Here is a 55,151-nt window from a genome sequence, read left to right on the forward strand (position 1 = left end):
GCCGATCGGCCTCTTCGAGGAGGCTCCCGAGGAGGAGCCCGCCGAGGTGGACCTCAGCGGCGTCGACCTCTCCGACCCCGAGCTGGCCGCGGCCGCTCCGATCGAGGAGGAGGACGATGCCGATGCCGACTCCGCGGAAGCGACCGCCGACTCCGCTCCGGCCGACTCCGCCAGTGTCGACTCGGCCGACGCCGCGACCTCGGACTCCCAGGAGGAGCCGCGGTCGTGAGGATCGACATCGTCACGATCTTCCCGGAGTTCTTCGGCGTCCTCGACATCAGCCTGCTCGGGCGCGCGCGCCAGAGCGGGCTGATCGAGCTCGGCGTGCACGATCTCCGCTCCTTCACCCACGACCGGCATCGCACCGTCGACGACACGCCCTACGGCGGCGGCGCCGGCATGGTGATGCGGCCCGAGCCGTGGGGCGAGGCGTTCGACACGATCCTCGACCCCGCCGCGGACCCGATGGTGATCTTCCCCTCGCCCGCCGGCGAGGTCTTCACCCAGGCGACCGCGCGCGAGCTCGCGCAGGAGTCGTCCCTCGTCTTCGGCTGCGGCCGCTACGAGGGCATCGACCAGCGGGTCGTCGACCACACCGCCGAGCGCGCCCGCGTGCGGATGATCAGCCTCGGCGACTACGTCCTCAACGGGGGAGAGGTCGCCGTGATGGCGATGATCGAGGCCGTCGGCCGCCTCGTCCCCGGCGTCGTCGGCAACCCGGCGAGCCTGGTCGAGGAGAGCCACTCCGACGGCCTGCTCGAGTACCCGAGCTACACCAAGCCCGCCTCCTGGCGCGGCCTCGACGTCCCCCCGGTGCTCCTCAGCGGCAACCACGGAGCGATCGCCGCCTGGCGTCACGAGCAGAGCGTCGAGCGCACCCGCCGCGTCCGCCCGGAGCTCCTGCCCTGACTACCCCTCGCGAGATGCCACTTGTGCACACCTTCGTCGGCGTGTCGCGTACCGAAGTGGCATCTCGCCACTCCGTGCCACGGCCCGTTCCCGCGAGATGCCACTTGTGATTGCCTTTTGCGGCGTGTCGCGCTCATAAGTGGCATCTCGCGGCGGGAGTCAGCGCGCGCGCTCCAGGGTGAGGTGGCGTTCGCGGAGGGCGAGGAAGAGGGGGAAGGCGAAGGCCAGGGCGACCAGGGGCGCGAGCAGGACGAGGATCCAGACCCGCTTCATGCCGACGCGTCGCCCCTCCGCCAGCATGAAGGCGACGGCGGCGATCGCCACCACCAGCAGGTCCGTCGTGATCGACGAGACCGCCGGTCCACCGCCCGCGAGGTCACCGAGGAAGTCGACGCTCTCCAGCACGGCGCGGACGTTGTACGTCCAGGTGCCGACGAGGCCGGCGACGGCGAGCAGAAGGTAGATCACGGCGGGCGGCGTCCAGCCGCGGCGGAGCCGGCTCATCGGGCGACCTCGACGGAGGAGCGGCGGACCGCCACGACTCCCGCGATCACGAGGGCGAGCACGACCGCGCCGCCGACAGCGAGGGTGAGCGCATCCGGAGCCACGATCGACTGCCCGCGCAGCGCCTGCCAGCAGGTCAGCGCGACGAGGGCGGACCAGGCGAGCGCCGCGAGCGCGACCAGACGGAGGCGGAGGGTCGCGTCGCCGAGCATCCGCACCCGCGTCGCCAGCCGTGCGAGCGCGAAGGCCAGCAGCGGCAGCCCCTGCAGCGCGTGCATCCCGACGAAGTGCGGGATCCGCAGATCGCCGCCCGTGGTGCTCCAGCCGAGCAGCGGCAGCCCCGCGCCGCCGTCGTCCACGCCGACCGCGTGCGCACCGACGACGCCCTGGTAGTCCGAGAGCTGCGACGCGGTCGGCCCGGTCATCAGGAAGGCGAGTGCCATCCCGACGAGTCCGATCACGAGGCCGGCCCGGACCGCGAGGGTGAGCGAGGGGTCGCCGAGCGGCACCCGCGCCAGGAGCGCCGTGAGCACCAGCGTGACCAGCCAGACGACGACGATCGACACCGCCATCGCCGCCCAGAGCGCCGAGTGCAGCGGGGTGGTGACGTTGAAGTGGCTCGTGACGCCCACCGCGGCGGCGCCGCCGATGACGACCATCTCGATCGCGAGTCCGGCGACCGCGACGCTGCCGAGGATCCGCGCGAGTCGCCGGCGGCGCTCGGGGACGAGGCCGATCAGCCAGGCGAGCGTCAGTGCGTAGACGGCGATGGAGAGGCAGAACTTCAGCGGCTTGGCCCAGAGCGGCTGCCCGCCGAGCTCGCGCGGGTCGGCGAGCAGCAGGACGAGGCAGGCCAGGACGCCGACGGCCATCGCCGCGGCGAGGACGAGGAGCGGGCGGTGCGGGCGGGCGGGGGCAGCTGCGGCACGCTCCGGATGCTGGATCGTGACGGTCATCGCGCCACCTCGGCGTTCTCTCGCGCCGCGACGTGCTCGGAGGCGGACGCCGAGTCCTGCCGCTCCCCGAACCTCCGCTGCGTCTCGCGGGCCTGGGCGACCCGGCGCATCGACTGCAGCACGACGTCGCCGAGGGCCGTGCCCACCGCCGCGATCGACGTCTGCTCGCTCACGCTGCTGCGCGCCTCGAGCTCGTCCAGGTCGGCACTCGCGACGATCGCCGCCGCCCGGGCGTAGGCGTCGAGCCAGGACGGCGTCATCCCGCCCCCGGAGAGCTCCAGGGCGTCGAGAGCCCGGGCCGCCGTCCGCACGGCCGGGTGCTCGCAGTAGTCGTCGCCGACGATCGCCCGCACCCGCTCGAGTGCGTCGTCCGAGGCGACGGCCTCGGAGTCGACGTTCGCGGAGACGACGTCCTGCGCCACCTCGAACGCGACCGCCGGGGGAGCGCCCTCGTCCAGCACGGCCGTGATCCGCTTCGCGCCGGCGATGCCGACCCCGCCGCTCTCGATCAGCGCGCGGAGCAGGCGGAGGCGGGCGAGGTGCTCGTCGCCGTAGTCGGACCGCTGCGGCCCCGAGGCCGTGCCCGGCGGCAGCAGCCCCTCCCGGATGTAGTACTTGATCGTGGGCAGGCTGACGCCGCTGAGGCGGCTGAGCTCCGAGACTCGCATGCGGATAGTATTGCTATCGGATATTGCTGCTGTCCAGTACTCGACGGGAGAACTTTTCGGGACTGGGCTCAGTCGCGCGCGGAGAGGACGATGTTGCCGGTCTCCGTGATCGCGATCGTGTGCTCCATGTGCGCGCCGCGCGAGCCGTCGCGGCTGCGGAGGGTCCAGCCGTCCTTGTCGGTGTAGATCTCGTCGGTGCTCTGCAGGAACCACGGCTCGATCGCGACGACCAGGCCCGGGCGCAGCGGATAGCCGCGGCCGGCGCGGCCGTCGTTGGCGATGTGCGGGTCGCCGTGCATGGTGCGGCCGACGCCGTGGCCGCCGAAGTCGGTGTTGATGCTGAGCCCCTCGGCGCGGGCGACCGCGGCGATGGCGGCGGAGATGTCGCCGATCTTCTTGCCCGGCTGCGCGGCGGCGATGCCGGCCTCGAGCGCGCGGGTCGTGGTGTCGACCAGCTTCAGGTCCTCCGGGCGGGGCGTGCCGACGGCGACGGTGATCGCGGAGTCGGCGACCCAGCCGTCGACGGAGGCGGCGAAGTCGAGGGTCAGCAGGTCGCCGTCGCGCAGGCGGTAGTCGAAGGGGAGGCCGTGCAGCACGGCGTCGTTGACCGACGTGCAGATCACCTTCCCGAAGGGGCTGGCGCCGAACGACGGGTGGTAGTCGATGTAGCAGGACTCCGCGCCGGCCGAGCGGATCATGTCGTGGGCGAGGCGGTCGAGCTCGAGCAGGTTGACGCCCACGGCGGCCGCGGCGGACGTCGCCTTCAGCACCTCGGCGACGAAGCGGCCGGCCGGGCGCATCTCCTCGATCTCGGCGGGTGTGCGCAGCTCGATCATGCTGATCCTCTCGGGGGTCGCTGAGGCGTTCTTCAGCGGTCGTGGGTACCGTCGGTGCATGCGCACGAGACGGGCTTTCGGTTCCTGGCTGTACCCTGCGGCGGTCGTCCTGCCGCTCTGGATCCTCCTGGGGTACGGACTCTTCGGAGGATCGAGCGGCTGGACCGTGCTCGGCCTGGTCATCGCCCTCCCCATTCTGGCGGTCGGTCTGGCCGTCGTCGCGAGCGTCGTGGCGTTTCGGGTGACCGTGCGGCCCTCCCGGACCCCCGCCTGGGGCGACGTGGCCGCGCTCGGCGCCTGGCACGTGTCGCTGATCGCCTTCGGCTTCTTCCCTCCTGGAGCGTGGGCGCTCGGCCTGCTCTCGATCCTCCTGGGCGTCGTCGCGTTCACGCACTCCGTCTGGCGCTTCTTCACGGATGCACGGGCGACGCTCCTCGCCTTCGCCGCGGCCGCCGAGGTGCAGGCCCAGGGCGGCCCGCAGCCCCAGCCGGTGACGGACGACCGCTTCGACCCGGACCGCCCCCAGGACGGCCAGACGATCGTCCTCTGAGGCTGCGCGCCGGGCCCGCCGCGCCTCCGACTCCGCCGTCGAGTCCTCGAAAGTTGCGGTAGTCGCGCTCGACTACCGCAACTTCTGCGTAGCGGCGAGATCCCACCGGGCCCGCCGCTTTGACGCCGGCTCCGGCGCCATGGCAGAATGAGCGCTTGTGCCTCGCGCAGGCTCTGCCACAGGGGAGCCGCGACGACGTGGGCACGACCGACTTCCATCAACGAAACGGTGTTCGACCTGTGGCGGGCACGGAGAGCGATACAGCATGCACATCCTCGACTCACTCGATGCGGCGTCACTCCGCACCGACATCCCCGAGTTCCGCGCCGGCGACACCGTCAAGGTGCACGTCAACATCGTCGAGGGCACCCGCTCGCGCATCCAGATCTTCCAGGGCGTCGTCATCGGCCGCTCGAACGAGGGCGTCCGCGAGACCTTCACGGTCCGCAAGGTCAGCTTCCAGGTCGGCGTCGAGCGCACCTTCCCGGTCCACTCCCCGGTGATCGACCACATCGAGGTCGTCACCCGCGGTGACGTGCGTCGCGCGAAGCTCTACTACCTCCGCAACCTCCGCGGCAAGAAGGCGAAGATCAAGGAGAAGCGCGACTCCTGAGCGGCGTCCGCACAGCGATTCCCGGACCCCGGCCCATCTATGATGGACCGGGGTCCGACCCTTTTCCGGGGCGGTACGACCCGGTGATCCACAGACCGGCGCGGCACCGCGCGGGTCGACCACAGTAGGGGCCACGGCACGCGATGACAGACAGCACGGCCCCCGTGACCCTCCCGCACGACGGCGGCCGCCACTCCGCCGATCCGGACGGCGAGCACCGCCCGCGCCGTCGCCGACGGGGTGTGCTCCTCTTCCTCCGCGACGTGCTGATCATCGTCGTCGTAGCAGTCCTGGTCTCGTTCCTCGTCAAGACGTTCCTGATCCGCTCGTTCTACATCCCGTCCTCCTCGATGGAGCAGACGCTGGTCGAGAACGACCGCATCCTCGTGAACGAGCTGGTCCCCGGCGTCGTCCCGATCTCGCGCGGCGACGTCGTCGTCTTCCGCGATCCGGGCGGCTGGCTCTCGCCGACCACGGAGCCCGAGGTCCCCGCGTTCCAGGCCGCGATCGACTCCGCTCTCGCGCTCGTCGGCCTCACCGCGCCCGACAGCAACGACCACCTGATCAAGCGGGTCATCGGCCTGCCCGGCGATCACGTCACCTGCTGCACGCCGCTCGGCCAGGTCGAGATCAACGGCAACCCCATCTCGGAGCCGTACGTGAAGCTCCCCGACGGCGTCCAGGCGGTCTCGGCGACCCCGTTCGACGTGGTCGTGCCCGAGGGCTCGCTCTGGGTGATGGGCGACAACCGCTACAACTCCGCCGACTCCCGCTACAACACCGACAAGCCCGGCAACGGCTTCGTGCCGATCGACAACGTCGTCGGCCGCGCGATCCTGGTCACCTGGCCGGTGCAGCAGTGGGCCTGGCTCGACGACTACCCGTCGGTCTTCCGCGGGGTCGACACCGAGGCGTCCGACGAGCAGGCGGAGGACGACCGGACCGCCGCGGGCGGGCGCTAGGTGGTCGTCGCCGACCCGGACCTCCGCGAGGAGCGCCGGCTCTTCCGCCAGGGCTACGAGAGCGTCATCGGCTGCGACGAGGTCGGCCGCGGTGCGATCGCCGGCCCCGTGTCCGTCGGCGTCGTCTCGATCGGCTCGCGCTGCGGCCGCTTCCCGGAGGGCCTGCGCGACTCGAAGATGCTCGCGCCCGCGCGTCGCGAGGCGCTGCTGCCCGGCGTGGTGAAGTGGGTGTCCGGCTGGGCGATCGGCGAGTCCTCCGCCGACGAGATCGACGACACCGGGATCATCGCGGGACTAGGCCGTGCCGCCTCGCGCGGCATCGAGCGCCTCGTCGACCAGGGCGTGGAGCTGTCGCGCGCCGTCGTCCTGCTCGACGGCAAGCACGACTGGCTGACGCCCGCGCTCGGCCCGTGGGCGGCGGAGCTGACGATCGTCACCCGGATCAAGGCCGACCGCGACTGCGCCTCCGTCTCGGCCGCGTCCGTGCTGGCGAAGGTCGGCCGCGACGGCCAGATGGTGCGCCACCACGACGACTTCGCCGACTACGCCTGGGACAGCAACAAGGGCTACGGCAGCGCCGCGCACTGGGCCGGCCTGGATCGGGTCGGGCCGTCGCCGCTGCACCGGGTGACGTGGCTGTCGCGCTCGCGCGAGGCCGGAGCGGATGCCGTCTCCGCCTAGGGCGGTCCCGGTGCCGGGCGGTGTCGCGTAGAATCGACGGACGATGGATGAGGACGAGTTCGAGGACTACGACCGCGAGGTCGAGCTGGCACTGTACCGGGAGTACCGCGACGTCGTCTCGCAGTTCTCGTACGTCGTCGAGACCGAGCGGCGCTTCTACCTCGCCAACGAGGTCGAGCTGGTCCGCCGCGACACCGAGCACGACTTCTACTTCGAGCTGACCATGCGCGACGTGTGGGTCTGGGACGTCTACCGCTCCGACCGCTTCGTGAAGTCGGTCCGAGTCCTCACCTTCAAGGACGTCAACGTCGAGGAGCTCTCCCGCAAGGAGTTCGAGCTCCCGAAGGAGCTCGCCCTCGACGAGTAGGGCCTCCGGCCCGCGCTCGGTCCCCTGAAGTGCGACTGCAACGCGCGCTTTGCTGCTGAGGAGCGCATTTAGCACGCGTTTCCGTCTGCTGATCGTGGAGCTTCCAGGCGCATCGAGACACCGCTGTCGGCACCGCTCGTGCTGGTTGAGTAGCCGCCGCAGGCGGCGTCTCAAGACCCACCGCCGAGCGGACCTCCGGTCATGAAGCCCTCGTCCTCAAGAGCTAATCCTGGGCTCGGGCCTCTTCATGATGGCGCAGGCCGTCCTCGTTGGTGCGCGTCCGTCCAGTGAGGACGATCGAGCCGCAGAGGAACGGGCTGGTGCTCACGTTCGTCAAGTGGGCTCCGAGCCGCCACATCGCGTGCTGGTTGAGCGCCTGTTGTTGAGCGCGGCTTCGTCGTTGATCCAGAGCGTCGCTTCGGGTTCGATGAGGTGGAGGATCTCGAACCAGATGTCGACGAGTGAGTGGAGTTGCTCTGCGCTGGTGAGGTCGCAGAAATACGGGTCTTCGGTTGCGGGTAGTACGAGCGCGGTCGTCATGGCGCGTCCCTGATCGTGGGTGTTCAGCGCGACCGGTCGGTCACACAGTCGCACCAGCGATCCGACGGTCTTCGACTATCTCAGTTGATCCGTCTCCTCGATGTGATGAGTCCGACACAGGTAACGGAGGTTGCTCGCCACGAACTTCAGCTCAGGATGGAAGCCGCGCTTCTGAATGTCGTCGACGTCGAGGTTCGTCGTGACGCTGCATCCTTCGCGGCTGCACACGTACCCGAAGTTCTTGCCGAGGAACGCGCGCGCCACCTCGTCCCGGAACGTCGTCCAGAGTCGAGCCTGCTTACCCTGCTGAGGTATCTGCATCGCTCGTGCGATCTTGGAGCTTCGACAGCGGCTCCGGATCGAGTTGTAAACGGTGATCGCTGTACCGCAGCCCTTGCACTTCCGCACTACAGGTCCAGCTGACTCAAGCATGGAGCGCTTCGTCACCCTGCCTACGACTGCGCAGAACCAGTGTTCGCTCTGTCAGACCAGCGAGGGCGAGCTGAATCAGCGCAGCGTATGCCAAAAATCCGAGCGACCGCACCATCTCGTCGAGCGCTTGATCGGTCGTATCTCCGTTCTACTCGGCCCAGGCCCAGAACTTTGGACTGGCCTCGGCTTCGTCTAAACCGATGCTCCGGTCCTCACGCAGGAGGTTCACCCAGCCCGCGCGCTCGCCCAGCTCGAAGTGAGGCTCCTGGACGCGGGCAACGTGCTGACTGCGCCGCTAGCCGTAACCCCGGTTCCAAGGTGGAGTGCAAGAACAAGCCAAGGCAGCAAGAGCGAGCACCCTCAGGTGTAGTGTGCCGCGACTGACCATTGATTCACTTCTCTTACAGAGTGCTCGAACTACCAAGAAGTCACTGTTGTATCAGAACCCCAACTGTCAGGCCGAGGGAAGCCTCGTGAGCATCGGCCGTGACGTACGAGTAGGTTGTGAGCGGCTAAGCGGCTGCTCTCCTCAGTAGTAGGGGAGAAGGGGTCATTGGAGGTGCTCAGGTACCTCGTAATCATCAGGTTGGCGTGGCATCGCCATCATCAATATTTCAATTTCTTCTAAAGTTTGAAACACGCCGATGTCTTTGAATCGACAACGCTTGAAGCGCACGTTTTCGATGCCGATAGCACCAACTATTGGGCGATCAGGTATTCGGGGAACGAAGGTAAACTCGTCGTTGAATGTCATGTCCTCTAGCGTCACGCGGTCGTGAAGGTAAAGAATAGCTGGCCCTTGAATGACGCAATCGTGGAAACTTACATTTGTAATCGTGAGAGTCTCGCTCATTGGCACGTCGAGGATGCTGAGGGTCTGATTGCGGTAAATGAGGCGCTGCCCGGCCTTTTCGACTCCCTTGCCCTTGATCTTTCGGGCGAGGACTCCAGCTACTGCAGTCACGTCCTGCGTCGTGACTGCTTTGATGTCGCTAGAGAGTGCGTCATAGGCTTTCACCTCGTCGATGGTGATCTCATAGAGGACGGGTAGAAGGCGTCCCTCTTCAAGAAGGATATCGAGCGAAGCGAGCTCCTTCTTCGGCCACTTCTTCTTAAAGAAGTTGTGGGAGAACACAACAACGCCGTAGTCGCTCTGGGTGAGGCCTTCGTTTATCTTTGTGCGGATGCTGTCGCCTACGTCGATCTCGTAGTCGTCGTACCAGACCTTGATCTGATACCGCAGCAGCGTGTCAACGAGGTTCTTCACGTACTTCTTGTCTTCCGACGCATGTGACACGAACGTTGTGTTCGCGTTCATCTGGCCAGCGTCAGCGGCCGTCTCAGTGTTCTGCACTTCCTCAGTCATGTTGCGACCATATTGGAGCCGGCACCTGGCGAGGGAGCGTGATGTCTGGCGTGTCCTTCGAACATACGTTCTACTTTGACGCCATGGGCAGTAACCGACGCTACGTGGACCACTACGACCGCCTGACGCAGCAGCGCGTGGCGGATGCAGCCGTACGGCCGGTACCGGTGACGCTTGCACCTGAGGAGCTCGACGAGGCGCATCACCCGATTCGCCGGGGGCCGGCGGTGCCCGTGCGTGCCTGGGTGCGCTTCCAGGAGTAGCCCGTCATCACGGAGGCCTTCGCTGTCGAGTGGAACGATCGAGCTGTGCACGTGGAGTGGAGCATGTCGCACGGCACGAAGCTCGACGCGTGGGTGTGGGCGAACGCAGTGCGGCGGGTATGAGCGGTAGATTCAAGCCGTGAAGCTCAAGGCGCGCGCATGCAAGGTGTTGATCTTGTCTCTCGTCGGCGCAGCGTTGACCGGGTGCGCCGCGGACGATCAGGGACCCACCGAGACCACCTACACAGGGCCGAGTCAGTTGGACGAGCCATACACGCCGCCAACAGCGTCATCGAAGCTAAGTGTGGATCCCTATGCATTTCAGCCATCACAGTCGACCCCGGAGTGTGATCTTGCCTTCTCCAACGTGACCAACGAGGTCTACGGGTCGGCTTCGGCGGACACGGCCTTGGTCGGAACGGCCTTCTCGTGCGAGTCTCTCGACGACTGGGCTACGTCGGCCCGGTCCCGCCCTGAGGCCTACGGAGTGAACAGAGAGGCGATGGATGACGAGTTCCTTACCTGGGCACTCATTTCTCTATGTGAGCCCTCTGAAGATTCACCAGCAGTCCGAACTTTGAAGGTCTGTGTTGAAGCCCTGGATAAAGGAATTATTCGTGCGTAGCCACCATCTGCTCGCCGTCTTCACGATGGTGATCGCTCTGGCGGGGTGTTCGACGAGCAACCCCGAAACAACGTCTTCCCGGAGTACCGCGCCAGTCGAGGATGACTCTGCAATCACCTTTGGCGAGGCCCCTGTCGACAATCTGTGCGGTGACACTATGCGAGCCGCCGCCGTCACCGGGAGGGCAGGTGGAAATACGGACCAGCTAGTTACTGCGACGGCTGCGTGTGCTGCGCCGATCTATTGGGTGAATGCCGCTCGCGAGTATCCCGAGGCCCTCGATCTGACCGACCCGACCGATGAGGCAATCGCGCGGTCCTACTATGCGATCTGTGTTGCAGCAAAGAAATCAAATGTGATTGGAAGTTGCGACTCGGATGAGGCCGAAAAGCTGTTCACTGCTTTAGGCGAGCGTCTCTAGTAAAGAATAGTATTGACTATTCATGACGTTCATGCTTATCTAAAGGCAGTCAAATAAACAGGAACATAAGGATGACTGACCTAATAGCAATAACAGACTACCAGACGCCGACCAAGATCACGTTCGTCACAGTCAAGTAAGCGCAACTAAACAGGAATCACCCATATGAGCAACACACAACACGAAGACAAGTTCATCCCATCAAAGCAACCTAACTGGTTCAAGCGGATTTTCGCCTCACGAGTCCTCCCATGGTTCCTCGTCACGATCTTCGCCACCGGCGTCGCTGGCATCATCACCGGCTGGATGCTCCGTAGCGAGAACATGGCGCAGGTCGACCAAGCCGTGGCCTTCGCGTCTTTAGAGCAACGCCAGTAGAAGCCGTCTCTAACGAGCCAGACACCAAGACGGCACTCGAATCGCCAGTAGCGCTCGTCGAGCCACAGGCGACGCCTTCGCAGGTCGTAGAGGCACCAGCAGCACCGAGCGGCTGTGAGCAGTACCGACCGCTCGTCGCGCAGTACGCGCGGGACGTCGATGTGGCCCTCACCGTCATGCGGGCAGAGAGCGGCTGTAACCCGGACGCGATCGGCGACCTGAGTCTCACCTACCAGGGGCGAGGCCGGCGCGAAGGTATGAGCTGCGGGCTCATGCAGGTCTGACTACTGGCCGGGCGACCGGACTGCGACGCGCTGCTGGACCCGGCGACTAACTTGGCGAACGCGTGGCGCATCTACGAGGCGCGCGGGTCGTTCACGCCGTGGTCGGTCTCTACGAGTGGCAAGTATGAGCAGTACGTATGATGCAAGAATAGTATTGACTATTTGAAGCGCTAGGCGCATAGTGAAAGCATAACTAAGCAAGGAACACCATCATGGTCACACTACAGAGCTACACCGTCGTCGGAGTTATGTTCGCCATCATCTTCATCGTCACTGGCATCGCCGTCTGGTTCGACCAGAGGAACGAGCGATGAGCCGGGAGATCAAGTTCAGGGTCTGGCAGCCAGAAGAACGGAGAATGCTGTTCAACTGCAGCGTTCAGCGACAAATGGGCGGATACCTTTCGGGATTTGGGGTTCCCGCTGGCGCAGGCGTGGATGACATAGGGCACTTCGCTCGCCATGACTCGGTCATGCAGTTCACCGGCCTCCGCGACAAGAACGGCATTGAGATCTAAGAGGGCGACATCCTTGCAAGGCGAGCAAATAGATCCACGCAAGCCGGTATGAGACCGGACGCGTACAAAGTCGTGTGGTCGCAGACTCAAGCAAGGATTGGTTTCAATGTAGTGGCCGTTAATGGCAAGCAAGCGACAAGTTTAGAGGTCATCGGCAACATCCATGAGAACCCGGACCTCCTCGGGTGACCGAGCACCTCGACACCCTCCGCTCCGCCCTCCATGCGCGCATCAAGCTCGCGGCCGGGGCTCGACGCACCGCCCGCACGAAGCCGACGACCTGCGATCACACGTGGGAGACGTTCAAGCAGACCGTCACGGTCGAGAACGGAGGGTTTGCGGGCAGAGCGTGGTTCGTGGTGAAGGGCTGTCCACACTGTCGAACGAAGCGGTACGTGGACTACATGGTGGAAGCCGGTCGGTAGGCTCAGGCGATCGAGCGACGCAGGGAGAAGAGTTGGACTGGTTCAAGACATGGTGGGACAGCCAGGCATGGGGCACTGCTCCAGACTGGTTCGCCGCTGTGGGTACCGTCGCCACTTTCATTGGCGGCATTTTTCTTTGGCGCCAGGACGTCAAGGGCAAGCGCCGCTTGCTCGCGGAGGGCTTCCGCGTGACCGTTGCTTTCGCGGATGGACTTGAAGAGGGATCGGCGTCATTTGATGTTCGGGTCCACAACACGGGCAACGCACGAATCTTCAGCCCTTACGTCAGCTTCTTTGATGTTGGCGGTGGCTACCAATACGTTCCAGTCGCGGACGTTGACATGAGTGCCATGGAGCTGGTGGTCGAGCCCGACGAGATGAAGCTGACGTCGCTCTCGATCGAGGTCAATCCGCGAAAGTATGACCCTGTTGTTTCCTTCTGGGACTCCGACGGCATGCACTGGAATCGGCGTATTGGATCTAGAGAGTACCTGACTCGAAAGCAAATGATTGCGCGGAAGAACAAGCGCAGTGTCCTACGCTCTTTGAAGCAGTGGTATACGACCCTGCGCATCGATCGTATTCGCGCGAGGCGAAAAAAGCAGCCCAAAGGCCTTCCCGAATAGGCTTCCAATCAGGCCCGTTTTGTGCGATAACTAGAGCATATGGCAGACTCTACAACACAATCCGATAAACACGCAGGCGGTCGGCCCCTCAAGTTCGAGACGGTAGATGCGCTCGACCTCGCTATTCAAGCCTACTTCGACAAGCAGGACCCTCATGTTGAGACGCATAGGGTCGTCTCTGGTCGAAAGACCAACGGGGAGACGATGTTCGAAGAGCGCAGCATTATGACGGACCAGAAGCCCTACACGATCAGCGGGCTCGCTCGTGCGCTCGGGCTCACCCGTCAGTCGATCCTGAACTACCAGGCTCGCGAGAAGTTCTTTGACTCGATACTGGGTGCCAAACAGCGCTGCGAGGAATACGCCGAGGCTCAGCTCTTTAGCGCCTACAGCAACGGTGCCAAGTTCTTTCTCATCAACAACTACAAGGGTAAGCACCAGGACTGGTCTGACAAGCACGCGATCGACCACACCTCCGGCGACATGCCGATCCCCCTTCCTGCAGGCCTCGCGACCCCTGGTCCGCTGGTAATCGAGGACGACGACGATGGCCGGACTGCTCAAGCAGACGACAGCGCTGACGAAGATCAGCAGTCTTAGACGCCGCCTCCGGATCATCCAGGGTGGGACGAGCGCCAGCAAGACGTTCTCGATCCTGGCGTACCTGATCCATGTCGCTCAGACGAACCCCGACATCCTCATCAGTGTCGTCTCGGAGTCGCTGCCGCACCTGAAGCTCGGCGCCATCCGCGACTTTCGCTTCATCATGAAGCCGCAGCGCTACTGGAACGAGAGCGAGTGGTCCAAGGGTGACCTCTACTACTCGTTCCCCAACTGCGCCGTGCAGGAGTTCTTCTCGGTCGACTCCTCGAAGGCGCAAGGACCGCGTCGCGACGTGCTGTTCCTCAACGAGTGCAACAACGTCACGTACGAGGTCTACACGCAGCTCGCGACGCGTACGCGCAAGCTCGTGATCCTCGACTACAACCCGACCAGCGAGTTCGGGGTCCATACCGAGGTCATGCCGCACAACCCGCACGACTTTCTCAAGCTCACGTACCGCGACAACGAGGCCCAGGAGCCGGCCATCGTGCGTTCGATCGAGAGCCGCATGCACGACGCCAACTACTGGCGCGTGTACGGCCTGGGGGAGATCGGCCTCTCGGAAGGCGTGATCTATGAGAACTGGGAGCCGGCCGAGGCAGTGCCCGAGGGTGCTCAGCTTCTCCGGCACACTCTGGACTTTGGCTTCACTAACGACCCGTCCGCGCTGGTGGACCTCTACCGCTACGAGGGCGGCTTCCTGCTCGTTGAGCGGTTGTACCTAACGGACCAGAAGAACAAGGCGCTGGCCAACGCGCTCCGCGCGGCCGAGGGGCTGACGCCTCCTGCTCAGGACGGGGCGTACGTCGGTCGCACGCACACGCTGACGATCGCTGACTCGTCGGAGCCCAAGAGCATCGCGGAGATCCGGGACTATGGCGTGCCGATCACGGGTGCGGTGAAGGGACCGAACTCGATCGACTACGGGATCCAGCTCGTGCAGCAGCAGAAGCTGTACGTCACGGCGCGGAGCGTGAACCTCATCAAGGAGCTGCGCAACTACGCCTGGAAGGTCGACAAGAAGACGGGGAAGAGACTCAACGTCCCGATCGACGACTGGAACCACGCACTCGACGCGGTGCGGTACGGCATCGCTGACGCGCTGAGCGCGAAGAAAACGTCGTCAGTGCGGGTGATCTGAGCCCGATACGGTTGGGTCATGCACAAGTTGGAATGGGATCTTGTTCCTTTCTGGGACGGTCTGCCGCGATGGTTGGGCTATGACCACTGGGATTGGGGAATAGCGGCTGAGTGGGTAGCTGGTACCGCAACTATTGTTGCTGTCTACTTCGCGGCAAAGGCGTTCTACTCAGAGGTCCAGCGCAGCCATCGTGCACAAGCTGATCTCGTAGGAGTTTCATTCACAAAGTCGCCCAACGTCGACTGGAGGAAACACAGGTGGAGTGCTGACGAGCGTGCCACGATCACAGGCCAGGTGGAGAATGGCTCGGACCGTCCGCTGAAGCAGGTTACCTTCATTTATCCATATTCCAGGAGGTTTATGAAACAGGATCGAAAAGACTTTTGGCAAGACAGAAAAATCCTCTGGAAGATGGCGGACGTTGGCAAAAGGCAATTCCTGATCGACATTCGGAATTATCTATTCTTCCACCGAGTCTTCAAATTGCACAGAGAGGTTTGGTCCGAGCTGCCGGCTGAAAAAACCTTTCCCTTGAGCAACTCGGACTACTGGCGATCCGAGATTGCTGTGGTGGTCATGTTCCGGGATTTCAATGGGCGAACTTGGGTTAAGGACCTGAAGTCAGGCGAGTACTTGTCGGGCCGGAAGGCCCGCAAGTACAAGTAGGGCGCTGAATCCTATTCCCACTTGAGCAATGTTGCTTTACTATGGGCTGCAGAAGCATATAAGCAACGCCCTACATGCCAAACAGAATATCGAAACTTCGCAACAGACTCGCACAAGCACTCTCGTCCAAGGAGTTTATTCCGCCGCTATCGATGTTCGACATGGCATCCGGCGTCCCCCTCGTCACATACGTCACGAAGCCCGAGCAGCTCCGCACCAACATCGGCTGGGTCCGCACCGCCAACCGGGCGATCGTCACGCCGACTGCCTCGGTGCAGCTGACGCTCCGTCGGCTCAAGCCCAACGGTGACTACGAGGAGATCACCGAGCACGAGATCCTGACGCTCCTGGGTGACCCACACGTCGCCCTCAACGGCAAGAAGCTCCGCGAGCTGAATCACACGTACCTCAACCTCACCGGCGAGACGTTCATGCTGATGCGCAAGAACGGCGCACCCTTCGAGGTGAAGCTCGGCGTCAAAGCGCTGCCCGACGCGATCGAACTGCTCCCGTCCCACCTCGTCCAGTTCAAGCTCGGCAAGGAGCGCTTCTCGGACAGCCTGATCAAGTACGCGCAGCAGGACAAGATCGGCGAGGTCATCCGTGGCTACAACCCGGACCCTGAGAACCCGTACTACAGCGAGTCGATCATCAGCGCCGCCGCTGCGGCCATCGACTCAGACCAGCAGATGCAGTCGTGGAACCGACGCACGCTCAGCAACAACGCCCGTCCAGGCTTGGTCTTCAATCTCCAGGGCGAGAACATCGACCCTGCTGTCTACGACCGCCTCTAGTAGCAGATGGACGAGCTGTACACCGCTGACGGTGCCTTCAAGTCGCTCGTCGTCGAGAACGATGACGTGAAGCCGCACATGTCACACACCAGGACCTCGACTTTCTACCGTCTCGAGCCTCACTCATGACGAGATTCTCGCGATCTTCTCGCTGTCCCGTCCGATGCTCGGCATGACGACCGACTTCAACCGCGCCAACATGAACGCGGCTCGCTACCTGCACATTCTGCTCAAAACGATCCCTCGTCTCGACGACTAGACGGCGATGTGGAACACGCAACTGGTGAAGAAGTACGACCCGACGCTAGAGCTCTACTACGTGTCCCCGATCCCTGAGGACGTAGAAGCGAAGCTCAGGGAGGCCCAGGCCGGCACGAACACCTGGCGCACGATCGACGAGACCCGTGAGCTGTATGGCCAGGAGCCCCTTCCAGACGGCCTCGGCGAGAAAATCGTCGTCCCGATCAACAGCACCACCCTCGACCGCGTGATCAACGCACCGAAGCCGACCGCCGGCGCCGGTGACGCTGCAGCAGATGACGACGAAGAGGTCCAAGACGACACTAAGAGCGAGGGTAAGAGGAGCGTCCCAAAACCAAGGCAGTGACCCGCGAGGAAGAGGGAGCCGTCAACGCAGACCTCTACACCCGCAAGGCTGCCGGGTACGAGACGAGCCTCCTGACCGGGATCCAGCGCGAGTTCAACCGCCAGCGAGACGAGGTGTTGGCCAACGTTGCCACAGTGCAGCGCACCTTCACCGGACAGCGCACGAAGGACTACATCGATTCGCTCCTCAACTGGGAGCAAGCCGACGTGGCCATGAAGGCTGCCGTTGAGCCAGCCCTCCTCGCCGTGATCATCGAGACCGGCATGGACGCCATGCAGCAGATCGGCATGCAGCCGAGCACCTACGACCCGTACAGCGAGGCCATCACCGCTTGGTACCAGCAGCGCACCACGAAGGTCGCTGAGGACGTTACCGACGAGACAGAGAAGCAGCTCCACGCGACGCTGACCGAAGGTGTCAACGCGGGGGAGAGCAGCTACCAGCTCCAGCCACGCATCGAAGCGGTCATGGGGCTCGCCTCCACGCTCAGGGCTGACCTGATCGCCCAGACCGAGATTGCCCGAGCGCAGAGCTACGCGGACATCGCGGCCTGGGACCAGAGTGGGATCGTCACGGCGAAGGAGTGGTACACCGCCCAGGACGAGCGCGTCTGCAAGTTCTGCGGACCGATGCACGGTCGCGTGATCGGCCTGGAGGAGAACTTCTACTCGAAGGGCGACGTCCCGACCGAGGCCGGCACGAATCGCAAGGGTGAGGAGATGCCCTACGTCTGCAACCACGTTTACGACGACGTGGTGGGTGCTCCGCTGCACCCACGGTGCAGGTGCACCTTGCTGCCGGTGCGCGTCCGCTAGGTTCGAGCCATGATCTTTGGAGACTTCGCGGAAATTCTTGAGTCAGCACGCGAACGCGTTTCAGGAGTTGACCCGGGATCAATTGCTGACTGGGTCGCTGCACTGGCGACCATCCTAGGTTTCTTCGCGGTCTTTGCCGTTTACCGCGGCGAGACAATGCGCCTCAAGCGTGACCAGGCAGATCAGATCTTCTTCAACGTGCAGTACTACAGCAATGCCGTTCACTTTTCTGTCGAAAACACATCACCTAAAAGGATTTCGGACACATTCTTCCTGATTGTTGAGCCTAGTCGTAACCCCAAGTATGATAAGCCGGTTGCAAAGGTTCTCGATGTATTCCCGCCGGACGAGGTCAATTCGGAAGTCACTCCGGTAAGTTCATATTTCTCCCTCAATCCGACGGAGAAGATGTCCACGGCGACTTCGAGCGTTACTAAGGCGACTGCGAAAAGGCAGGGAGCAGTCGCCTTCAAAGATGCACACAATCGGCGCTGGGTTCGACTGTTTGCAGAAGACGAGTGCCTCCCTGTTTCTTACTCATTCTTCGAAGAATGGTCACAAAAAGCTGAGGCGAAGCATGGCGTCTTGCCAAAGGATGCCGCCTAGGTCATGTTGGGCGGTATGCGGCAGGCAAGTACAACTTCACAATCGAGCAGGGGATCGCCTTCACCCGTGTCGTCGCGTGGAAGGGCGCCTCTGGCCCCCCGTCTATGTCATGAATAAGACCGCACGCATGCAGGTTAGCGGCGCAGACGGCACGGTCCTACTCTCGTACGCGACCTAATCCACATCTACCGCTCGGTCAACATCGACGGCCCGATTCCGGCGGACGAATTCTTCAGCGTCTTGGCCACGCGAAACATCGAACCTGACCAGCATTTAAGCTTCTTTACGGACGCTGGCGGCTCCAGTGCGTTGTGGTATCGCTCCACCGACTACAACGCCACTACGAACGACGAGACGGCCCTTGTCCAACACCGAACCTGTGCGCGGAGATGACTTCGGCCATTACGTCACCATCGCGGCGATCCGCGGCGAGGCAGGCCTGAGCCAGGCACACAACCTCAGCGACGTCCACGTCGATCCGTAGCGCCGTGCCATGAGCCCGGAATTTCTTCCCCGGTAGGAGCGTCAGTGCGTTCCAGCAGGTTCGCTGTGTCGGGTCGCGGTCACGGCGCTGCTGAGCACGATCGCGATTCAGGCAGGGACGCTCTCCACAGGTCTCACATCTCGCTTTTATCCCCAGATCTCCGATCGGCGCCTCATCGTCGCGCCTGCCTCCTAGACCCTCTCCTCGGGAGGTTCCGGATGAACAAGGACGAGTTGGGGCGCCGTGGCGAGGAGATCGCTGCGGCGCATCTGCGGGAGCGCGGTTTCGAGATCCTGGACCGCAATTGGCGGGTGCGGGAGGGGGAGTTGGACATCGTGGCGCGCGAGGGTGCGGCGCTGGTGGTGGTGGAGGTGAAGACGCGGTCCTCGACGCGGTTCGGGTTGCCGATCGAGGCGATCACGCGGGTGAAGGCGCAGCGGTTGCGACGGTTGGCGTATGCGTGGGCGCGGGAGCACGACGAGCGGTCGCGGCATCTGCGGATCGATGCGGTCGGGATCGTCGCTCCGGAGGGTGTGCCTTCGCAGGTGCGGCACGTGCGGGCGGTGGCGTGATGGGGCTGGGGCGGACGTCCGCGGTCGGGCTGGTCGGCTTCACCGGTGCCGTCGTGGGCGTGGAGGCGCATTCGGCGGACGGCACTCCGGGAATGGTGATCATCGGTCTGCCGGATGCGGCGCTGTCGCAGGCGAAGGAGCGGGTGCGGTCCGCGGCGATCAACTCGGGGAGCGGGATCGCGGAGTACAAGATGACGGTGAATCTGTCGCCGGCGGCGATGCCCAAGCACGGGTCCGCGTTCGATCTCGCTATCGGACTCGCGGCGCTGGCGGCGCTGGGGGAGGTGAACCGCGAGTCGGTCGCGGCGGTCGTGCACATCGGCGAGCTCGGGCTCGACGGGAGACTGCAATCGGTGCCGGGAGTGCTGCCCGCGGTACTCGCCGCGGCGCGGGCCGGCCGATACAGGGTCATGGTGCCGGAAGACGACCGGCTCGAAGCGGAGCTGGTGGACGGGGTGGACGTCATCCCGGTCTCGTCCCTCGCCGCGGCCGCGGTCTGGCACGGGGCGGAGTGGGACGTGCCGGTGCTGCCGGAGCGCACGGCACAGCCCCCTGCTGTTCCTGAGCCGGAGTCGCGGCTCGACTTCGCGGACGTGATCGGCAACGAGGAGGCGGCGTCCGCGATGGTCGCCGCCGCGGCGGGCGGGCATCACGTCTTCCTGCTCGGTCCGCCTGGGGCGGGGAAGACGATGCTCGCGTCACGCCTGCCCGGGATACTGCCGGATCTCGACGACGAGGCCGCCCTCGAGGCGACCTGCATGCGTTCCTTGGTCGGGGAGCACCCCGGCGGGACACTGGTGAGGCGTCCGCCGTTCGAGAGTCCGCATCACTCCGCGTCCGCCGCAGCGATCGTCGGCGGTGGCAGCGGAAGGATCCGACCGGGCGCCGTTGCACGCGCGACCCGCGGCGTCCTCTTCCTGGACGAGGCTCCGGAGTTCTCCGCCGTCGCCCTCGACGCGCTGCGGCAGCCGCTCGAGTCGGGCCTGATCCGCATCCACCGGGCGAACGTCATGGCGGAGTTCCCGGCCCGCGTGCAGCTCGTGCTCGCGGCGAACCCGTGTCCCTGCGGTCGCCACGGCATCCGGGGTGAGATCTGCACGTGCTCGCCGCCGGTGCGGCGCCGCTACCTGGCGCGGCTGAGCGGTCCGCTGCTCGACCGCGTCGACATCCGGCTGACGGTCCGGCGCATCGGCGCGGCACAGCTCGCCGTCCGCCGTGACGAGCCGGGGCTCTCGACAGCGCAGGCTCGCGCTCGGGTGGTCGCCGCCCGCGCCCGCGCTCGGGAGCGTCTGGCAGGCACCCCGTGGTCGCTGAACGCCGAGGTCGACGGCGCGTGGCTCCGCGCGAGCCCGCAGCGCCCGACCGCCCGGGAGTCGGGCACCCTCGACCTGGCCCTGGAGCGCGGGCTCGTGACGATGCGCGGCTACGACCGCGTGCTGCGCCTCGCGTGGACGCTCGCCGACCTCGACGAGGTCGACCGCCCCGCTGCGAGCCACCTCGCCCGCGCACTGATTCTGCGGGGAGCGGGCTCGTGACGGCCGTCGCCGAGCTCTTCGACCGGACCGAGACACGCCTCGCGCGGCGGCTCCTTCCCGAGGACGGCGAGTCGGATCCGGTGGAGGCGCTCGCGCGCGCGGCCTGGTCGTCGCTCGCCGAGCCGGGCGACGCGGTGGCCGGCACACTGATCGAGCGATTCGGCGCCGGCGGCGCGCTCGCGAAGGTGGTGGGGACGGCGTCCGCCGGGGAGATCCTCGCGGAAGCGGCGGCGGCCGACCTGCGCCAGAGGGGGTCCGGATCTGCGGGTGACGCTGCCGCGGAGACCGGCCGCTCCGATAACTCGTTCGACTCGACAGGCGACGGAGAGAGCGACGGCGACGATTCCCGCAGCGGAACGAGAGTCCTCGCCGCAGGCCTGGCGCGCTGGCGTCCCCGGGTCGACAGGGCCCTGCTCCTCCGCCGCCTGGAGATCGCGCACCGTCTCGACGCGCGCCTGCTGCTGCCGGGATGCGACGGCTGGCCGCAGCCGCTCGCCGATCTGGGGGACCACGCGCCGTTCGCGCTGTGGAGCCGCGGCGACCCGATCGCCCTCGCCGCTCCGTATCGCCTGGCCGTCGTCGGGGCCCGCGCGGCGACCGGCTACGGCGAGCACGTCGCCGCGGACCTCGCCGCCGGCACCGCCGAGCGCGGCGTCCTCATCGTCTCCGGAGCCGCCTTCGGGATCGACGCGGTCGCGCACAAGGCCGCCCTCGGTGCGGGTGGCAGCACGGTCGCCTTCCTCGCCGGCGGCTCCGACCGGCTCTACCCGACGGCGCACACCGACCTCCTGCATCGCGTGATCGCGACGCCCGGCTGCTCGGTGGTGACGGAGGTGCCGCCGGGTACGACGCCGACGCGCTGGCGCTTTCTGCAGCGCAACAGGCTGATCGCCGCAACGACCGCGGCCACGGTCGTCGTGGAGGCGGGAGCCCGCTCCGGGTCGTTGAACACCGCCGGCCACGCGGCGGCGCTCGGGCGACCGCTCGGTGCAGTGCCGGGCCCGGTGACGAGCGCCTCCTCAGCGGGCTGCCATCGGCTTCTCCGGGAGTACGCCGCGACCTGCGTGACGTCGGCTCCGGAGGTCGTCGAGCTGCTCGGCATGTCCGCGGTACTCGCTGCTGCACCGGAAGTCTCACGGGCGGCGTCGCGCGTCCTGGACGTCCTCCGCTCGGACGGTGCGCACGAGACCGAGGCGCTCGCGCAGCGCTCCGGCCTGTCCGTCCCCGAGACGCTCGACCTGCTCGGGACCTGCCTCGCGACCGGGCTCGTCCAACGCGACGCGGAAGGGAGGTGGAGGGCAGCCGCGTGAGAAGCGGGTGAGGGGAGGTGGCGGTCCGCCGCAGGAGGACCGGGTGACGTTCCGCTCCGTCCCTCGCCGTCCGGCGAGGCATCCGGTCCTCGACGGCCCTGAAGGCGAGCGACTCGCGGGACGAGGTTCTTCCGGCCTCGCGAGGCGCGGGGAAAGGCCCCGCCTCGATTCACGGCGAAGCAAGCCAGTCCGGAGCATCCCGCGCGCACGGCCTGCCGCCGAGGCGACGGGGCGCTGTCGGCGGTGCGCCCTACGCTGTCGATCAAGCAGCGAGGGGAGCCGCATGGGTGACGAGACGACGACGAGGACGCAGCCGGAGCATCCGCAGCTCGGGCACTTCCGGGCCGCCGACCGGGTGATCGCGCACCTCAGCGACACGCACTTCCTCGCGGAGGGCGCTCCGCTCTACGGGCGCGTCGACACCGTCTCCCGGCTCGAGCAGGCCGTCGCGCGGCTCGTCGAGCGCGGCGGTCGGCTCGACGCGATCGTCGTCACGGGGGACGTCGCCGATCGCGGTGAGGAGGACGCCTACCGGCGGGTCAGGGACGTCCTCGATCCCGTGGGCGAGCGCTTCGACTGCCCGATCGTCTGGGTGATGGGCAACCACGACGAGCGCGGTGCGTTCCGCCGGGTGCTCCTCGACCAGGAGCCGCGCGACGTGTCCAGCGATGCCCCGATCGACCAGGTCGTCGACCTCGGCGGGCTGCGGCTCATCGCGCTCGACAGCGCGGTGCCGGGCTACCACCACGGCGCGCTCACCGGCGAGCAGCTCGAGGCGCTCCGAGCCGAGCTCGCGACGCCTGCTCCACTCGGCACGATCCTCGCGCTGCACCACCCGCCGCTGCCGACACCGCTCGGCGCGATGACCGTGCTCGAGCTCCGAGGGATGGACCGGCTGGAGGAGGTGGTGCGCGGGACCGACGTGCGCGCGATCCTCGGCGGGCACCTGCACTATCCGACGGCCGCGACCTTCGCCGGCGTCCCGGTCTTCGTCGCCGGAGCGACCAGCTACACGATGGACCTCGGCGCTCCGGAGCGCGAGCTCGCCGGCATCGACGGAGCGCAGAGCTTCTCGCTCGTCCACGTACATCCCGAGACCGTCGTCACCTCGCTCGTCCCGAGCGCCACCACGCCGATCGCCACCCGCTTCGGCACGGACCTGATCGAGAAGCTCGAGAGCCTCGACGAGCAGGGCCGCATCGACCTGTGGTCGCGGATGCCGGGCACCGATGGCTGACAAGCCTCCCGCAGGCCTGCCCCCGCGTGGCGAGCCGCTCGCGGCGGCCGTGGAGGACTTCCTCCGCTACGTCCTCGACGAGCGCTCCCTCTCACCCGCCACGGCCCGCGGTTACCGCGCGGACCTCTCGACGCTGATCGACTTCGCCGCAGGCAGGAAGCAGCCGATGCTCGCCCAGTTCGACCTCGAGCTGCTGCGCGACTGGCTCTGGCACGAGTCGCAGACCGGCGTCGCCCGGGCGACGCTCGCCCGGCGGACCGCGGCCGTCCGCTCCTTCTCGTCCTGGGCGCAGCGCTCCGAGCGCCTGCCGATCGACGTCGCCGCGCGCCTGCGCACCCCGAAGGGCGGGCGGGCGCTGCCGCGCGTGCTCACCGAGCCGCAGACCGAGCACCTGATCGACGTGGTCGCGGCGCGCGGGGCGACCGAGGACCCGGTGGCCCTGCGCGACCTCGCGATCGTCGAACTGCTCTACGCCTCCGGCATCCGCGTCTCCGAGCTCGTCGCGATCGACGTCGGCGACCTCGACCTGAGCCGGCTCACTGTGCTCGTCACCGGCAAGGGGAGCAAGCAGCGCGTCGTGCCGTTCGGCGTGCCCGCGAAGGAGGCGCTCATCGCCTACCTGGAGAAGGCCCGTCCGCAGCTGCTCCCGGACGCGGAGCCCAGCGCGACCGGGACGAGCACCCCGGCCCTCCTCCTCGGCCGTCGCGGCGCCCGCCTCACCCCGCGCACCGTCTACGGCGTCGTCGCCCGGCTCCTCGACGGCGGCCAAGGCTCCGGCCCGTCCGGCCCGCACACCCTCCGGCACACCGCGGCGACGCACCTGCTCGACGGGGGAGCGGACCTCCGCGCCGTCCAGGAGCTGCTCGGCCACGCGAGCCTCGGCACCACGCAGATCTACACCCACGTCTCGACCGAGCGGATCCGCGAGGCCTACCGCCTCGCCCACCCGCGCGCCTGAGCGCGCCGCACTCACCACCGCCTGCTCCGTATCGGTGACCGCTCCTGCGTCCACTCCATCCATCGGGAGCAGCACCGCGCGCGGGATCCCGCCGAAGAACCGCATCGGGTTCACGTACTCCCCGTCCTCGCGCACCCCGAGGTGCACGCACGAGCCGTCGCAGTGCCCGCCCGCGCCCACGGTGCCGATGACGTCCCCGGCGCGGACCTCCTGACCCTCCGCGACGGACGGCTCCACCGGCTCCACGCTCGACACCAGCCCACCGGCGTGCGCGATGCTGACCACGCTCCGGTCGACCACCCGCCCCGCGAAGGACACCCGCCCGTCCGCGACGGCCCGGACCGGAGACCCCGCCGTGGCGGCGAGGTCGATCCCGCGATGCCCCGCGGCGTAGCGATGCGCGGGCGCCCGCCACGGCTCGACGACGGAGAACCCGTCCACCGGCGGGGTCCAGAGCATCGGCGCGAGCAGGGCGAGCACCAGGAACACGCCCGGGCGGAGGAGGAGAGGTGCAACCATGCGGACACCTTCCTCCTCGCTCGCGTCGCGCGGGCGGCCGGCCGCGCGACCGGGGGAGAAGACGCTCGCAGGGTGGGCTGTGGAGGAGAACGACGTCGACCCCGCTGCGCAACCCGGCCCGGGACATTGGCAGGCGGGAGTAACGTGCCTGTGATCCGGAGCGGGCGCGGAGACACCGCACCCACCGGCGGCGAGAATCGGAGACGACCATGACCAGCGGACGATCTGACACCATCCCGAACCCCTCGGCGGCGAAACTGAAGAGGAAGGTGATCGGTCTCGCCATCGCGGCGGCGGTCGGCGGCTTCCTCTTCGGCTTCGACTCGTCCGTGGTCAACGGAGCGGTCGAGGCGGTGCAGGGCGAGTTCGAGCTGTCGGCCGCGCTGATCGGCTTCGCCGTCGCGTCGGCCCTCCTCGGCTGCGCGGTCGGCGCCTACCTCGCCGGTCGCCTCGCGGACCGCTGGGGCCGCATCAAGGTCATGCTGCTCGGCGCAGGCCTCTTCTTCATCTCCTCGATCGGCGCGGGCGCGGCCTTCGCCGTCTGGGACCTCGTCCTCTGGCGCGTCGTCGGCGGCCTGGGCATCGGCATCGCCTCGGTGATCGCCCCCACCTACATCTCCGAGATCGCGCCCAAGGCGATCCGCGGTGCGCTCGCGTCGCTGCAGCAGCTCGCGATCACGCTCGGCATCTTCGCCGCACTGCTCTCGGACACCGTCATCGCCGAGGGCGCGGGCGGCGCGTCCGAGCCGTACTGGTTCGGCGTCGCGGCCTGGCGCTGGATGTTCATCGCCTGCGCCGTCCCCGCCGTGATCTACGGCCTGCTCGCCCTGACGCTGCCGGAGTCACCGCGCTACCTGGCCACGCGGGGTCGCTCGCAGGACGCGCGCAAGGTCCTCGCGACGGTCACCCCGCGCGACGAGGTGGACGAGGCGCTGGCCGACATCCAGAAGAAGATCGACGAGGACGCCGAGAACGCCCAGCGATCGAGCCTGCGCGGTCCGGCGCTCGGTCTGTTGCCGGTGGTCTGGGTCGGCATCCTGCTCTCGGTGTTCCAGCAGTTCGTCGGCATCAACGTGATCTTCTACTACTCGACCTCGCTCTGGAGCGCGGTCGGCTTCGACGAGTCGAACTCGTTCGCCATCTCGGTCTTCACCTCGGTGGTGAACGTCGTGGTCACCTTCGTCGCGATCTTCCTGGTCGACAAGGTCGGCCGGAAGCCGCTGCTGCTCGTCGGCTCCGCCGGCATGGCGATCTCGCTCGGACTGATGGCGCTCGCGTTCAGCCAGTCGACGATCAGCGGCGAGGACGTCTCGCTGCCCGGCGCCTGGGGCCCGATCGCCCTCGTCTCGGCCAACGCCTTCGTCGTGTTCTTCGGCGCGACCTGGGGCCCGCTGGTCTGGGTGCTGCTCGGCGAGATCTTCCCGAACCGGATCCGCGCCGCCGCCCTGGGCCTCGCCGCCTCGGCGCAGTGGATCGCCAACTTCGCCATCACGGTGACGTTCCCGATCCTGTCGCAGGACGTCTCGCTGACCCTCGCCTACGGCCTGTACGCGGCGTTCGCCCTCATCTCGTTCTTCTTCGTGTTCCTGTTCGTGCCCGAGACCAAGGGCCGCTCGCTGGAGGAGATGGACACCCTGCACATCCGCACCGTGATGAAGTCGGCGCGCAAGTAGCGCACGGCCTCGCCCCTGGCCGAGCTCTGGCTCGCGAGAACGCCTCCGGCTCGTGGAATCCCAGCGGTTCCGCGAGCCGGAGGCGTTTCCGCGTGCCGGAGCCACGTGGCTGAGCTGCGCGGCGGACTTCGGGCTCGTGATTGCGTTTCGGGCTCGTCAAATCGGGTGGTTCCTGCGTGCCGGAGGTGTTTCTGCGTGCCGGAAGCCGCGCGGCGGGACCTCGGGCTCGCGATTTCGGTCCGGGCTCGTGGGATCGGGCGGTTTCCGCGTGCCGGAGGTGTATCCGCGTGCCGGAGGTGGTCGGCAGCCGGGCGGCGGACGCGCGGGCCGGACCCGCGGGGGAGGCGGCCGTCCTGGTGCTAGTCTTCTAGGAGCACCTCGCTCGTCGGGGTGACTACGCGCGCCCATTCGGCCAACGCTCCCCACGGTCCCCTTCGCCCAGTGCGAGGAGGGCGGGAGCGCGCCGGGCGCCAGGGCGACGTGCCGACCGGCCGTCGCGGACAACCGAACGGGAGTTCGGCGCCGTCGTGCGCCCGAGCCCCAGAGAAGGAGAACGACTCATGGCAGTCGTCACCATGCGCCAGCTGCTCGACAGCGGCGTCCACTTCGGGCACCAGACCCGTCGCTGGAACCCGAAGATGAAGCGCTTCATCCTGACCGAGCGCTCGGGCAGCTACATCATCGACCTCCAGCAGTCGCTGGCCTACATCGACAAGACCTACGACTTCGTCAAGGAGACGGTCGCCCACGGCGGCACCATCCTCTTCGTCGGCACGAAGAAGCAGGCGCAGAACGCGATCTCCGAGCAGGCGACCCGCGTCGGCCAGCCCTACGTCAACCAGCGCTGGCTCGGTGGCCTCCTCACCAACTTCCAGACGGTCTCCAAGCGCCTCGCGCGCATGAAGGAGCTCGAGGAGCTCGACTTCGACGACACGTCGAAGAGCGGCTTCACGAAGAAGGAGCTCCTCATCAAGAAGCGGGAGCTCGACAAGCTGCACAAGTCGCTCGGCGGCATCCGCAACCTCTCGAAGACGCCGTCGGCCCTGTGGGTCGTCGACACCAAGAAGGAGCACCTCGCGATCGACGAGGCCAAGAAGCTGGGCATCCCGGTCATCGGCATCCTCGACACGAACTGCGACCCGGACGAGGTCCAGTACCCGATCCCGGGCAACGACGACGCGATCCGCTCGGTGAGCCTGCTCACCCGCATCGTCGCCGACGCCGCCGCCGAGGGCCTCATCCAGCGTCACCAGAAGCCCGAGGCCGAGGGCAACGTCTCCGCCGTCGAGCCGCTGGCCGAGTGGGAGAAGGAGCTGCTCACCACGAGCGACGACTCCGCCGCCGCGACCGGCGCCGCCGTGACCGACGCCCCGGCGTCCGACGTCCAGGAGCCCGCCGAGCAGGCCGGTGCCGAGACCGAGAAGGTCGCCGACGCCGAGCTCGCGACCGCCGACGAGGCCGTCGCCGAGGCCGAGGCGCCCGCCGAGGCCGACTCGACCACCGAGTCCGCGACCGACGAGACCCCCGCGTCCGTCTGACACCCGCACTGAGCCGGGGGTCGGACGGGTCGCGAGAGCGCCCGGCCGACCCCCGCTCATTCGGGGCACGTTCACCACGAAGCAGAACCGCCGACACCCCGGCGTGATGGAGTCCTCGACACCGAGGCCCGTCGCCGCGGGACCGGCAGACCACGACGTCCTGGCGGGCGCAGGTGCTCGAAGCACCGCGCCGACCGGACACAACAGAGGAGTTCGCAGAACTATGACTAATTTCAGCCTCGCTGACGTCAAGACGCTGCGCGAGCAGCTCGGAACCGGCATGGTCGACACCAAGAACGCGCTCGTCGAGGCCGACGGCGACCTGGACAAGGCGGTCGAGATCCTCCGCCTCAAGGGTGCCAAGGGCAACGCGAAGCGCGCCGACCGCTCCACGAGCGAGGGCCTCGTCGCCGCCGCCGAGAAGGACGGCGTCGCCACCCTGATCGAGCTCGCCTGCGAGACCGACTTCGTCGCCAAGGGCACCAAGTTCATCGCCCTGTCCGAGGGCGTGCTGGACGCGGTCGTCGCCGCCGGCGCCACCACCGTCGAGGAGGCCCTCGCGGCCCCCGCCGGCGACAAGACCGTCGCCGACCTCATCAACGACGAGGCCGCGATCCTCGGCGAGAAGGTCGAGCTCCGTCGCGTCGCCACCGTCTCCGGCGAGCACTTCGCCGTATACCTGCACAAGACCAACAAGGACCTGCCCCCGCAGGTCGGCGTGGTCCTGGGCTACTCGGGAGACGATGCGGAGACCGCGCGCTCGATCGCGCAGCACATCTCGTTCGCCAACCCCTCCTACCTGTCGCGCGAGGACGTGCCGCAGTCGGAGGTCGACAACGAGCGCCGCATCGTCGAGGAGATCTCGCGCGGCGAGGGCAAGCCCGAGGCCGCCCTGCCGAAGATCATCGAGGGTCGCGTCAACGCGTACTTCAAGCAGGTCGCGCTGCTCGACCAGGACTACGCCAAGGACAACAAGCTGTCCATCAGCAAGGTCGTGGCGGACGCCGGTCTGACCGTGTCGGGCTTCGCCCGCTTCAAGGTCGGCGCGTAGCACGCACAGCGAGGGGAGTCCGGGTCGTTCAGTCGACCCGGACTCCCTTCGCTCTGCCCGGGGGAGGTGCCCGGGCGTGGTCGCGGGGCGTCCCCCGCGCGGGATAGGTTTGTACGGGTCTACGGGAGGAAACGTCCATGACGGAGACGGATGCGAAGACGACGGGCAAGCGCCGCAGGGTGCTGCTGAAGCTGTCGGGGGAGGCGTTCGGAGCCGGCACTCTCGGGGTCAACCCGGACGTGATCAGCGCCCTGGCGCGCGAGATCGCCGACGCCGCGACCGAGGTCGAGATCTCGGTGGTCGTCGGCGGCGGCAACTTCTTCCGCGGGGCCGAGCTCTCGCAGCGCGGCATGGACCGCGGCCGCGCGGACTACATGGGCATGCTCGGCACGGTGATGAACGCGCTCGCCCTGCAGGACTTCCTCGAGCAGGCCGGCGCGGAGACGCGCGTGCAGTCCGCGATCGCGATGACGCAGGTCGCCGAGCCCTACATCCCCCGCCGGGCGATCCGGCACATGGAGAAGGGCCGCGTCGTGATCTTCGGCGCGGGCGCCGGCCTGCCCTACTTCTCCACCGACACCGTCGCCGCGCAGCGCGCGCTCGAGACGCACGCCGACGTCGTGCTCGTCGCGAAGAACGGCGTCGACGGGGTCTACGACGCCGACCCGCGGACCAACCCGGACGCGAAGAAGCTCGATACCCTCACCTACCAGGAGGCGCTGCAGCGCGGTCTCAAGGTCGTCGACTCGACCGCCTTCAGCCTCTGCATGGACAACGGCATGCCGATGCAGGTCTTCGGGATGGAGCCGGCCGGCAACGTCGCGCGGGCCATCCGGGGCACCCGGCTCGGCACCCTCGTCTCCAACTAGGGCGCCCCCGCCCCGAACTAGACTGACCACTTCCCTCTCTTAAGGAGCCCCCTGTGATCTCGGATGTACTCGCCGACGCGACCGTCAAGATGGACAAGGCCGTCGGAGTCGCCAAGGAGGACTTCTCCACGGTACGCACCGGTCGGGCCAACCCCGGCCTGTTCCAGAAGGTGCTGGTGAGCTACTACGGCACGCCCACCCCGCTCTCGCAGCTCGCATCGCTGCAGAACATCGAGGCGCGCACGCTGCTGGTCACCCCCTACGACAAGGGCGCCCTGCGCGACATCGAGCAGGCCATCCGGGACATGCCGAACCTCGGCGCCAACCCGACGAACGACGGCTCGGTCATCCGGATCAACCTCCCCGAGCTCACCGCCGAGCGCCGCAAGGAGTTCGTGAAGATCGTGCGGACCAAGGCGGAGGACGCGAAGATCGCCGTCCGCAACATCCGCCGCAGCGCGAAGAGCGACCTCGACGCGCTCAAGGGTGACATCGGCGACGACGAGCTCTCGCGTGGCGAGAAGGAGCTCGAGGCCGTGACCAAGCAGCACGTGGACGCCATCGACGAGGCGCTCAAGCGCAAGGAATCCGAACTGCTCGAGGTGTAGTGCCGTGCCCGTGAACCCCGAGGATCCCGAGAGCAGCGACGACGCTCCGGCGCCGCACGTTCCGGGCGCCCGGGGTTCGCGCATGGTCACGCGCGACGCCCTGCGCGCGCGGGCCCAGCAGGGCCGGGCCGACGTCGAGCGACAGCTCGAGGCGACCCGTGCCCAGCTCGAGGCGACGAACGAGCGCCTGACCGCGCGCTCGGGCCGGAACCTCGTCTCCGCGACCGTCATCGGTCTCATCGGCGGCGGCGCGATGGTGGTCAGCCTGCTGGTCGTCAAAGAGCTCTTCATGGTGCTGGCCGGCGCCCTCGTGCTGCTGGCGGCGCTCGAGCTGTCGAACGCGCTGCGGCACGCCGGGCGCGACATCCCGCGTATCCCCACCGGGGTCGTCGCCGTGGTCGCCGTGCCGGCGGCTTACTACGGCGGGATGCAGGCCGCCTGGTTCGCCGTGCTGGGCGGCTCGGCGCTGGTCGCCCTCTGGCGGCTGGGGGAGCAGCTCCTCCGCCGGACGAGGTCGACCGGTCGCGAGCTCCTGCTCGACGTCGGGCTCGGCGCGTTCGTGCAGATCTACGTCACGTTCCTCGGCGCCTTCGCCATCCGCCTCGTCGCGGAGGAGGGCGGCCAGCTCTGGGCGCTGTCCTTCCTGATCCTGGTGATCGTGGTCGACACCGGCGCCTACGTCAGTGGTCTCACCTGGGGCAAGCACCCGATGGCACCGCGGATCAGTCCGAAGAAGACCTGGGAGGGCTTCGCGGGCGCGGCAGTCGCAGGCGTCGTCGTCGGCGTGCTCCTCGCGCTCCTGCTGCTCGGCCAGCCCTGGTGGGTCGGCGCCGTGTTCGGCGCGGTCGTCCTGCTGACGGCGACGCTGGGCGATCTCGCGGAGTCGCTGATCAAGCGCGACATCGGCATCAAGGACATGAGCTCGTGGCTGCCGGGCCACGGCGGCTTCCTCGACCGCCTCGACTCGATCCTCCCCTCGGCCGCCGCGGCCTACGTGCTCTACTTCGTCTTCGCGCACTGACCTCGAGCACGGGACCGCGCAGTGGCCGAGCGCACGGTCTCCGTTCCGTCGCGGCGCGGTCGACGCGCCGATTCCCGGACCGGGCCGCCGCCTTGGCAGAATGACGGGATGAACGCTCCCTTCCCCCGCGCCCGCGAGTCCCGGCCCGGCTACGACACGGACGAGGTCGACTCCTTCCTCGCCTCGGCCAGGGACGCCTACGCCCAGCTCTCGGGCGGTCCCGCCGACCTGCGCGCGGTGGATCTGCGGCACACCGCCTTCTCGCTGAAGAAGGGCGGCTACTCGGCGCCGCACGTCGACGCCGCGCTGGAGCGCCTCGAGGACGCCTTCGCGGTGCGCGAGCGCCAGTACGCGATCGCGGCGCAGGGCGAGGAGGCCTGGCTCCGGAACGCGCGGGAGACCGCGCAGGAGATCGTGAACCGCCTGGCGCGGCCCGCGCGCGAGCGCTTCACCCGCGCCGGCGTGCTCACCACCGGCTACAACATCCGCCAGGTCGACGCCTTCTCCGACCGCGTCTCCGGTTACTTCCGGGACGGCTCCGTGCTGACCGTGGACGACGTGCGGACGGTGTCGTTCGCACCGCAGCGCGGCGGCTACTCCGAGCCGCAGGTGGACCTCGTGCTCGACGCCGTGGTCGACGTGATGCTGGCGGTGCGCTGAGCGGTCGGCCCCGCACTGGCGGATCGAGAGGTCCTCCGTTATGCTTTCGTGATCGTGGGTATGCATCAGAGAACGTCCGTCGCGCAGCCACCCGTCTCCCGATCCTCGGTCGAGACCTCGAAGCGCGCGGCGGCCCGCCGGTCCCGGACCCGTGTCCCGCTGGCGTTCCTCGCCTTCGCCGCCTCCATCGGCTTCGTCGCCGTCAGCGCGGTCGACCCGTCCAGCGGCGCCGTTGCGTCGCCCTTCTACCAGGCCCCGGAGCGCTTCAACGGCGACCCGGCCCAGCGCCTCGTCGTCGCTGAGGCGGCGGTCGAGCGCACCGTCCAGCGCGACACCTTCGACGCTCAGGCGAAGCCGACCCCCACGCCGACTCCGACGCCGACCCCCACTCCGACGAAGTCGAAGCAGGCCGTCGTCGAGGACGACGAGGAGGAGGAGTCGGCCGCCGCGGCGCCCGTCGCCCGCTCCGCCGCCCCGGACCCCGGCTCGGCGAAGGCCCTCGCCTACGACCAGATCGTGCAGCGCGGCTGGGCCGACAGCGAGTACGACTGCCTCGTGCTTCTGTGGAACCGCGAGTCCGGCTGGAACGTCTACGCCGAGAACAAGTCGAGCGGTGCCTACGGCATCCCGCAGGCGCTCCCCGGCAGCAAGATGGCGACGGTCGGCGGCGACTGGCAGACCAACGCCAACACCCAGATCACCTGGGGCCTCGGCTACATCTCGGGTCGCTACGGCTCGCCGTGCGGTGCCTGGGCGCACTCGGAGAGCGTCGGCTGGTACTGATCCCGGCTGCCGCCCGTGCTCGGGGCGGGCGACCCGCCCGATAGCCTGAGCGCGTGGATTACGCGCTGCTCGGAGTCGTCGGGATCATCACCGTCGTCACGGTCGCGCGCTTCTCGAGCCGGCTCGGAGTCGCGGCACCGCTGCTGCTGGTCGTCATCGGCATCGGCGCGTCCTACCTCCCCGGCGTCCCCGAGATCGAGGTCGAGCCGGAGCTGATCCTCGCCGGGGTGCTGCCACCGCTGCTGTACTCCGCGGCGATCCAGGTGCCACTGGCGGACTTCCGGCGGAATCTGCGCTCGATCTTCGGGCTGTCGGTGCTGCTCGTCGTCGTCACGGCTCTCGTCGTCGGCTTCTTCCTCTACATGCTGCTGCCGGACCTCAGCCTCCCGGCCGCCATCGCGCTCGGCGCGGTGGTCAGTCCGACCGATGCGGTCGCGGCCACCTCGATCGGCAAGAAGCTCGGCCTGCCGCCGCGGCTCGTGACCGTGCTCGAGGGCGAGAGTCTCGTCAACGACGCGTCGGCGCTCGTGCTGCTGCGCGCCGCCACGGCCGCGACCGCGGTGGTGGGCGCCTCCGTCTCGAGCGACGCCATCGACATCGGCGAGGTCGGCGTGCTCTTCGTCTACTCGGTCGTGATGGCCGTCGTCCTCGGGCTGGTCATGGGCGTGCTGACCGTCTTCGTGCGCTCGAAGCTACGCGACCCGGTGCTGGACACCGCGGTCTCGTTCGCGGTGCCGTTCCTCGCCTACATCCCGGCGGAGGAGCTCGGCGCCTCGGGTGTCCTCGCGGTCGTCGTCACCGGCATCTACACCGGGCACAACAGCGCGCGGTTCCTCAGCCCGCAGTCGCGGATCAGCGAGCGGGTGAACTGGCGGACGGCGCAGTTCCTGCTCGAGAACGGCGTGTTCCTCCTGATGGGCGCCGAGATCAAGGCGATCGTCGGCGACATCGAGCCGGGCGGCGTCGGCGTCGACACGGCGGTCCTCCTCGGGCTCGCGACGGTCGTGATCCTGATCGTGCTGCGCACCCTCTTCGTCTGGCCGCTGCTGCTCTGGCTGCGCGGCTCGGGCCGGCGGGCGGAGCGGATCAACCGCCGGCTCGCGGTCGGGGTGATGCGCCTGCGCAACAGCGCCAGCAGCGACGAGCGGTTCGTCCGCCGGCAGCAGCGCGCGGAGCGGCTCTACCAGCGGCGGGAGACCGACCTCGCGGCGACGACGAGCGAGGCGTTCGGCTGGCGCGGCGGGGTCATCCTCTCCTGGTCCGGGATGCGCGGCGTGGTCACGCTCGCGGCGGCGCAGTCGCTGCCGGCGGAGACGCCCTACCGCTCGCAGCTCATCCTGATCGCCTTCACGGTGGCCGTGGTCACCCTGCTGCTGCAGGGCGCGACGCTCCCGGCGCTCATCCGGGTGACGGGCATCCAGGGGAGCGACGGCGACGCCGACCGCCGCGAGCTGGCCACGCTGCTCGACGAGGTCGCCTCGACCGGCATCCAGGCGCTGCCGGAGGCGGTCGAGGACCTGCCGGCCGGCAGTGTCGGCGAGCGGGTGCTGGAGCGGGTCCGCCGGGACACGCTGACCCGCTCGCAGGTCGCGTGGGAGCAGGTGGAGCGCGAGGCCGACGGCCCGCTGGGCCCTCAGGGGCAGTACCTGCACCTGCGGCGGGCGGTGCTGAGCGCCGAGCGCGAGGCACTGCTGGAGGCGCGCGGTCGCGGGGTCTACTCCTCGCGGATCCTGCGGCGGGCGCAGCTGATGCTCGACGCCGAGGAGACGCGGCTCGAGATGGACGACTCCTCGCACTGACCCGCCCGGACGGGACGGCTGCGAGCGAGCGCTCGCGCGGCGGCTCCTAGACTGGAGCAATGCCGCGCAGCAATCGACCCCGCGGACGCGGGCGCGAGGACGACGACGAGCAGCGCGACCTCTCGCAGATGCTCGCCGGCTGGCGCCGCATCGAGACGCGCCGCGGCCGAGAGTGGAACGTCCAGCCCGTCTCGTCGTCGCGCGCGGTCAAGAACTACCTCTGCCCGGGCTGCGGCCAGACCATCGACATCGGCCTCGCGCACGTCGTCGTCTGGCGCGGCGACGGAGCACTCGGCGACGCCGCGGACCTCGCCGGTCGTCGCCACTGGCACACCCACTGCTGGCGGATCGAAGGAGCACGATGACGCACGAGATCCGCGGAGGCGTCGTCCTCCCCGCCCGCCGCGAGGACGTGGAGCTGCACACCGCCGACGGGCTGACGCTGGTCGGCGAGCTGGCGCTGCCGCTCGAGGGCGAGCCGGTGGCCACGCTGGTCACCCTGCACCCGCTGCCGACGCACGGCGGCTTCATGGACTCGCACATCCTGCGGAAGGCCGCCGCGCGGCTGCCCGCCCTGGCCGGGGTGGCGGTGCTCCGCTTCAACACTCGCGGCACGAGCTCGCCGCGCGGGACGAGCGAGGGCGCCTTCGACGGCGGCACCGCCGAGCGGGCCGACGTCGCCGCGGCGATGGCGCTGGTCGCCGAGCGCGGGCTGCCGCACCCGTGGCTGGTCGGCTGGTCCTTCGGCACCGAGCTGGCGCTGAAGTGGGGGAGGGAGCACCCGGTCGAGGGCGCGATCCTGCTGTCGCCGCCGCTGCACCGGGCGACGGCCGAGGAGGTCGCGGCCTGGGGCGAGGACGGCCGCCCGCTGGTCGCGCTGATCCCCGAGCTCGACGACTATCTGCGGCCGGAGGCCGCCGCCGAGCGGTTCGCCTCGGTCCCGCAGCTCGAGCTGGTCGCCGTCGAGGGCGGCAAGCACCTCTGGGTCGGCGAGGCGCAGACGCGCCGCGTGCTCGACGAGATCGTGCGGGTGGTGGCGCCGGCGTCGTCGCCGCTGCCGACGGAGTGGGCGGGCGAGCTCGGCTGAGCCCGCCCGCGCCGGTCAGCGGTTCTTCGAGCCGCCGTCGTTCTTCGAGCCGCCGTCGTCGTCCTTCGAGTCGTCGTCCGACAGGCCGTCGATGTGGCCGATCAGGCCGCGGAGGCCCGTGACGTAGCCGGCGATCGCGTCGCGCTCGGTGCGGATCTCGTCGAGGCGGGACTCGGCCGTGTTCTGCAGCTCGCGGGTGCGGCGCTCGGCGTCGGCGATCATCTCGCGGGCGCGGTCGCGGGCGGAGTCGAGCAGGGCGTCCGACTCGTCCTGCGCCTCGCGGCGCAGGCGCGTGACGTCGTCGAGGGCGTCGCTGCGGAGCGCGTCGGCCTCCAGGCGCTTGTCGTTCGCGCGGCGGATGGCGTCGGCGAGCTGCAGGTTCGACTCGTCCAGGTAGCGCTGCGTCTGGGCGACCGCCTCCTGGTGGCGGAGCAGGTAGTCGCGGTCCGCCTCCTCGCGGCGAGCGGCGAGCTCGACGACGAGGTCGATCCGGGCCTGCTCGACCTCGCGCGAGAGCGCGGCGGCCTCGTCGGACGCGGCGGAGCGCAGCGCGGCGAGCTCGGCGTCCAGGAGGGCGACGGCGTCGGCCCGGTCGCGGGCGAGCTGGGTGCGCAGATCGGCGAGCTCGCGGGCGCCCTCCGCGCGGCCGGTGGACAGCTCCGCGGCGAGGTCGGCGCGGCCGGACAGGACCTCTGCCTCGAGGTCCGCGCGGGCGGACAGGACCTCGGCTTCGATCGCGGCGCGGGCCTCGGCGACCTCGGCGGTGACGGCGGCGCGCAGGCGGTCGACCTCGGAGGCGACCTCCGCCCGCAGCAGCTCGTTGCTCTGCGCCAGGCGGGCGGCCTCGGCGCGGGCCACCTCGACCTCGCGGGCGGCGACGGCGCGCATCTCGGCGGCCTCGCGGCCGGCCTCGGAACGGATCGCCGCGGCCTCGCGCTTGGCGGTCGCGCGGGTCTCGGCGGCCTCGGTGGCGACGGTGCCGCGGATGGCGGCGGCCTCGCGGACGGCGTCCTGGGTCATCACGTCGCGGTCGTCGGCGGCCTTGCCGAGCGTCGCGGCGGCCTGCGCCTCGGACTCCTCGCGGGTGCGGTCGGCGCGGCGGCGCGCCTCCGTCACGAGGCGCTCGGCCTCGTCGCGCGCGTCCTTCAGCAGACCGTCGCGGTCGTCGCGGGTCGAGCGGCGCAGCGCCGAGGCGTCGTTCTCCGCCTGCGCGATGATGCGCTCCGACTGCTCCTCGGCCACCCGGAGGGTGTGCTCGAGCTTCGCGCCGAGTCCTGCGTAGGTGGGCGCACCGACCTGCTGCAGCTCCTTCTCGAGCCCGTCGATGCGGGAGGAGAGGCGCTTGGCCTCGCGACCGCTCTCGGCGGCCTGGGTGTTGGCGTGGATGAGCTCGCGGCGCAGACCCTGGATGGCCTTGTCGACCTCGTCCCGGTCGTAGCCCCGGAACACCTGGGTGAATTCGGCCTCGTCGCTTGCCACGTCGTCTCCTCCGGAACACGGCCGCGGTGGGGTCGCGGCACTCCAGGGAGTTTAGTCAGCGGGTGCCTCGCGGCCCGGGCCGACACCCGCACCGCGCGCCCCTCGATCGGTGCTCTCGGCCGATCCCTGGGTTCGGCTCGGCCCATCCGCTAACCTGGACTGTCTTTGTCTGTTGCCGTCGCGCCCCGGTCCGGCCGTCACCGGAGCCGTCCCGGGCCGCCACCCCCCGATCCGGCAACGCAGGAGGAGTTCTTTCGTGCGGTTCGTCTTCGCCATCATCGCCACCGTCATCGCCGCGGCGCTCATCGCGCTCGGCATCGGCCAGCGGACGGTGTGGGCTCCACCGGAGTCGCTCACCGCGCAGACCGCGCTCGAGTCCGGCGCCCCCTACGCCGTCATCGACGGCAGCACGCTCGGCGCCAATCCCGGCCGGCAGACGATCACGGTCGAGGGCGAGGGCGACCTCGTGATGGCGTACGCGCCGACGACCGACGTGCTGGGCTGGGTCGGCGGCTCCGACTACGACCTCATCGACTACGCGAGCAGCGAGGACGGCGCGGACAGCCTGTCCGCGGAGCAGGAGACCGGGACGGCGCTGACGCTGGCCTCCGACGTGGCGGACGCGAACGCTGCCGTCGTCGATCCCCGCGACTCCGACCTCTGGCTCGAGCAGTTCGAGGGCACCGGCAGCATCACCGTCGCGCTCGACCTGCCGGAGGACGTCTCGCTGATCGTCGCCACCGACGGCACCGCCCCGGCCGCGAGCGACATCCGGGTGAGCTGGCCGGTCGACACCGCGACGCCGCTGGCCGGTCCGCTGCTGCTGGGAGGCGCCGTGTTCCTGCTGATCGGCCTCGTCCTCTACATCTGGGCGTTCCTGCACCTGCGCCGCCAGCACGGACCGCGCCGCAAGGGCCCGCAGGGCAAGGTGCCGCGCGGCGTCCGGCTGCCTCGCGCCCGCGCCGGCATCCAGTCCTCCATCGCGGCGGCTCAGCCCTCGCGGCGCCGCCGGCTGCTGGTGCTCCCGATCGCGCTCGGCGCGACCGTGCTGCTCGCCGGCTGCAGCTCCGACTACTGGCCCGACCTCGCCGCGAGCGCCTCCGGGACGCCGACGGCGTCCGCCACCGCGACCCCGGGCGCGGAGCCCGTCGCGGAGGAGCCGACCCCGGTCGTCACCACCCAGCAGGCGGAGGCGATCGTCGCCTCGGTCTCCGAGGTCGCGGCCGCCGCCGACGCCGCTCGCGACGCGAGCATCCTCGCGGAGCGCTTCCAGGGCGAGGCACTCACCGAGCGCACCACGAACTACGAGGTCCTGACGAAGGGCGGCACGATCGACGCGCCGCAGGCGATCCCGGCGTCGCCGGTGAGCCTCGTCCTCCCGCAGGACACCGACAGCTGGCCGAGGCTCGTCACGGCGGTCGTGCAGAACACCGCCGACGCCACGCAGGCGCCGATCGCCCTGATGATGAGCCAGGCGAGCCCCCGCGTCGACTACAAGGTGGACTACGCGATCTCGCTCGAGGCCAACGCGCGGATCCCCGACGTCGCACCGGTCACGGTCGGCACCTCGATCGTCGCCCCCGACTCGAAGCTGATGAAGCTCGCTCCGGAGAACGTCGGCGCGGCCTACGCGGACATCCTCGCGAACGGCGACTCCAGCCAGTACGCCGAGACCTTCTCGAGTGACGGCGACACCCTCCGCGGTCAGGTCGGCGTCGACAAGAAGAACGCCGATCGCGAGGCGCTGCCGGACACCGCCTCGATCGAGTTCACCAACGCGGCGGGCACCTCGGACACCATCGCCCTCGCCACCAACGACTCCGGCGCGCTCGTCGCTGCGAGCATCGCCGAGACCGCGACGGTCCGCCCGACCGCCGAGGGCTCGACCGTGTCGACGTCCGGCGCCTCGCAGACCCTGCTCGGCATCGACAAGTCGACCACGGGCATCGCGACCACCTACGGTTATCAGTTGCTGTTCTACGTACCGCCCGTCGGATCGGAGGAGAAGATCGTCATGCTCGGATGGAGCCAAGGACTCGTCTCGGTGGTGCAGCTGCCGTGAGCACCCCCCTGCCCCCGCTGCCCGGCAACCTGCGCGGTGCCGTCGACCTGTCCACCCTCGTGAACCGGCGCACGCCGCCGGCCGCGCCCCCCGCACCCGCGGGCGGCGGTGAGGCCCCCCAGGGCGCCCCCGTCGCGAACCCGCTGCTGCTCTCGGCCGGTGACGCCGAGTTCGACCAGGTCGTCCAGCTGTCCTCGCGGGTCCCCGTGATCATCGACCTGCGCGGCTCGTGGTCCGACCAGAGCCTGAGCATGACCGCGCTGCTCGAGAAGGTCGTGATCTCCTACGCCGGTGCCCTCGTGCTGGTCGGCGTCGACGTCGAGTCGAGCCCCCAGCTCGCGCAGGCCTTCCAGGTGCAGTCGGTCCCGACGATCGCCGCGGTGATCGCCGGCCGCCCGGTGCCGATGTTCAACGGCCTCATCACCGAGGAGCAGCTCCGCGACCTGCTCGAGCAGGTCCTCCAGCTCGCCGCGCAGCAGGGCGTCACGGGCACCGTTCCCGTCGACCCGGCCGCCGCCGGTGCCGAGCCGGGCGCCGAGCCCGAGGCCGCGCCGCTGCCCCCGCACCACCAGGAGGCGTACGACGCGATCGACCGCGGCGACTACTCCGCCGCGATCACCGAGTACGAGACCGCCATCGCGCAGAACCCCCGCGACGACCTCGCCGTCGCCGGACTCGCGCAGGTGAAGCTGCTGCAGCGGCTCCAGGGCCGCACCCTCGACGACATCCGCTCGACCGCGGCCGCCGAGCCCGCGAACCTCGACGCGCAGCTCGCCGTCGCCGACCTCGACGTCTCCGGCGGCCACGTGGAGGACGCCTTCGACCGCCTCCTCTCGATGTACCCGCGCCTCGACGTCGACGGCAAGGCGAGCGTCCGCGCCCGCCTGCTCGAGCTGTTCGAGATCGTCGGCACGACCGACCCGCGCGTGAACAAGGCGCGAGCGCGGCTCACGGGGCTGCTGTATTGAATTGCGGGAGGAGCGCGAGCGCTCCTCCCGCCGCGGTCGGCTGGGTCTGTGGTTGCGATTCGCAGAGCGGGTCGCCCACGGCTCGCGAGAAACGCTGGCACGCGTGCGGCGCCTCTTCGCGGGACGAGCGCGAGCGCTCCTCCCGCCGCAGTCGGCAGGTCGTGCGGTCGTGCTCCGCAGAGCGTGTCCCGTCCGGCTCGCGAGAAACGCTGGCACGCGTTTCTCGCTCATCGCCTTCATGGACTCGGCTGGTTCGGGGGACGGGCGGCTCGGTAGTCGCTCTCTTCGGCGCTCGTGCTCCGCACCTCGTCCTCAGTACTCGCGCCACATGGTGGTCGAGTAGCCCCGCAGGGGCGTAGCGAAACCCGCCGTCATCAGCAGGGCGGGTCTGCAGACTCGTCCTGCTGACGGTGGTGGATCTCGATACGCCCGCTTCGCGGGCTACTCGATCAGCATGCGGGGGGCCGCGCTCTGGGCGGCGTCGGCCGCGGTCGGACGGGGCGTCGCGCTCAGCCGCAGGAGCAGTTCTCGGAGCGGGGGGCGGTGATGCTGCGCTGGTGGACGAGCACCTCGCGGGCGACGATCGGCAGGTCGAGACCGCTCGCCGCCGCCTCGGCGCGCAGCGTGAGGAAGGCGACGTCGGCGGAGATCCGCAGGCTCGCGCTCAGGAAGCCGACGGCCTGGAGGACCGCCGCCTCCTCGTCCGTGACGTCGGGCAGGGACTCCACCCAGGAGACGAACACACCGTCGACCGAGTCCTCAGGCACGGGGGCCACCACCGGCACGACGACGGCTCAGGGAGGTACGGAACGGTGACAGCATCCCCACCAGTGTCACCGAAACGGTGACATGAGCACGGGGGGCTCGCCGCTGCGGGAGGAACGCGCACGAGGACGACCGGTCCCGCCTCATGTCGGGCGCCCCAGGGACGGTGCGTGCCGAGCGAGGAGTGGACACCCGGCGCTCGGAGTCGACGCGAGGTCCCGCGGGCAGCCGATCCGGCGGATCGCTTCGGGTCGGCGCGGATCGACCGCGGAGAAGTCCCATGGTGGTCGTCCTGTCTGCCGGGGTCTGGGGCGGATCGGATTGTCGGATCGACGCAGACAAGGTAACTTTTTTGCCGGTATCTCCTTCCTGTGCGGTTGTCCGCTCAGCGCACTCCTCGCACCGCGAGGTCGCTCACGGCGGCGGCTACCGCGCATCGGCACGGGCGGAAGGGGGAGCAGTGGCGGAGCACCTGCAGTTCGAGCCGAGCGGAGACCGGGCCGCGCGCCTCGTGGAGGCGGTCGTGCACGCGCAGGACGCCCAGCGTCGGCTGACCGCTCGAGGGCGGGTGCAGCTCGGCCTCGGCGCGACCGACATCGCGGCCCTGCAGTACGTGGCGCGGACCGGCCGCTCCCCGGTGACCCTCGGCCAGCTCGCCGACTGGCTCGACGTCACTCGCGCCGCGGCGTCGATGGCCGCCAAGCGGCTGGTCGCGTCCGGCTACCTGCACCGCGTCGACGACGAGTCCGACGGCCGACGGCGCTGGCTCGTCCTCACTCCACGCGGTCGCGAGGCGATCGACGAGGCGTTCGGCGCTGCCGACCGGGAGGCGTCGGCGCTCGTCGCGCAGCTCGACGACACCGTGGTCGAGTCCGTGCTCTCGACCCTGCAGCAGCTCGCGAGCGTGCTCGACCCGCCCGGTGGGCCGGAGCGGACGAGAGCGCCGCATGGCGACTGATCGGGCTCCCGACTCCGCACGGAAGGATCGGGGGAGCATCCGCATCGAGGCGGTCGGCACCGACCTCGAGCGCGCCTCCGAGGTCCTCGGCGGCTTCTACTCGGGGACGGGGTGGTCGGTGGCGGCCACCGAGCAGCCGTTCTCGTTCCGCTACGCGGCGCTCGGCGACCCGGTGATGACGCTGCGCACCTCGCAGATGCGCGGCGCGACCACCGGGGAGGACCCGGCCGGCGGCGACTACGTCGTGCAGTGGCTGGTCGAGGGCAGGGGGATCGTCGACGTCCACCGGGACGCGATGCCGGTGACGCGTGGTGTGCCGCTCCTGAATCCGGCCCATCGACCGTTCGTCTTCTCCTACGCCGACTACGACCAGAAGCTCGTGCATCTGAGCCGTGAGCACGTCGACCGCAGCGCCCGCGAGCACGGCTACCGCCGCACGGGCGTGCTCCGCTTCGACCACCTGCACCGCCACGGCGTGGAGCCCGTGGCGCAGTGGCACGCGGTGATCGGCGAGATCTCCACCGCGATCCGCACCGGCCGAGTGACGCCGCTGCTCTGGGACCGGCTGACCCGCCGGGCGGCGGCCGCGTTCCTGGAGCTGTACCCGCCCGAGGGCGCGGCGCTCCCGGAGGTCCTGCTCGCCCCGAGCAACGCCGGGATGCGCTCCGCCGTCGAGTTCGTGCACGAGAACGCGCATCTGCCGATCGGACCGATCGAGATCGCCGCGGCCGCGCACCTCAGCGTGCGCGGGCTGCAGGTCGCGTTCCAGCGCCTGCTCGGCACCACGCCGCTGCAGTACGTCCGGGACGTGCGCCTCGACCGGGTGCACGCGGACCTGCGCCTGGGCGACCCGGCACGCTCGAGTGTCGCCGGCACGGCGCGCAGCTGGGGCTTCGGGCACCTCGGCCGGTTCTCCGCCGCCTACGCCTCCCGCTTCGGCGAGTACCCGAGCCGCACCCTCGGCCGCTGACGCGGGGCTCGGGGCGGCGACGGCGTCGACCGCCGCGTCACTCGTCGCCGCCGGTCTCCGCGTGCGGAGCGCCCACCGCCTTCGACTCCGGCGAGCCGCGCTCGCGCAGGTAGACCGAGAGCACCGCCATGCTGCCCACGGCGAGGAACTCGGACTGCCAGTTCTGCAGCGTGCGGCTCCAGAAGTCGGCGGAGGCGAGGTACTCGCCCCAGGAGACCGGTGCCGACAGGTCCAGCAGCTGCTGCTCGTCATAGGCGACGTGCCCGGCGACGGACTGCGCGAGCCAGGAGCCGGCGAAGACCGCCCCCATCACGATCAGCAGGGAGTGCGCGTAGAGCCGGCGCCGGAGGCCGCCCGGGAGCTTCGCGAGACCGGGGGAGGACTCCTCGGCCCACCGCCCCATCCGCTGCTCCCGCTCGGTGGCGCGGCCGGCCTCGCCGGGGTCCTTCGACTCCGAGGAGCCGCGCTGCACGAACCAGACCGTCGCGGCGATGTAGAGGAAGAACTGCAGGTACTCCGACTGCCAGTTCTCGGCGACGTCGGCGGAGAAGGTCGACGAGGTCAGGTAGCGCGCGTAGGTCACCGGCTCGAGACCGGCGATCCGCAGGTCGTCGAGGTAGACGAGGAAGCCGGCGATCGACTGACCGGCCAGCGACAGCACGAAGAGTGCGCCGAAGACGAGGGTCAGCGAGTTCTCGCGCAGGAAGCCGCGGTCGGCGCCGGTGCGCCGCTCGGAACCGAGTGCCCGGGTCACGGCGCTCATCGGTGCAGCAGCCCCGTCGCGAGGAAGAAGACGAGTCCGGCTCCGATCACGGTCAGGCAGCCGGTGAAGACCCCGCGCATCACGAGCCGTCGATCGCGCAGTCGAAGGGGAGGTCCTCGGTGGTCGCCGTGCACCCCGCGGCGCGCACGCGCCAGCCGTCGCCGCTCGCCGTAAGGAAGACGGTGTCTCCGCGCAGCTCGACCACGGCGGCCTGGCCGAAGGCCTCGGCGCGCGGGGAGCCGGCAGCGGCGGGGTCGAGGCCGAGCGCGAGGATCGCGTCGGGGCACGTCGCGGATCCCGCCCCGGTCTCGACGACCGCCTCGGCCGCCCGGGGGGTCAGCACCGCGCACGCGGCGGCGCCGTCGCCGGCGGCCAGCGCCTCCTCGAACGCCGCGGCGGTGGCACCGGCCGCCGCGGCGTCCGGCGCGAGGCCGGCGCACCCTGCGAGGGAGAGGACGAGGCCGACCGCGAGCGCTCCGGCGGGCGCACCGCCGAGTGCGCGGGCGAGTGCGCGGGTGCGTCTACTCGACGCGGCGGGGGAGCGGGACATCGGACGACCTCCTCGACTGGCACGAGTCCGGCGTCGCCGACGCTAGTCCGAGGGCGCCGCCGCGATCGAGGATCTTGACAGCGGCGCCGCACCCGCCCTCAGGGGCGGTAGAGCGCCCACTCCTCCCGGGGCAGCTCGCGCAGCTCGTCGACGACGCGCAGCTGCCACATCGCCGGAGTGTGCCCCTCGAGGCGCCCGTGGACCGTCTCGCTGGTCCAGCCGTCGCGGGTGCGGGTGTAGCGGATGAATCGGACGTGCCGGCCCTCGAGGGGTGCTCCGCTGGTCGCCATCCCTCGATCGTCGCCCATCGGAGCGGCCGGTGTCGGCTCTTGACAATCAGGCGGGGCGGCCGGAGGGATGAGCGGGTGCTGCGCCGCCCTCGACCCTCAGGCGGCGCCCTGTGGCGCGGTACCACTGGGCGCAGAAGACGACGAGGACCGCCGCCTCCAGCCAGCCGCCCGCCGTGGACATCAGCTCGGCTCCCGCGCGCACGTCGGCGGAGTCGAGGAACGCGGGCGGGCGCGCGTACAGCTGCTTGGCGAGGATCGCGTGCGAGGACATCGCGACGACCAGCGCGATCACCTGCGTCGTCCGGGCCGGCGGATGGGGGCGGGGGTCCACGCCGATGACCGCCGCGGTGAAGAGGCAGCCGGCCAGGAGGAGGTGGGCGTGCACGAGGACGTGCAGCAGCGGCGCCGCATGCATGGCCTCGAGGAGCGGGGTGCGGTAGAGCAGCCACAGTCCGCCCGCGCTGATCGCGGTCGCCGTGACGGGATGGGAGAGGAGCCGCGCGGGCCCGCTGCGCAGCACCCGGGACAGGCGCCGGGCGGGGGTCGTGCTCAGCGTCCGCAGGGCGAGGGTGACGGGGGCGGCGTGGAACCGCGGCCCGGACTTCCCGTTCCGGATCGGCTACCGGATCGGCGAGTCGGCGCCCGGTGTCGGCGTCTCGCGCGGCGTGCTCTGGCTCGCCGCCGACGGCACGGACCCGTCGGCTGCGGTGCGCGCCGTCGATCGACCGGGCGGCTGGGCGGGGAGCGCGCGGCACGGCGCCCGCCGACCCCTAGGGTGAGCGGATGAGCACCGCCGCCCTCTCCCCGAGCGCCCGATTCCACCAGCGCTTCCTCGTGGAGCAGCGCGAGATGTCGGCGCCCGCCCGCCGCCGCCTGATGCGCGCGGGAGGCGGTTCGGTGGCGGTCGGGCTCGTGCTCTTCGCCGCGCTGATCGTGCAGGTCGCGACGGGCACCGGCCTCGCGGCGCTCGATCCCGCGGTCTCGGAGTGGTTCCGCGCGAAGCGCTTCGCGGAGGGGACGGTGGTGATGGACACGCTGGCCACGGTCTTCGGCCCGGTCTTCCTGCCGATCATCATCCTCGGCGTGCTCGTGCTGTGGATCGCGCTCGCCCGGCACCTCTGGCGGCCGCTCCTGCTCGCGGGCGGGATGGTCACCGGCATGCTCAGCGTCCAGCTCGCCGCGCACCTGGTGCAGCGCATGCGGCCGCCCGTGGAGTACATGCTGCTCGGGGCCGACGGGACGTTCTCCTTCCCGTCCGGCCACGTGACCGGCGTCTGCGACTTCTTCCTGATCACGACCTTCCTGCTCGCCTCGCGCCGCTCCTCGCCGGTCTGGGCGATCGGCGGCTTCGCGCTCTCGCTCGGGATGATCGCCGGCCAGGTCGTCGCCCGCCTGTACCTCGGCTACCACTGGCTCACCGACACCCTCGCCTCGGTGGCGCTCGCGCTGGTGATGCTCGGGTCGGTCGTGCTCATCGACACCTGGCGCACCGCGGTGGTGCGCCGGGACGAGGTCTGATCGGAGGCCTCCGAACCGCGCCGCTCAACGTCGACGCCCCCGGGCCGGAGGGCTCGGGGGCGTCGTCGTTCAGCGGGGCTGCGTCAGCCGCCGACGGCCTGGCGTGCGCTGTCGAGGCCGGAGGAGAAGGCGTCCGCGGAGCTCACGTTGCCGGACTCCAGCTCGACCAGGGCGCCGGAGAGCGCCGCGCCGATCACGCCGGTGTCCGGTCCGTTGACGAAGGACGGGAACTGCTCTGCCGACGCCGGTGGATTTACTTGGAAGAGACGCCCGCAGTCATGCTGGTCGAGTAGCCCCGCAGGGGCGTATCGAGACCCACCACCGCATGCACGTCGGTCTCTTCCCCGCCCTGCGATGGCGCCGGAGGCGCCCCCTCCGCTCGATACGCCCGCTCCGCGGGCTGCTCGATCAGCATGGTTCGGTCCGCTGAGTGGGCCGGGCGCACGACGAAGGCGGGCGGAGGGACGCGTGTGCGTCCCCTCCGCCCGCCTCCGGGTGGGGTGGTGCCGGTCAGCCCAGGTGGCGCAGGAAGAGCGCTCCGAGCGGGGGCAGGATCAGCTCGGCCGAGGCGGGGCGGCCCGCCCAGGGCTCGTCGCGGGACTCGACCGCGCCGAAGTTGCCGACTCCGGAGCCGCCGTAGATCTCGGCGTCCGTGTTGAGCAGCTCCTCCCAGCGGCCGGCCTCGGGGAGGCCGACGCGGTAGCCGTGCACCGGCGAGCCGGAGAAGTTGACGATGACCGCGACCGCGCGGCCGGCCTTGTCCTTGCGGAGGAAGGAGATCACGTTCGGCGCCGCCGCACCGCCGTCGATCCACTCGAAGCCGGCCTGGTCGTTGTCGAGCTCGTTCAGAGACGGGACCTCGCGGTAGAGGCGGTTCAGCTCGCCGACGAGGCTCCACAGCCCGCGGTGGCTCGGCTGGTCGAGGATCCACCAGTCCAGCCCGCGCTCCTCGGACCACTCCGAGTACTGCCCGAACTCCTGGCCCATGAAGAGCAGCTGCTTGCCCGGGTGCGCCCACATGAACGCCAGGTAGGCGCGCACGTTCGCCAGCTGCTGCCAGTGGTCGCCCGGCATCTTCTGGATCAGCGAGCCCTTGCCGTGCACGACCTCGTCGTGGCTGATCGGCAGCACGAACTGCTCGCTGAACGCGTAGACGAAGGAGAAGGTGATCTCGCCCAGGTGGTACTGGCGCCACAGCGGGTCGTTCGCCATGTAGCGCAGCGAGTCGTTCATCCAGCCCATGTTCCACTTGAGCCCGAAGCCGAGCCCGCCGGAGACGGTGGGCTGGGTGACGCCGGGCCAGCTGGTGGACTCCTCGGCGATCATCATGATGCCGGGGTAGAGCTTGTACGCGGTGGCGTTCACCTCCTGCAGGAAGCTGATCGCCTCGAGGTTCTCGCGGCCGCCGTGCTCGTTGGGCAGCCACTCGCCCTCCTTGCGGGAGTAGTCGAGGTAGAGCATCGACGCCACGGCGTCGACCCGCAGGCCGTCGACGTGGAACTCCTCGAGCCAGAACAGCGCGTTGGCCACGAGGAAGTTGCGGACCTGGGTGTGCCCGAAGTCGAAGACGTAGGTGCCCCAGTCCATCTGCTCGCCGCGGCGCCAGTCCGGGTGCTCGTAGAGGGGCTCGCCGTCGAAGCGGGCGAGCGCGAAGTCGTCCTTCGGGAAGTGCCCGGGCACCCAGTCGACGAGCACGCCGATGCCGGCCTGGTGCAGCCGGTCGATCAGGTACTTGAGGTCGTCGGCGGTGCCGAAGCGGCTCGACGCGGCGTAGTAGCCGGTGACCTGGTAACCCCAGGAGCCGCCGAAGGGGTGCTCGGCCAGCGGCATGAACTCGACGTGGGTGAAGCCCAGCGTGGTGACGTACTCGATCAGCGGATCGGCGAGGTCGCGGTAGCCGAGACCGGGCTTCCAGGAGCCGAGGTGCATCTCGTAGACGCTGATCGGCTGGGTGTGCGGATCGACGCTCGCGCGCTGCTCCATCCAGCCGGAGTCGGTCCACCGGTGGTGCGAGACGGGGACGCGAGAGGCGGTCGCCGGCGGCACCTCCGTGGCGCGGGCCATCGGGTCGGCCTTGCGGACCCAGCGGCCGTCGCGAGAGAGCAGATCGAACTTGTAGGAGGCGCCGGGCTCGATGCCGGGGACGAAGATCTCCCAGACGCCGTTGACGCCGAGGTTCCGCAGCGCGTGGCCCTCGCCGCTCCAGTCGTTGAAGTCGCCGACGACGCGGACGGCCTGGGCGTGCGGCGCCCAGACGGCGAAGGAGGTGCCCCAGACGCCCTCGTGCTCGCGGTGCCGCGCGCCGAGCGCCTCCCAGAGCCGCTCGTGCCGGCCCTCGCCGATCAGGTAGAGGTCGAAGTCGCCGACGGTCTTCGAGAACCGGTAGGGGTCCTCGGCGGTCCAGGAGGAGCCGTCGCCGTAGTGCGCCTCGACGGTGTACGCCTGCGGGTCCTCGTCGTGGACGCCCTGCCAGAGGCCGTCGTGCAGGTGCTCGAGCTCGACGCGGACGCCGCCGGCCAGGACGGCCGTCACGGCGTCGGCGAGCGGCCGGCGGACGCGGACGACCGCGCCGCCGCCGGGGAGCGGGTGCTGCCCGAGGACGTCGTGGGGGAGCGCGTTGCTGCCGGTCGCCAGCTGCTGGAGGACCCACTCGGGGAACTCGGGGAGCGCGTCGACGTCGGAGTCCGGCGCCGGGGCGGGGCCGGAGTCGCTCGTCTCGGCGATCGGTGCGTCGGCCGCGGCGGTCGGCTCGGGCGGCGTCAGCGGCTGGAGGGTCGCGGACGGTGCGGTCGGCTCCGGCGGCGTGAGCGGCTCGGGGGTCGCGGACGCCGTGGTCGGCTCGGGCGGCAGGAGCGGCTCGGGCGGCGCGACGGGCTCGGGCGGCGTGAGCCGCTCAGGTGCTGCGGCCGACTCCTCGGCCGCGGGCTCCGCGACGTGCGCGCCCGTGGTCGTCGCCGAGCTCGTGCCGGTCGTCACGACCGTCTCCGTGCGCGGGTCGACACCCGCCGCGTCGGCGGGGCTGCCGGGCTCGGCGGGGACGGCGTTCTGCGCCGGCCCCGTCCCGCGCCTGCTCTCGTCCGTGCTCTCGGCCGGGCTCGTGCCCTTGTCCTCGGGAACCGTCATCGTCCGTCCGCCTTCACGCTCAGGATGTGCACGGGCTCGACGAAGGAGTCGAGCCGCACGTAGTTGTCGCTGCCCCAGGTCCAGACGGCACCGGTGATCAGGTCCTCGACCTCGTAGGTCGAGCTCCAGTCCAGTCCGAGGGACGGCAGGTCGATGTGCACCGTGGTCTCGCGAGCCGAGTGCGGATCGGTGTTGACGACGACCAGGAGGGTGTCGTCGCTGCCGGTGCCGGTGAACGCGCGGTCCAGGTGCTTGGAGTAGACGAGGATCGCGTCGTCGTCGCTGCCGTGCACCTGCAGGTTGCGGCGCTGGGCGAGCGCGGGGTGCGCCCGGCGGATCTCGTTGAGCCGGGTGATGTACGGGGCGATCGTCGAGCCGTCGGCGTCGGCCGCGGCCCAGTCGCGCGTCTTGTACTCGAACTTCTCGTTGTCGATGTTCTCCTCGGCGCCCGGGCGCGCGACGTTCTCGATCAGCTCGTAGCCTGCGTACACGCCCCAGAGCGGCGACGCCGTCGCGGCGAGCGCGGCGCGGACCTTGTAGGCCGAGCGGCCGCCGTACTGGAGGTACTCGGTGAGGATGTCCGGCGTGTTCACGAAGAGGTTCGGCCGCATGTAGTCGGCCGTCTCGTGCGAGATGCTCGTGAAGAACTCCTCGAGCTCCTCCTTGGTGTTGCGCCAGGTGAAGTACGAGTACGACTGCTGGAAGCCCACCTTGCCGAGCGCCCGCATGATCGCCGGCCGGGTGAACGCCTCCGCGAGGAAGACGACTTCGGGGTTCTCGGCGTTGACCTCGTGGATGATCCACTCCCAGAAGTCGAGCGGCTTGGTGTGCGGGTTGTCGACGCGGAAGATCTTCACGCCGAGTGAGATCCAGTAGCGCAGGACGCGCAGCGCCTCCTGGCGGATGCCCTGGGGGTCGTTGTCGAAGTTGATCGGATAGATGTCCTGGTACTTCTTCGGCGGGTTCTCGGCGTAGGCGATCGAGCCGTCCGGCAGCGTCGTGAACCACTCGGGGTGGCTGGTCACCCAGGGGTGGTCCGGCGAGGCCTGCAGCGCGAAGTCGAGCGCGAGCTCGAGGCCGGCGGCGGTGACGGCGTCGTGGAAGGCGGTGAAGTCCTCCACGGTGCTGAGGTCGGGGTGGATCGCGTCGTGCCCGCCCTCGGGGGCGCCGATCGCCCACGGCGAGCCGGGGTCGTTCGGGCCGGCGTTCAGCGTGTTGTTCGGGCCCTTGCGGAAGTTGCGGCCGATCGGGTGGATCGGCGGCAGGTAGAGCACGTCGAAGCCCATCGCCGCGACGGCGGGGAGGCGGTCGATCGCGGTGCGGAAGGAGCCGGAGGTGACGCTGCCGTCCTCGTTCCGGACGGCGCCCTCGGAGCGGGGGAAGAACTCGTACCAGGCGCCGACGCCCGCGCGAGTGCGCTCGACGTGCACGGTGCGCGGCTCCGAGACGCTCGCGAGGCTCATCACGGGACGCGCGGTGAAGGCGCCGTGCACGGCGGGGTCCTCGGCGGCGGCGAGGCGCGCCTCGGGGGAGAGCGACTCGTCCGCCACGGTGGCGGCGGCGTCGGAGAGCAGGGAGCGCTCGGCCTCGGAGCGGGTGTCGTCGCCGGCCGCGGTGCGGAGGAGGCCCTCGCCGATCGCGAAGGTGACGGCGATGTCCAGGCCGGCCGGGATCTTGACGTCGGCGGTGTGCAGCCAGGTCGCCCAGTCGTCGGCGAAGGCGCGGATGCGGTACGTCCAGTCGCCCTCGTCTTCCAGGAGGACGAGGCGGCCGTAGCGGTCGGTCCCGGTGGCGATCAGCGCCATCCGGTGCTCCGACTCGGTGCCGGCGGGGGAGGTGAGCAGCAGGTCGACGCCGATCAGGTCGTGCCCCTCGCGGAACGCGGTCGCCGCGAACGGGACGACCTCGCCGACGAAGGCCTTGGCCGGCCAGCGGTCGTCCTCGAGCCGCGGCTGCGGGTCGATGATCGGGATGCGCTCGGCGCGCACCCGGTAGCCGGAGCCGGTCGGAGCGGATTGCCCCGCGGTCTCCGCCGCGGCCTCGGGAGCCGGCGCCGCGTCGGCCGTCCCCGGTGCCTGCGCCTGCGCGGCCGGAGCCGGTGCCGGTGCCGTGCGATCCTGCGCATCCTGTGCCGCCGCCTCGGGCGACGGGGGTGTCTGCGCCGCGGGAGTCTCCTCCCGGGCCGCACCTCCCCGAGCCGCTCGTCGTGCGTCCTTGCCGTGCGAAGCCTTGCCGAAAGGTGTCTGAGCCACGTCACGACAGTAGCGACCGGCGATGCCTTTGGCACGCCGGTTGCGAACGCGCGCGCCGCTGTGCAAAAGGGCCGGCGCCACGGCCGACGGCGCCCGCGGGCACTCCGCTACAGTGTGCGAGCGCGACCGCCCCGGCCGTCCGCAGGGGGTGCTCGCCGGGGTCCGCAGTCGCCGGGATCAGCCGGTCGTCGTACCGGCAGAGAGTCGAGGAGTGCCGTGAAGGCCATCCGCCGCTTCACCGTCCGATCGGTCCTGCCGCCCGAGCTGTCCGCGCTCGGCGAGCTGGCGGGCAACCTGCGCTGGGCCTGGCACGAGCCGACCCGCCGCCTGTTCGAGCGGGCGGATCCCGAGCTGTGGCAGCGCGGGACCGGCGACCCGACCGCGCTCCTCGGCGCGATCGCGCCCGAGCGCCTCGCCGAGCTGGCCCGCGACCAGGGCTTCGTCGACGACGCCTGGCGCCTGCGCGACGACCTCGAGCGCTACCGCACCGAGCCGCGCTGGTACCAGTCGCTGCCGGAGTCGGCGCCGCGCTCGATCGCCTACTTCTCGCCCGAGTTCGGCATCGCCGCCGCGCTCCCGCAGTACTCCGGCGGCCTGGGCATCCTCGCGGGCGACCACCTCAAGGCCTCCTCTGACCTCGGCGTCCCGCTGACCGGTGTCGGCCTCTTCTACCGCTCGGGCTACTTCTCCCAGGGGCTCTCCGCCGACGGCTGGCAGCTCGAGTCCTACCCCTCGCTCGACCCCGACGGCCTGCCGCTGCGGATCGTGCGGCTGGCCGACGGCTCGGCGGCGCGGATCGTGCTGGCCCTGCCGGACGGGCGCGCGCTCTACGCCCGGGTCTGGCGGGCCGAGGTGGGCCGGGTGACGCTGCTGCTGCTCGACACCGACGTCCGCGAGAACGAGGACGCCCTGAGGACGGTCACCGACCGGCTCTACGGCGGCGGCGGCGAGCACCGCCTCCTGCAGGAGCTGCTGCTGGGCATCGGCGGCGTGCGCGCCCTCGAGCTGTGGGCGGAGGTCTCGGGCACGCCGCTGCCGGAGGTGTTCCACACCAACGAGGGGCACGCCGGCTTCCAGGGTCTCGAGCGCATCTCCGGCCTGATCGGCTCGGGCCTCGACTTCGACCAGGCGCTGCAGGTCGTCCGCGCGAGCACCGTCTTCACCACGCACACGCCGGTGCCCGCGGGCATCGACCGCTTCGACCGCGGGATGATCGAGCAGTACTTCACCACCGAGCTGCTGCCGGGCGTGCAGATCGAGGACGTGCTGGCACTGGGCTCGGAGTCGCCCACGGGCGGTGCGAGCGACGTCTTCAACATGGCGTTCATGGGGCTCCGCCTGGCGCAGCGCAGCAACGGCGTCTCCAAGCTGCACGGCGAGGTGAGCCGCTCGATGTTCTCCGGTCTCTGGCCGGGGTTCGACACGGCGGAGGTGCCGATCGGCTCGGTCACCAACGGCGTGCACGCGGCGACCTGGACCGATCCGATCCTCCGGGGTCTCGCCCGCGACCGGCTCGGCACCGACGACACCACCCGCGCCGACTGGGCGTCCGGCGCGCTGAGCGACGGCGAGCTCTGGCAGGCGCGGCGCTCGATGCGGGAGCAGCTGGTGCGCGACGCCCGAGCGCGCGCCGCCCGCTCCTGGCGCGAGCAGAACCCCGGCGGCCTCACTCCGGCCTGGCTGGACGAGCTGCTCGACCCGGACGTGCTCACCATCGGCTTCGCCCGGCGCGTGCCCACCTACAAGCGGCTGACGCTGATGCTGCACGACCCGGAGCGGCTGCGCGCGCTGCTGACCCACCCGGAGCACCCGATCCAGATCGTGATCGCCGGCAAGTCGCACCCCGCCGACGAGGAGGGCAAGCGGCTGATCCAGAAGCTGGTCCGCTTCGCGCAGGAGCCGGACGTGCGCCGGCGGATCGTCTTCCTGCCCGACTACGACATCGCGATGGCGCAGCTGCTCTACCCGGGCACCGACGTCTGGCTGAACAACCCGCTGCGTCCGCTCGAGGCCTGCGGCACCTCCGGGATGAAGGCCGCGCTGAACGGCTCGCTGAACCTGTCGATCCTCGACGGCTGGTGGAACGAGTACTTCGACGGCGAGAACGGCTGGGCGATCCCGTCCTCCGACCGCGACCTCGATCCGGAGTCGCGCGACACGCTCGAGGCGGACGCGCTCTACGAGCTGCTCGAGAGCGAGGTCGTGCCGCGCTACTACGAGCGCGACCACGACGGGGTGCCGCGCCGCTGGGTGCGCTCGATCCGGCACACGCTGGCGACGCTCTCGCCGGAGCTGTCGGCCGAGCGGATGGTGCGCCAGTACGTCGAGGCGCTCTACCAGCCCGCCGCCGAGGCCGGGCGCGAGATCGCGGCCGACCACTTCGAGCCGGCCAAGGAGCTCTCCGCCTGGAAGCAGCGGGTCCGCGCGGGCTGGCCGGGCGTGGCGGTCGCGTCGGTCGAGTCGGGCGGCATCGACGCGGTGCCCCAGCGCGGCGACCGGCTCGCGCTGCGCGCGGGGGTCCGCCTGGGCGAGCTCTCGCCCGAGGACGTCGTGGTGCAGGTCGTCTCCGGCACCACCGCGGCGGACGGCTCGCTCGTCGACGTGCGCCTGCACGAGCTCGAGGTGGCGGAGGAGTCGGGCGCGGTCGTGCCCGCCGACGCGGTCGGCCGAGTGCCCTACGCCGGCGAGATCGTCCTCGACCGCAGCGGCTCCTTCGGCTACACCGTCCGCGTCGTGCCGCGGCACCCGCTGCTCGCCCGCTCGGCCGAGCTCGGCCTGGTCGCGGCGGCCGGCTGATGCGCCCGCCTGGCGGTCGAGCAGCCGCGCAGCGTTCGTTCGGATTCATGCTGGTCGAGTAGCCGCGGAGCGGCGTATCGAGACCCGGCCTCCGGGTGACGGAGGATCTCGATACGCCCGCTCCGCGGGCTACTCGATCAGCATGGGAGCCCTCTGCGGGCGCTGCACGATCAACAGGGAAGCCCTCTGCGAGGGCTGCGCGATCAGCATGGAGGCGGCCTCCGTGCATGCTGGTGGAGCTGCCGCGAAGCGTCCTCTCAGATGCATGCTGGTCGAGTAGCCGCGCAGCGGCGTATCGAGACCCGCCCGCCCTCAGCGCGCGATGTCCGCGACGATCGCGCCCGTCGCGGCGACGAGGTCCGCCGGCGCGAGCTCGATGTCGAAGCCGCGGCGGCCGCCGGAGACGAGCACGGTGTCGTACAGCTCCGCCGTCTCGTCGAGCACCGTGCGGTGCCGCGTCTTCTGCCCGATCGGGGAGATGCCGCCGAGCACGTAGCCGGTGCGCCGCTGCGCGAGCGCCGGGTCGGCCATCGCCGCCCGCTTGCCGCCGACCGCCGCCGCGAGCTCCTTGAGCCCCAGCTGCCCGGTCACCGGCACGATGCCGACGACCAGCTCGCCGTCGACGTCGACCAGCAGCGTCTTGAACACCCGCTCCGGCTCCACCCCGAGCGCCTCGGCCGCCTCGCCGCCGTAGCTCGCCGCTCCGGGATCGTGCCGGTACTCGCGCGGCACGAAGGCGATCCCCGCCGCGGTCAGTGCGAGCGTCGCCGGAGTCCCCGGACCGCCCTTCATCAGCTC

General features: G+C 69.7%; 59 protein-coding genes and 2 pseudogenes (2 of these 61 cut by a window edge). 43 read left to right on the plus strand and 18 right to left on the minus strand.

Annotated elements, in window-relative coordinates:
• On the plus strand, positions 1-229 hold the 3' end of the coding sequence (gene rimM, locus EDF35_RS08930) for a ribosome maturation factor RimM (protein ID WP_133961927.1). Its footprint begins 518 nt before the window's first position; the window shows 229 of its 747 coding nt (coding positions 519-747); its start codon lies beyond the left edge, outside the window; its stop codon occupies positions 227-229.
• On the plus strand, positions 226-909 hold the full coding sequence (gene trmD, locus EDF35_RS08935) for a tRNA (guanosine(37)-N1)-methyltransferase TrmD (RefSeq protein ID WP_133961929.1): 684 nt from the start codon (positions 226-228) through the stop codon (positions 907-909). The genes rimM and trmD overlap by 4 nt, the downstream gene beginning before the upstream one ends.
• A gap of 159 nt (positions 910-1,068) precedes the next feature.
• Here the strand turns inward: trmD and EDF35_RS08940 are convergent, their stop codons facing one another.
• From EDF35_RS08940 to map, 4 genes are all read right to left on the minus strand, one after another.
• Positions 1,069-1,413, minus strand: coding sequence for a DUF2834 domain-containing protein (locus EDF35_RS08940; protein WP_133961931.1), 345 nt, complete (start codon positions 1,411-1,413; stop codon positions 1,069-1,071).
• Complete coding sequence (locus EDF35_RS08945; RefSeq protein WP_133961933.1) at positions 1,410-2,369, minus strand: hypothetical protein; 960 nt, start codon at positions 2,367-2,369, stop codon at positions 1,410-1,412. Before EDF35_RS08945 ends, EDF35_RS08940 begins: the two co-directional genes overlap by 4 nt.
• Entirely contained in the window at positions 2,366-3,037 is a 672-nt protein-coding gene (locus EDF35_RS08950; protein WP_133961935.1) for a MerR family transcriptional regulator, read from the minus strand. Before EDF35_RS08950 ends, EDF35_RS08945 begins: the two co-directional genes overlap by 4 nt.
• 68 nt (positions 3,038-3,105) lie before the next feature.
• Positions 3,106-3,873 carry a type I methionyl aminopeptidase gene (gene map / locus EDF35_RS08955; protein WP_123445720.1) on the minus strand — a complete coding sequence of 256 codons (768 nt, stop codon included), beginning with the start codon at positions 3,871-3,873 and terminating at the stop codon, positions 3,106-3,108.
• Between the two features lie 58 nt (positions 3,874-3,931).
• Between map and EDF35_RS08960 the strand changes: the two genes are divergently transcribed.
• From EDF35_RS08960 to EDF35_RS08980, 5 genes are all read left to right on the plus strand, one after another.
• Positions 3,932-4,423 (plus strand): hypothetical protein, encoded by a 492-nt coding sequence (locus tag EDF35_RS08960; RefSeq protein ID WP_123703313.1) that lies wholly within the window; start codon positions 3,932-3,934, stop codon positions 4,421-4,423.
• Positions 4,424-4,688: 265 nt separating this feature from the next.
• Positions 4,689-5,036: a 50S ribosomal protein L19 gene (gene rplS / locus EDF35_RS08965; RefSeq protein ID WP_123445722.1), complete on the plus strand. Its 348-nt coding sequence runs from the start codon at positions 4,689-4,691 to the stop codon at positions 5,034-5,036.
• A 143-nt stretch (positions 5,037-5,179) separates the two neighbouring features.
• Positions 5,180-5,998, plus strand: a complete 819-nt coding sequence (lepB, locus tag EDF35_RS08970; protein WP_133961937.1) for a signal peptidase I — start codon at positions 5,180-5,182, stop codon at positions 5,996-5,998.
• Entirely contained in the window at positions 5,999-6,679 is a 681-nt protein-coding gene (locus tag EDF35_RS08975; RefSeq protein ID WP_133961939.1) for a ribonuclease HII, read from the plus strand.
• Positions 6,680-6,722: 43 nt separating this feature from the next.
• Entirely contained in the window at positions 6,723-7,046 is a 324-nt protein-coding gene (locus EDF35_RS08980; protein WP_056044100.1) for a DUF2469 family protein, read from the plus strand.
• Positions 7,047-7,379: 333 nt separating this feature from the next.
• On the opposite strand, the gene EDF35_RS08985 is transcribed toward EDF35_RS08980, so the two are convergent.
• The 3 genes from EDF35_RS08985 to EDF35_RS08995 form a co-directional block, all read right to left on the minus strand.
• On the minus strand, positions 7,380-7,586 hold the full coding sequence (locus tag EDF35_RS08985) for a hypothetical protein (protein ID WP_133961941.1): 207 nt from the start codon (positions 7,584-7,586) through the stop codon (positions 7,380-7,382).
• Between the two features lie 75 nt (positions 7,587-7,661).
• Entirely contained in the window at positions 7,662-8,018 is a 357-nt protein-coding gene (locus EDF35_RS08990; protein ID WP_133961943.1) for a hypothetical protein, read from the minus strand.
• Positions 8,019-8,568: 550 nt separating this feature from the next.
• On the minus strand, positions 8,569-9,384 hold the full coding sequence (locus EDF35_RS08995) for a toll/interleukin-1 receptor domain-containing protein (RefSeq protein ID WP_133961945.1): 816 nt from the start codon (positions 9,382-9,384) through the stop codon (positions 8,569-8,571).
• A gap of 41 nt (positions 9,385-9,425) precedes the next feature.
• Between EDF35_RS08995 and EDF35_RS09000 the strand changes: the two genes are divergently transcribed.
• The 18 genes and pseudogenes from EDF35_RS09000 (at position 9,426) to EDF35_RS09090 (ending at position 24,251) form a co-directional block, all read left to right on the plus strand.
• Positions 9,426-9,647: a hypothetical protein gene (locus tag EDF35_RS09000; protein ID WP_133961947.1), complete on the plus strand. Its 222-nt coding sequence runs from the start codon at positions 9,426-9,428 to the stop codon at positions 9,645-9,647.
• 617 nt (positions 9,648-10,264) lie between these two features.
• Complete coding sequence (locus EDF35_RS09005; RefSeq protein WP_133961949.1) at positions 10,265-10,693, plus strand: hypothetical protein; 429 nt, start codon at positions 10,265-10,267, stop codon at positions 10,691-10,693.
• A 165-nt stretch (positions 10,694-10,858) separates the two neighbouring features.
• Entirely contained in the window at positions 10,859-11,071 is a 213-nt protein-coding gene (locus EDF35_RS09010; protein ID WP_133961951.1) for a hypothetical protein, read from the plus strand.
• 594 nt (positions 11,072-11,665) lie between these two features.
• A pseudogene (locus EDF35_RS21185) lies at positions 11,666-12,061 on the plus strand (YopX family protein).
• Positions 12,062-12,329: 268 nt separating this feature from the next.
• The gene (locus EDF35_RS09030) at positions 12,330-12,923 is read left to right on the plus strand and encodes a hypothetical protein (protein WP_133961959.1); all 594 of its coding nucleotides are present in this window, start codon (positions 12,330-12,332) and stop codon (positions 12,921-12,923) included.
• Positions 12,924-12,962: 39 nt separating this feature from the next.
• Positions 12,963-13,523: a terminase small subunit gene (locus tag EDF35_RS09035; RefSeq protein ID WP_133961961.1), complete on the plus strand. Its 561-nt coding sequence runs from the start codon at positions 12,963-12,965 to the stop codon at positions 13,521-13,523.
• A complete protein-coding gene (locus EDF35_RS09040; protein WP_133961963.1) occupies positions 13,471-14,667 on the plus strand; it encodes a terminase large subunit in 1,197 nt (398 codons plus the stop codon). The genes EDF35_RS09035 and EDF35_RS09040 overlap by 53 nt, the downstream gene beginning before the upstream one ends.
• Positions 14,668-14,685: 18 nt before the next feature.
• A complete protein-coding gene (locus EDF35_RS09045; RefSeq protein WP_133961965.1) occupies positions 14,686-15,333 on the plus strand; it encodes a hypothetical protein in 648 nt (215 codons plus the stop codon).
• A 161-nt stretch (positions 15,334-15,494) separates the two neighbouring features.
• Entirely contained in the window at positions 15,495-16,127 is a 633-nt protein-coding gene (locus EDF35_RS09050) for a phage portal protein (protein WP_166674054.1), read from the plus strand.
• Between the two features lie 283 nt (positions 16,128-16,410).
• The gene (locus EDF35_RS09055; protein WP_133961969.1) at positions 16,411-16,734 is read left to right on the plus strand and encodes a hypothetical protein; all 324 of its coding nucleotides are present in this window, start codon (positions 16,411-16,413) and stop codon (positions 16,732-16,734) included.
• Entirely contained in the window at positions 16,731-17,549 is an 819-nt protein-coding gene (locus EDF35_RS09060) for a phage minor head protein (RefSeq protein ID WP_133961971.1), read from the plus strand. The genes EDF35_RS09055 and EDF35_RS09060 overlap by 4 nt, the downstream gene beginning before the upstream one ends.
• A gap of 9 nt (positions 17,550-17,558) precedes the next feature.
• Positions 17,559-18,155, plus strand: coding sequence for a hypothetical protein (locus EDF35_RS09065; protein ID WP_133961973.1), 597 nt, complete (start codon positions 17,559-17,561; stop codon positions 18,153-18,155).
• Between the two features lie 361 nt (positions 18,156-18,516).
• Positions 18,517-18,639 (plus strand): hypothetical protein, encoded by a 123-nt coding sequence (locus EDF35_RS21390; RefSeq protein WP_279587521.1) that lies wholly within the window; start codon positions 18,517-18,519, stop codon positions 18,637-18,639.
• A 218-nt stretch (positions 18,640-18,857) separates the two neighbouring features.
• Positions 18,858-19,211 carry a YraN family protein gene (locus EDF35_RS09070; protein ID WP_133961975.1) on the plus strand — a complete coding sequence of 118 codons (354 nt, stop codon included), beginning with the start codon at positions 18,858-18,860 and terminating at the stop codon, positions 19,209-19,211.
• Positions 19,211-20,746 carry a YifB family Mg chelatase-like AAA ATPase gene (locus tag EDF35_RS09075; protein WP_133961977.1) on the plus strand — a complete coding sequence of 512 codons (1,536 nt, stop codon included), beginning with the start codon at positions 19,211-19,213 and terminating at the stop codon, positions 20,744-20,746. Before EDF35_RS09070 ends, EDF35_RS09075 begins: the two co-directional genes overlap by 1 nt.
• Complete coding sequence (dprA, locus tag EDF35_RS09080; RefSeq protein WP_243839913.1) at positions 20,743-22,056, plus strand: DNA-processing protein DprA; 1,314 nt, start codon at positions 20,743-20,745, stop codon at positions 22,054-22,056. Before EDF35_RS09075 ends, dprA begins: the two co-directional genes overlap by 4 nt.
• Before the next feature lie 283 nt (positions 22,057-22,339).
• On the plus strand, positions 22,340-23,293 hold the full coding sequence (locus EDF35_RS09085) for a phosphodiesterase (protein ID WP_133961979.1): 954 nt from the start codon (positions 22,340-22,342) through the stop codon (positions 23,291-23,293).
• Entirely contained in the window at positions 23,286-24,251 is a 966-nt protein-coding gene (locus EDF35_RS09090) for a tyrosine recombinase XerC (RefSeq protein ID WP_133961981.1), read from the plus strand. The genes EDF35_RS09085 and EDF35_RS09090 overlap by 8 nt, the downstream gene beginning before the upstream one ends.
• Before the next feature lie 117 nt (positions 24,252-24,368).
• Here the strand turns inward: EDF35_RS09090 and EDF35_RS21190 are convergent.
• Positions 24,369-24,770, minus strand: a pseudogene (locus EDF35_RS21190) (M23 family metallopeptidase); the annotation flags it as partial.
• 209 nt (positions 24,771-24,979) lie between these two features.
• Here EDF35_RS21190 and EDF35_RS09100 point away from each other — a divergent pair.
• From EDF35_RS09100 to EDF35_RS09150, 11 genes are all read left to right on the plus strand, one after another.
• A complete protein-coding gene (locus tag EDF35_RS09100) occupies positions 24,980-26,443 on the plus strand; it encodes a sugar porter family MFS transporter (RefSeq protein WP_123445729.1) in 1,464 nt (487 codons plus the stop codon).
• Between the two features lie 560 nt (positions 26,444-27,003).
• The gene (rpsB, locus tag EDF35_RS09105; RefSeq protein ID WP_133961983.1) at positions 27,004-27,981 is read left to right on the plus strand and encodes a 30S ribosomal protein S2; all 978 of its coding nucleotides are present in this window, start codon (positions 27,004-27,006) and stop codon (positions 27,979-27,981) included.
• Positions 27,982-28,204: 223 nt separating this feature from the next.
• The gene (gene tsf / locus EDF35_RS09110; protein ID WP_133961985.1) at positions 28,205-29,032 is read left to right on the plus strand and encodes a translation elongation factor Ts; all 828 of its coding nucleotides are present in this window, start codon (positions 28,205-28,207) and stop codon (positions 29,030-29,032) included.
• A 137-nt stretch (positions 29,033-29,169) separates the two neighbouring features.
• The gene (gene pyrH, locus EDF35_RS09115) at positions 29,170-29,901 is read left to right on the plus strand and encodes a UMP kinase (protein WP_123445732.1); all 732 of its coding nucleotides are present in this window, start codon (positions 29,170-29,172) and stop codon (positions 29,899-29,901) included.
• 53 nt (positions 29,902-29,954) lie between these two features.
• Positions 29,955-30,509: a ribosome recycling factor gene (frr, locus tag EDF35_RS09120; protein WP_123732204.1), complete on the plus strand. Its 555-nt coding sequence runs from the start codon at positions 29,955-29,957 to the stop codon at positions 30,507-30,509.
• Between the two features lie 82 nt (positions 30,510-30,591).
• A complete protein-coding gene (locus EDF35_RS09125; protein WP_123704777.1) occupies positions 30,592-31,530 on the plus strand; it encodes a phosphatidate cytidylyltransferase in 939 nt (312 codons plus the stop codon).
• Positions 31,531-31,638: 108 nt separating this feature from the next.
• The gene (locus EDF35_RS09130; RefSeq protein ID WP_123703370.1) at positions 31,639-32,190 is read left to right on the plus strand and encodes a DivIVA domain-containing protein; all 552 of its coding nucleotides are present in this window, start codon (positions 31,639-31,641) and stop codon (positions 32,188-32,190) included.
• Positions 32,191-32,250: 60 nt separating this feature from the next.
• Positions 32,251-32,973: a lytic transglycosylase domain-containing protein gene (locus tag EDF35_RS09135; RefSeq protein WP_133961987.1), complete on the plus strand. Its 723-nt coding sequence runs from the start codon at positions 32,251-32,253 to the stop codon at positions 32,971-32,973.
• Positions 32,974-33,026: 53 nt separating this feature from the next.
• Positions 33,027-34,772, plus strand: coding sequence for a sodium:proton antiporter (locus EDF35_RS09140; protein WP_133961989.1), 1,746 nt, complete (start codon positions 33,027-33,029; stop codon positions 34,770-34,772).
• Positions 34,773-34,831: 59 nt separating this feature from the next.
• Complete coding sequence (locus EDF35_RS09145; RefSeq protein WP_133961991.1) at positions 34,832-35,137, plus strand: hypothetical protein; 306 nt, start codon at positions 34,832-34,834, stop codon at positions 35,135-35,137.
• Complete coding sequence (locus tag EDF35_RS09150) at positions 35,134-35,859, plus strand: alpha/beta fold hydrolase (RefSeq protein ID WP_133961993.1); 726 nt, start codon at positions 35,134-35,136, stop codon at positions 35,857-35,859. The genes EDF35_RS09145 and EDF35_RS09150 overlap by 4 nt, the downstream gene beginning before the upstream one ends.
• Before the next feature lie 15 nt (positions 35,860-35,874).
• Here the strand turns inward: EDF35_RS09150 and EDF35_RS09155 are convergent, their stop codons facing one another.
• Positions 35,875-37,338 carry a DivIVA domain-containing protein gene (locus EDF35_RS09155; RefSeq protein WP_133961995.1) on the minus strand — a complete coding sequence of 488 codons (1,464 nt, stop codon included), beginning with the start codon at positions 37,336-37,338 and terminating at the stop codon, positions 35,875-35,877.
• 256 nt (positions 37,339-37,594) lie between these two features.
• Between EDF35_RS09155 and EDF35_RS09160 the strand changes: the two genes are divergently transcribed.
• Together EDF35_RS09160 and EDF35_RS09165 are read left to right on the plus strand one after the other, a co-directional pair.
• Positions 37,595-39,400 (plus strand): hypothetical protein, encoded by a 1,806-nt coding sequence (locus EDF35_RS09160; RefSeq protein WP_133962005.1) that lies wholly within the window; start codon positions 37,595-37,597, stop codon positions 39,398-39,400.
• Positions 39,397-40,368 (plus strand): tetratricopeptide repeat protein, encoded by a 972-nt coding sequence (locus EDF35_RS09165; protein WP_243839914.1) that lies wholly within the window; start codon positions 39,397-39,399, stop codon positions 40,366-40,368. The genes EDF35_RS09160 and EDF35_RS09165 overlap by 4 nt, the downstream gene beginning before the upstream one ends.
• A 509-nt stretch (positions 40,369-40,877) precedes the next feature.
• Here the strand turns inward: EDF35_RS09165 and EDF35_RS09170 are convergent.
• Entirely contained in the window at positions 40,878-41,135 is a 258-nt protein-coding gene (locus EDF35_RS09170) for an ANTAR domain-containing protein (RefSeq protein ID WP_133962009.1), read from the minus strand.
• Between the two features lie 458 nt (positions 41,136-41,593).
• Between EDF35_RS09170 and EDF35_RS20780 the strand changes: the two genes are divergently transcribed.
• On the plus strand, positions 41,594-42,091 hold the full coding sequence (locus tag EDF35_RS20780) for a crosslink repair DNA glycosylase YcaQ family protein (protein ID WP_166674055.1): 498 nt from the start codon (positions 41,594-41,596) through the stop codon (positions 42,089-42,091).
• Entirely contained in the window at positions 42,081-43,061 is a 981-nt protein-coding gene (locus EDF35_RS21040) for an AraC family transcriptional regulator (RefSeq protein ID WP_208323043.1), read from the plus strand. The genes EDF35_RS20780 and EDF35_RS21040 overlap by 11 nt, the downstream gene beginning before the upstream one ends.
• Positions 43,062-43,098: 37 nt before the next feature.
• On the opposite strand, the gene EDF35_RS09185 is transcribed toward EDF35_RS21040, so the two are convergent.
• From EDF35_RS09185 to EDF35_RS09200, 4 genes are all read right to left on the minus strand, one after another.
• Positions 43,099-43,824, minus strand: a complete 726-nt coding sequence (locus tag EDF35_RS09185; protein ID WP_123703388.1) for a DUF6766 family protein — start codon at positions 43,822-43,824, stop codon at positions 43,099-43,101.
• A 79-nt stretch (positions 43,825-43,903) separates the two neighbouring features.
• The gene (locus tag EDF35_RS09190; RefSeq protein WP_133962013.1) at positions 43,904-44,374 is read right to left on the minus strand and encodes a hypothetical protein; all 471 of its coding nucleotides are present in this window, start codon (positions 44,372-44,374) and stop codon (positions 43,904-43,906) included.
• A 98-nt stretch (positions 44,375-44,472) separates the two neighbouring features.
• Positions 44,473-44,664 (minus strand): hypothetical protein, encoded by a 192-nt coding sequence (locus EDF35_RS09195; protein WP_123703392.1) that lies wholly within the window; start codon positions 44,662-44,664, stop codon positions 44,473-44,475.
• Between the two features lie 46 nt (positions 44,665-44,710).
• Complete coding sequence (locus tag EDF35_RS09200; RefSeq protein ID WP_123703394.1) at positions 44,711-45,280, minus strand: cytochrome c oxidase assembly protein; 570 nt, start codon at positions 45,278-45,280, stop codon at positions 44,711-44,713.
• On the opposite strand from EDF35_RS09200, the gene EDF35_RS09205 reads away from it, so the two are divergent.
• Positions 45,234-45,443, plus strand: coding sequence for a hypothetical protein (locus tag EDF35_RS09205; protein WP_133962015.1), 210 nt, complete (start codon positions 45,234-45,236; stop codon positions 45,441-45,443). The two genes, EDF35_RS09200 and EDF35_RS09205, sit on opposite strands and share 47 nt — an antisense overlap.
• Positions 45,444-45,447: 4 nt before the next feature.
• Positions 45,448-46,182 carry a phosphatase PAP2 family protein gene (locus EDF35_RS09210; RefSeq protein ID WP_123703398.1) on the plus strand — a complete coding sequence of 245 codons (735 nt, stop codon included), beginning with the start codon at positions 45,448-45,450 and terminating at the stop codon, positions 46,180-46,182.
• A 510-nt stretch (positions 46,183-46,692) separates the two neighbouring features.
• Here the strand turns inward: EDF35_RS09210 and glgB are convergent.
• Positions 46,693-49,305 carry a 1,4-alpha-glucan branching protein GlgB gene (glgB, locus tag EDF35_RS09215; protein WP_133962017.1) on the minus strand — a complete coding sequence of 871 codons (2,613 nt, stop codon included), beginning with the start codon at positions 49,303-49,305 and terminating at the stop codon, positions 46,693-46,695.
• Positions 49,302-51,293: an alpha-1,4-glucan--maltose-1-phosphate maltosyltransferase gene (locus EDF35_RS09220; protein WP_279587525.1), complete on the minus strand. Its 1,992-nt coding sequence runs from the start codon at positions 51,291-51,293 to the stop codon at positions 49,302-49,304. Before EDF35_RS09220 ends, glgB begins: the two co-directional genes overlap by 4 nt.
• A gap of 480 nt (positions 51,294-51,773) precedes the next feature.
• On the opposite strand from EDF35_RS09220, the gene glgP reads away from it, so the two are divergent.
• Positions 51,774-54,353: an alpha-glucan family phosphorylase gene (glgP, locus tag EDF35_RS09225; protein ID WP_133962021.1), complete on the plus strand. Its 2,580-nt coding sequence runs from the start codon at positions 51,774-51,776 to the stop codon at positions 54,351-54,353.
• Between the two features lie 312 nt (positions 54,354-54,665).
• Here the strand turns inward: glgP and ybaK are convergent, their stop codons facing one another.
• The gene (gene ybaK, locus EDF35_RS09230; RefSeq protein WP_127886425.1) at positions 54,666-55,145 is read right to left on the minus strand and encodes a Cys-tRNA(Pro) deacylase; all 480 of its coding nucleotides are present in this window, start codon (positions 55,143-55,145) and stop codon (positions 54,666-54,668) included.
• Positions 55,145-55,151: the end of a glycogen debranching protein GlgX gene (glgX, locus tag EDF35_RS09235; RefSeq protein ID WP_133962023.1), read on the minus strand. It continues 2,066 nt past the right edge of the window; the window shows 7 of its 2,073 coding nt (coding positions 2,067-2,073); its start codon lies beyond the right edge, outside the window; it ends in the stop codon at positions 55,145-55,147. The genes ybaK and glgX overlap by 1 nt, the downstream gene beginning before the upstream one ends.

This window comes from Rathayibacter sp. PhB151, assembly GCF_004366415.1.
In the GTDB taxonomy this organism is placed as follows: Bacteria; Actinomycetota; Actinomycetes; order Actinomycetales; family Microbacteriaceae; genus Rathayibacter; species Rathayibacter festucae.

Bases quoted from the DNA above. Each gene is read 5' to 3' on its own strand.
- EDF35_RS08940 (WP_133961931.1), bottom strand. From the start codon at position 1,413: ATGAGCCGGCTCCGCCGCGGCTGGACGCCGCCCGCCGTGATCTACCTT.
- EDF35_RS08945 (WP_133961933.1), bottom strand. From the start codon at position 2,369: ATGACCGTCACGATCCAGCATCCGGAGCGTGCCGCAGCTGCCCCCGCC.
- EDF35_RS08950 (WP_133961935.1), bottom strand. From the start codon at position 3,037: ATGCGAGTCTCGGAGCTCAGCCGCCTCAGCGGCGTCAGCCTGCCCACG.
- map (WP_123445720.1), bottom strand. From the start codon at position 3,873: ATGATCGAGCTGCGCACACCCGCCGAGATCGAGGAGATGCGCCCGGCC.
- EDF35_RS08960 (WP_123703313.1), top strand. From the start codon at position 3,932: ATGCGCACGAGACGGGCTTTCGGTTCCTGGCTGTACCCTGCGGCGGTC.
- rplS (WP_123445722.1), top strand. From the start codon at position 4,689: ATGCACATCCTCGACTCACTCGATGCGGCGTCACTCCGCACCGACATC.
- lepB (WP_133961937.1), top strand. From the start codon at position 5,180: ATGACAGACAGCACGGCCCCCGTGACCCTCCCGCACGACGGCGGCCGC.
- EDF35_RS08980 (WP_056044100.1), top strand. From the start codon at position 6,723: ATGGATGAGGACGAGTTCGAGGACTACGACCGCGAGGTCGAGCTGGCA.
- EDF35_RS08985 (WP_133961941.1), bottom strand. From the start codon at position 7,586: ATGACGACCGCGCTCGTACTACCCGCAACCGAAGACCCGTATTTCTGC.
- EDF35_RS08990 (WP_133961943.1), bottom strand. From the start codon at position 8,018: ATGCTTGAGTCAGCTGGACCTGTAGTGCGGAAGTGCAAGGGCTGCGGT.
- EDF35_RS08995 (WP_133961945.1), bottom strand. From the start codon at position 9,384: ATGACTGAGGAAGTGCAGAACACTGAGACGGCCGCTGACGCTGGCCAG.
- EDF35_RS09000 (WP_133961947.1), top strand. From the start codon at position 9,426: ATGTCTGGCGTGTCCTTCGAACATACGTTCTACTTTGACGCCATGGGC.
- EDF35_RS09010 (WP_133961951.1), top strand. From the start codon at position 10,859: ATGAGCAACACACAACACGAAGACAAGTTCATCCCATCAAAGCAACCT.
- EDF35_RS09035 (WP_133961961.1), top strand. From the start codon at position 12,963: ATGGCAGACTCTACAACACAATCCGATAAACACGCAGGCGGTCGGCCC.
- EDF35_RS09040 (WP_133961963.1), top strand. From the start codon at position 13,471: ATGGCCGGACTGCTCAAGCAGACGACAGCGCTGACGAAGATCAGCAGT.
- EDF35_RS09045 (WP_133961965.1), top strand. From the start codon at position 14,686: ATGCACAAGTTGGAATGGGATCTTGTTCCTTTCTGGGACGGTCTGCCG.
- EDF35_RS09050 (WP_166674054.1), top strand. From the start codon at position 15,495: ATGGCATCCGGCGTCCCCCTCGTCACATACGTCACGAAGCCCGAGCAG.
- EDF35_RS09065 (WP_133961973.1), top strand. From the start codon at position 17,559: ATGATCTTTGGAGACTTCGCGGAAATTCTTGAGTCAGCACGCGAACGC.
- EDF35_RS09070 (WP_133961975.1), top strand. From the start codon at position 18,858: ATGAACAAGGACGAGTTGGGGCGCCGTGGCGAGGAGATCGCTGCGGCG.
- EDF35_RS09075 (WP_133961977.1), top strand. From the start codon at position 19,211: ATGGGGCTGGGGCGGACGTCCGCGGTCGGGCTGGTCGGCTTCACCGGT.
- EDF35_RS09085 (WP_133961979.1), top strand. From the start codon at position 22,340: ATGGGTGACGAGACGACGACGAGGACGCAGCCGGAGCATCCGCAGCTC.
- EDF35_RS09090 (WP_133961981.1), top strand. From the start codon at position 23,286: ATGGCTGACAAGCCTCCCGCAGGCCTGCCCCCGCGTGGCGAGCCGCTC.
- EDF35_RS09100 (WP_123445729.1), top strand. From the start codon at position 24,980: ATGACCAGCGGACGATCTGACACCATCCCGAACCCCTCGGCGGCGAAA.
- rpsB (WP_133961983.1), top strand. From the start codon at position 27,004: ATGGCAGTCGTCACCATGCGCCAGCTGCTCGACAGCGGCGTCCACTTC.
- tsf (WP_133961985.1), top strand. From the start codon at position 28,205: ATGACTAATTTCAGCCTCGCTGACGTCAAGACGCTGCGCGAGCAGCTC.
- pyrH (WP_123445732.1), top strand. From the start codon at position 29,170: ATGACGGAGACGGATGCGAAGACGACGGGCAAGCGCCGCAGGGTGCTG.
- EDF35_RS09125 (WP_123704777.1), top strand. From the start codon at position 30,592: ATGGTCACGCGCGACGCCCTGCGCGCGCGGGCCCAGCAGGGCCGGGCC.
- EDF35_RS09130 (WP_123703370.1), top strand. From the start codon at position 31,639: ATGAACGCTCCCTTCCCCCGCGCCCGCGAGTCCCGGCCCGGCTACGAC.
- EDF35_RS09135 (WP_133961987.1), top strand. From the start codon at position 32,251: ATGCATCAGAGAACGTCCGTCGCGCAGCCACCCGTCTCCCGATCCTCG.
- EDF35_RS09145 (WP_133961991.1), top strand. From the start codon at position 34,832: ATGCCGCGCAGCAATCGACCCCGCGGACGCGGGCGCGAGGACGACGAC.
- EDF35_RS09150 (WP_133961993.1), top strand. From the start codon at position 35,134: ATGACGCACGAGATCCGCGGAGGCGTCGTCCTCCCCGCCCGCCGCGAG.
- EDF35_RS21040 (WP_208323043.1), top strand. From the start codon at position 42,081: ATGGCGACTGATCGGGCTCCCGACTCCGCACGGAAGGATCGGGGGAGC.
- EDF35_RS09185 (WP_123703388.1), bottom strand. From the start codon at position 43,824: ATGAGCGCCGTGACCCGGGCACTCGGTTCCGAGCGGCGCACCGGCGCC.
- EDF35_RS09190 (WP_133962013.1), bottom strand. From the start codon at position 44,374: ATGTCCCGCTCCCCCGCCGCGTCGAGTAGACGCACCCGCGCACTCGCC.
- EDF35_RS09195 (WP_123703392.1), bottom strand. From the start codon at position 44,664: ATGGCGACCAGCGGAGCACCCCTCGAGGGCCGGCACGTCCGATTCATC.
- EDF35_RS09210 (WP_123703398.1), top strand. From the start codon at position 45,448: ATGAGCACCGCCGCCCTCTCCCCGAGCGCCCGATTCCACCAGCGCTTC.
- glgB (WP_133962017.1), bottom strand. From the start codon at position 49,305: ATGACGGTTCCCGAGGACAAGGGCACGAGCCCGGCCGAGAGCACGGAC.
- ybaK (WP_127886425.1), bottom strand. From the start codon at position 55,145: ATGAAGGGCGGTCCGGGGACTCCGGCGACGCTCGCACTGACCGCGGCG.